Source organism: Alteriqipengyuania abyssalis (assembly GCF_019857185.1).
Lineage (GTDB): Bacteria > Pseudomonadota > Alphaproteobacteria > Sphingomonadales > Sphingomonadaceae > Alteriqipengyuania > Alteriqipengyuania abyssalis.
In genome coordinates this window covers 56,045-111,603 of the sequence record NZ_JAHWXP010000002.1, presented here as the reverse complement: position 1 = coordinate 111,603, position 55,559 = coordinate 56,045, and the positions used below count along the sequence as shown (strand labels likewise).

At 66.0% G+C, this 55,559-nt stretch carries 57 protein-coding genes (2 of these 57 running past the window's edge); 27 read left to right on the top strand and 30 right to left on the bottom strand.

The window, feature by feature from the left end:
• Both KYN89_RS05605 and KYN89_RS05600 read right to left on the bottom strand, forming a co-directional pair.
• Positions 1–1,351, bottom strand: partial view of a penicillin acylase family protein gene (locus KYN89_RS05605; RefSeq protein WP_222824200.1) — the 5' portion only. Its footprint begins 908 nt before the window's first position; the window shows 1,351 of its 2,259 coding nt (coding positions 1–1,351); it begins with the start codon at positions 1,349–1,351; its stop codon lies beyond the left edge, outside the window.
• An 85-nt stretch (positions 1,352–1,436) separates the two neighbouring features.
• Positions 1,437–2,945, bottom strand: a complete 1,509-nt coding sequence (locus KYN89_RS05600) for a YifB family Mg chelatase-like AAA ATPase (RefSeq protein WP_222824875.1) — start codon at positions 2,943–2,945, stop codon at positions 1,437–1,439.
• A 170-nt stretch (positions 2,946–3,115) separates the two neighbouring features.
• On the opposite strand from KYN89_RS05600, the gene KYN89_RS05595 reads away from it, so the two are divergent.
• The 8 genes from KYN89_RS05595 (at position 3,116) to KYN89_RS05560 (ending at position 9,000) form a co-directional block, all read left to right on the top strand.
• Positions 3,116–3,961, top strand: coding sequence for an alpha/beta hydrolase (locus KYN89_RS05595; RefSeq protein WP_346727200.1), 846 nt, complete (start codon positions 3,116–3,118; stop codon positions 3,959–3,961).
• Positions 3,962–4,056: 95 nt separating this feature from the next.
• Entirely contained in the window at positions 4,057–4,191 is a 135-nt protein-coding gene (gene rpmH / locus KYN89_RS05590) for a 50S ribosomal protein L34 (protein ID WP_010235936.1), read from the top strand.
• Between the two features lie 93 nt (positions 4,192–4,284).
• Positions 4,285–4,671 (top strand): ribonuclease P protein component, encoded by a 387-nt coding sequence (gene rnpA, locus KYN89_RS05585; RefSeq protein WP_222824199.1) that lies wholly within the window; start codon positions 4,285–4,287, stop codon positions 4,669–4,671.
• On the top strand, positions 4,668–4,886 hold the full coding sequence (yidD, locus tag KYN89_RS05580) for a membrane protein insertion efficiency factor YidD (protein WP_222824198.1): 219 nt from the start codon (positions 4,668–4,670) through the stop codon (positions 4,884–4,886). The genes rnpA and yidD overlap by 4 nt, the downstream gene beginning before the upstream one ends.
• Before the next feature lie 57 nt (positions 4,887–4,943).
• Complete coding sequence (yidC, locus tag KYN89_RS05575; protein ID WP_222824197.1) at positions 4,944–6,701, top strand: membrane protein insertase YidC; 1,758 nt, start codon at positions 4,944–4,946, stop codon at positions 6,699–6,701.
• A 50-nt stretch (positions 6,702–6,751) separates the two neighbouring features.
• Complete coding sequence (gene yihA, locus KYN89_RS05570; RefSeq protein WP_222824873.1) at positions 6,752–7,354, top strand: ribosome biogenesis GTP-binding protein YihA/YsxC; 603 nt, start codon at positions 6,752–6,754, stop codon at positions 7,352–7,354.
• A gap of 93 nt (positions 7,355–7,447) precedes the next feature.
• Positions 7,448–8,116, top strand: a complete 669-nt coding sequence (locus tag KYN89_RS05565; RefSeq protein WP_010235925.1) for a glutathione S-transferase family protein — start codon at positions 7,448–7,450, stop codon at positions 8,114–8,116.
• A 14-nt stretch (positions 8,117–8,130) separates the two neighbouring features.
• Positions 8,131–9,000: a S1/P1 nuclease gene (locus tag KYN89_RS05560; RefSeq protein ID WP_222824196.1), complete on the top strand. Its 870-nt coding sequence runs from the start codon at positions 8,131–8,133 to the stop codon at positions 8,998–9,000.
• Positions 9,001–9,010: 10 nt separating this feature from the next.
• Here KYN89_RS05560 and KYN89_RS05555 read toward each other — a convergent pair whose 3' ends face one another.
• Positions 9,011–9,463, bottom strand: a complete 453-nt coding sequence (locus tag KYN89_RS05555) for a cupin domain-containing protein (protein ID WP_222824195.1) — start codon at positions 9,461–9,463, stop codon at positions 9,011–9,013.
• Between the two features lie 29 nt (positions 9,464–9,492).
• On the opposite strand from KYN89_RS05555, the gene dapE reads away from it, so the two are divergent.
• From dapE to KYN89_RS05540, 3 genes are all read left to right on the top strand, one after another.
• The gene (gene dapE, locus KYN89_RS05550) at positions 9,493–10,626 is read left to right on the top strand and encodes a succinyl-diaminopimelate desuccinylase (protein ID WP_222824194.1); all 1,134 of its coding nucleotides are present in this window, start codon (positions 9,493–9,495) and stop codon (positions 10,624–10,626) included.
• Positions 10,627–10,695: 69 nt separating this feature from the next.
• Positions 10,696–11,934, top strand: a complete 1,239-nt coding sequence (locus KYN89_RS05545; protein ID WP_222824193.1) for a dicarboxylate/amino acid:cation symporter — start codon at positions 10,696–10,698, stop codon at positions 11,932–11,934.
• Complete coding sequence (locus KYN89_RS05540) at positions 11,924–12,196, top strand: hypothetical protein (RefSeq protein ID WP_222824192.1); 273 nt, start codon at positions 11,924–11,926, stop codon at positions 12,194–12,196. Before KYN89_RS05545 ends, KYN89_RS05540 begins: the two co-directional genes overlap by 11 nt.
• Here KYN89_RS05540 and nth read toward each other — a convergent pair.
• Both nth and dapB read right to left on the bottom strand, forming a co-directional pair.
• Positions 12,193–12,843: an endonuclease III gene (nth, locus tag KYN89_RS05535; RefSeq protein ID WP_222824191.1), complete on the bottom strand. Its 651-nt coding sequence runs from the start codon at positions 12,841–12,843 to the stop codon at positions 12,193–12,195. The two genes, KYN89_RS05540 and nth, sit on opposite strands and share 4 nt — an antisense overlap.
• Positions 12,844–12,847: 4 nt before the next feature.
• Positions 12,848–13,576: a 4-hydroxy-tetrahydrodipicolinate reductase gene (gene dapB / locus KYN89_RS05530; RefSeq protein WP_222824190.1), complete on the bottom strand. Its 729-nt coding sequence runs from the start codon at positions 13,574–13,576 to the stop codon at positions 12,848–12,850.
• Between the two features lie 33 nt (positions 13,577–13,609).
• Between dapB and KYN89_RS05525 the strand changes: the two genes are divergently transcribed.
• Positions 13,610–14,323, top strand: coding sequence for an NAD-dependent deacylase (locus KYN89_RS05525; RefSeq protein WP_222824189.1), 714 nt, complete (start codon positions 13,610–13,612; stop codon positions 14,321–14,323).
• Here KYN89_RS05525 and KYN89_RS05520 read toward each other — a convergent pair.
• The 5 genes from KYN89_RS05520 to mutM all read right to left on the bottom strand — a co-directional run bounded on the left by KYN89_RS05520 (position 14,312) and on the right by mutM (position 18,728).
• Positions 14,312–15,085: a HesA/MoeB/ThiF family protein gene (locus KYN89_RS05520; protein ID WP_222824188.1), complete on the bottom strand. Its 774-nt coding sequence runs from the start codon at positions 15,083–15,085 to the stop codon at positions 14,312–14,314. The two genes, KYN89_RS05525 and KYN89_RS05520, sit on opposite strands and share 12 nt — an antisense overlap.
• The gene (locus KYN89_RS05515; protein ID WP_222824187.1) at positions 15,082–15,507 is read right to left on the bottom strand and encodes a DUF983 domain-containing protein; all 426 of its coding nucleotides are present in this window, start codon (positions 15,505–15,507) and stop codon (positions 15,082–15,084) included. The genes KYN89_RS05520 and KYN89_RS05515 overlap by 4 nt, the downstream gene beginning before the upstream one ends.
• Before the next feature lie 112 nt (positions 15,508–15,619).
• Complete coding sequence (gene dnaA, locus KYN89_RS05510; RefSeq protein ID WP_010235898.1) at positions 15,620–17,074, bottom strand: chromosomal replication initiator protein DnaA; 1,455 nt, start codon at positions 17,072–17,074, stop codon at positions 15,620–15,622.
• Positions 17,075–17,516: 442 nt separating this feature from the next.
• Positions 17,517–17,777 carry a 30S ribosomal protein S20 gene (gene rpsT / locus KYN89_RS05505; protein WP_010235894.1) on the bottom strand — a complete coding sequence of 87 codons (261 nt, stop codon included), beginning with the start codon at positions 17,775–17,777 and terminating at the stop codon, positions 17,517–17,519.
• A gap of 135 nt (positions 17,778–17,912) precedes the next feature.
• Complete coding sequence (mutM, locus tag KYN89_RS05500) at positions 17,913–18,728, bottom strand: bifunctional DNA-formamidopyrimidine glycosylase/DNA-(apurinic or apyrimidinic site) lyase (RefSeq protein WP_222824186.1); 816 nt, start codon at positions 18,726–18,728, stop codon at positions 17,913–17,915.
• A gap of 190 nt (positions 18,729–18,918) precedes the next feature.
• Between mutM and KYN89_RS05495 the strand changes: the two genes are divergently transcribed.
• Genes KYN89_RS05495 through dut form a run of 4 tightly spaced genes read left to right on the top strand, consistent with a single transcriptional unit; the run spans position 18,919 to position 23,065 of the window.
• Entirely contained in the window at positions 18,919–19,650 is a 732-nt protein-coding gene (locus tag KYN89_RS05495) for a class I SAM-dependent methyltransferase (RefSeq protein WP_010235889.1), read from the top strand.
• Positions 19,651–19,654: 4 nt separating this feature from the next.
• Positions 19,655–21,217: a 2-polyprenylphenol 6-hydroxylase gene (gene ubiB / locus KYN89_RS05490; protein WP_222824185.1), complete on the top strand. Its 1,563-nt coding sequence runs from the start codon at positions 19,655–19,657 to the stop codon at positions 21,215–21,217.
• Positions 21,217–22,614: a bifunctional phosphopantothenoylcysteine decarboxylase/phosphopantothenate synthase gene (locus tag KYN89_RS05485; protein ID WP_222824184.1), complete on the top strand. Its 1,398-nt coding sequence runs from the start codon at positions 21,217–21,219 to the stop codon at positions 22,612–22,614. The genes ubiB and KYN89_RS05485 overlap by 1 nt, the downstream gene beginning before the upstream one ends.
• A complete protein-coding gene (dut, locus tag KYN89_RS05480) occupies positions 22,607–23,065 on the top strand; it encodes a dUTP diphosphatase (RefSeq protein WP_222824183.1) in 459 nt (152 codons plus the stop codon). The genes KYN89_RS05485 and dut overlap by 8 nt, the downstream gene beginning before the upstream one ends.
• Positions 23,066–23,087: 22 nt before the next feature.
• On the opposite strand, the gene KYN89_RS05475 is transcribed toward dut, so the two are convergent.
• The 5 genes from KYN89_RS05475 to secB form a co-directional block, all read right to left on the bottom strand.
• On the bottom strand, positions 23,088–23,516 hold the full coding sequence (locus KYN89_RS05475; RefSeq protein WP_222824182.1) for a hypothetical protein: 429 nt from the start codon (positions 23,514–23,516) through the stop codon (positions 23,088–23,090).
• 17 nt (positions 23,517–23,533) lie between these two features.
• Positions 23,534–24,181: a DUF4136 domain-containing protein gene (locus KYN89_RS05470; protein WP_222824181.1), complete on the bottom strand. Its 648-nt coding sequence runs from the start codon at positions 24,179–24,181 to the stop codon at positions 23,534–23,536.
• Between the two features lie 143 nt (positions 24,182–24,324).
• Positions 24,325–25,341, bottom strand: coding sequence for a tryptophan--tRNA ligase (trpS, locus tag KYN89_RS05465; protein WP_222824180.1), 1,017 nt, complete (start codon positions 25,339–25,341; stop codon positions 24,325–24,327).
• Positions 25,342–25,522: 181 nt separating this feature from the next.
• Complete coding sequence (gene murJ, locus KYN89_RS05460) at positions 25,523–27,127, bottom strand: murein biosynthesis integral membrane protein MurJ (protein WP_054527154.1); 1,605 nt, start codon at positions 27,125–27,127, stop codon at positions 25,523–25,525.
• Positions 27,128–27,165: 38 nt separating this feature from the next.
• Positions 27,166–27,693 (bottom strand): protein-export chaperone SecB, encoded by a 528-nt coding sequence (secB, locus tag KYN89_RS05455; RefSeq protein ID WP_222824179.1) that lies wholly within the window; start codon positions 27,691–27,693, stop codon positions 27,166–27,168.
• Positions 27,694–27,950: 257 nt separating this feature from the next.
• Between secB and KYN89_RS05450 the strand changes: the two genes are divergently transcribed.
• The 4 genes from KYN89_RS05450 to KYN89_RS05435 all read left to right on the top strand — a co-directional run bounded on the left by KYN89_RS05450 (position 27,951) and on the right by KYN89_RS05435 (position 31,089).
• Complete coding sequence (locus KYN89_RS05450; RefSeq protein ID WP_222824178.1) at positions 27,951–28,613, top strand: Tim44/TimA family putative adaptor protein; 663 nt, start codon at positions 27,951–27,953, stop codon at positions 28,611–28,613.
• 75 nt (positions 28,614–28,688) lie between these two features.
• Positions 28,689–29,876, top strand: coding sequence for a murein transglycosylase A (gene mltA / locus KYN89_RS05445; protein WP_222824177.1), 1,188 nt, complete (start codon positions 28,689–28,691; stop codon positions 29,874–29,876).
• Between the two features lie 272 nt (positions 29,877–30,148).
• Positions 30,149–30,487, top strand: coding sequence for a Smr/MutS family protein (locus KYN89_RS15470; RefSeq protein ID WP_306464957.1), 339 nt, complete (start codon positions 30,149–30,151; stop codon positions 30,485–30,487).
• The gene (locus KYN89_RS05435; protein WP_222824175.1) at positions 30,487–31,089 is read left to right on the top strand and encodes a protein-methionine-sulfoxide reductase heme-binding subunit MsrQ; all 603 of its coding nucleotides are present in this window, start codon (positions 30,487–30,489) and stop codon (positions 31,087–31,089) included. The genes KYN89_RS15470 and KYN89_RS05435 overlap by 1 nt, the downstream gene beginning before the upstream one ends.
• Here KYN89_RS05435 and KYN89_RS05430 read toward each other — a convergent pair.
• From KYN89_RS05430 to KYN89_RS05400, 7 genes are all read right to left on the bottom strand, one after another.
• Entirely contained in the window at positions 31,079–31,597 is a 519-nt protein-coding gene (locus KYN89_RS05430; RefSeq protein ID WP_054525254.1) for a helix-hairpin-helix domain-containing protein, read from the bottom strand. The genes KYN89_RS05435 and KYN89_RS05430 overlap by 11 nt on opposite strands.
• Positions 31,598–31,695: 98 nt before the next feature.
• Positions 31,696–33,228 (bottom strand): catalase, encoded by a 1,533-nt coding sequence (locus KYN89_RS05425; protein WP_222824174.1) that lies wholly within the window; start codon positions 33,226–33,228, stop codon positions 31,696–31,698.
• A gap of 173 nt (positions 33,229–33,401) precedes the next feature.
• Complete coding sequence (gene katG, locus KYN89_RS05420; protein WP_222824173.1) at positions 33,402–35,618, bottom strand: catalase/peroxidase HPI; 2,217 nt, start codon at positions 35,616–35,618, stop codon at positions 33,402–33,404.
• A gap of 194 nt (positions 35,619–35,812) precedes the next feature.
• The gene (locus KYN89_RS05415) at positions 35,813–36,481 is read right to left on the bottom strand and encodes a hypothetical protein (protein ID WP_222824172.1); all 669 of its coding nucleotides are present in this window, start codon (positions 36,479–36,481) and stop codon (positions 35,813–35,815) included.
• A 107-nt stretch (positions 36,482–36,588) separates the two neighbouring features.
• Positions 36,589–38,178 carry an alkyl hydroperoxide reductase subunit F gene (gene ahpF, locus KYN89_RS05410; protein ID WP_222824171.1) on the bottom strand — a complete coding sequence of 530 codons (1,590 nt, stop codon included), beginning with the start codon at positions 38,176–38,178 and terminating at the stop codon, positions 36,589–36,591.
• 184 nt (positions 38,179–38,362) lie between these two features.
• Positions 38,363–38,929: an alkyl hydroperoxide reductase subunit C gene (gene ahpC / locus KYN89_RS05405; protein WP_010235851.1), complete on the bottom strand. Its 567-nt coding sequence runs from the start codon at positions 38,927–38,929 to the stop codon at positions 38,363–38,365.
• A 184-nt stretch (positions 38,930–39,113) separates the two neighbouring features.
• Positions 39,114–39,719 (bottom strand): TetR/AcrR family transcriptional regulator, encoded by a 606-nt coding sequence (locus tag KYN89_RS05400; protein WP_222824170.1) that lies wholly within the window; start codon positions 39,717–39,719, stop codon positions 39,114–39,116.
• A 171-nt stretch (positions 39,720–39,890) separates the two neighbouring features.
• Here KYN89_RS05400 and KYN89_RS05395 point away from each other — a divergent pair, with 171 nt between their 5' ends.
• A complete protein-coding gene (locus KYN89_RS05395; RefSeq protein WP_222824169.1) occupies positions 39,891–41,291 on the top strand; it encodes an amidohydrolase family protein in 1,401 nt (466 codons plus the stop codon).
• A 22-nt stretch (positions 41,292–41,313) separates the two neighbouring features.
• Here the strand turns inward: KYN89_RS05395 and KYN89_RS05390 are convergent, their stop codons facing one another.
• Genes KYN89_RS05390 through aroC form a run of 3 tightly spaced genes read right to left on the bottom strand, consistent with a single transcriptional unit; the run spans position 41,314 to position 43,336 of the window.
• Positions 41,314–41,838, bottom strand: coding sequence for a GNAT family N-acetyltransferase (locus tag KYN89_RS05390; protein ID WP_222824168.1), 525 nt, complete (start codon positions 41,836–41,838; stop codon positions 41,314–41,316).
• Between the two features lie 48 nt (positions 41,839–41,886).
• On the bottom strand, positions 41,887–42,189 hold the full coding sequence (locus KYN89_RS05385) for a hypothetical protein (RefSeq protein WP_222824167.1): 303 nt from the start codon (positions 42,187–42,189) through the stop codon (positions 41,887–41,889).
• A gap of 58 nt (positions 42,190–42,247) precedes the next feature.
• Positions 42,248–43,336, bottom strand: coding sequence for a chorismate synthase (gene aroC / locus KYN89_RS05380; RefSeq protein ID WP_222824166.1), 1,089 nt, complete (start codon positions 43,334–43,336; stop codon positions 42,248–42,250).
• 292 nt (positions 43,337–43,628) lie between these two features.
• On the opposite strand from aroC, the gene ruvA reads away from it, so the two are divergent.
• Positions 43,629–44,228, top strand: a complete 600-nt coding sequence (ruvA, locus tag KYN89_RS05375; RefSeq protein WP_222824165.1) for a Holliday junction branch migration protein RuvA — start codon at positions 43,629–43,631, stop codon at positions 44,226–44,228.
• 26 nt (positions 44,229–44,254) lie between these two features.
• Positions 44,255–44,776, top strand: a complete 522-nt coding sequence (locus KYN89_RS05370; RefSeq protein WP_222824164.1) for a DsrE family protein — start codon at positions 44,255–44,257, stop codon at positions 44,774–44,776.
• A 34-nt stretch (positions 44,777–44,810) separates the two neighbouring features.
• Here the strand turns inward: KYN89_RS05370 and KYN89_RS05365 are convergent, their stop codons facing one another.
• Positions 44,811–45,191 carry a GIY-YIG nuclease family protein gene (locus KYN89_RS05365; RefSeq protein WP_222824163.1) on the bottom strand — a complete coding sequence of 127 codons (381 nt, stop codon included), beginning with the start codon at positions 45,189–45,191 and terminating at the stop codon, positions 44,811–44,813.
• 17 nt (positions 45,192–45,208) lie between these two features.
• Here KYN89_RS05365 and ruvB point away from each other — a divergent pair, with 17 nt between their 5' ends.
• Both ruvB and KYN89_RS05355 read left to right on the top strand, forming a co-directional pair.
• A complete protein-coding gene (gene ruvB / locus KYN89_RS05360; protein WP_222824162.1) occupies positions 45,209–46,252 on the top strand; it encodes a Holliday junction branch migration DNA helicase RuvB in 1,044 nt (347 codons plus the stop codon).
• 228 nt (positions 46,253–46,480) lie between these two features.
• On the top strand, positions 46,481–47,824 hold the full coding sequence (locus tag KYN89_RS05355; protein ID WP_222824161.1) for a hypothetical protein: 1,344 nt from the start codon (positions 46,481–46,483) through the stop codon (positions 47,822–47,824).
• Positions 47,825–47,993: 169 nt separating this feature from the next.
• Here KYN89_RS05355 and acnA read toward each other — a convergent pair whose 3' ends face one another.
• Together acnA and KYN89_RS05345 are read right to left on the bottom strand one after the other, a co-directional pair.
• The gene (gene acnA, locus KYN89_RS05350) at positions 47,994–50,669 is read right to left on the bottom strand and encodes an aconitate hydratase AcnA (protein WP_222824160.1); all 2,676 of its coding nucleotides are present in this window, start codon (positions 50,667–50,669) and stop codon (positions 47,994–47,996) included.
• Between the two features lie 148 nt (positions 50,670–50,817).
• On the bottom strand, positions 50,818–51,726 hold the full coding sequence (locus KYN89_RS05345; protein ID WP_222824159.1) for a DMT family transporter: 909 nt from the start codon (positions 51,724–51,726) through the stop codon (positions 50,818–50,820).
• A 179-nt stretch (positions 51,727–51,905) separates the two neighbouring features.
• Between KYN89_RS05345 and KYN89_RS05340 the strand changes: the two genes are divergently transcribed.
• Positions 51,906–53,312, top strand: a complete 1,407-nt coding sequence (locus KYN89_RS05340) for a L,D-transpeptidase family protein (RefSeq protein WP_222824158.1) — start codon at positions 51,906–51,908, stop codon at positions 53,310–53,312.
• Between the two features lie 60 nt (positions 53,313–53,372).
• Here KYN89_RS05340 and KYN89_RS05335 read toward each other — a convergent pair whose 3' ends face one another.
• Positions 53,373–54,113: a murein L,D-transpeptidase catalytic domain-containing protein gene (locus KYN89_RS05335; RefSeq protein ID WP_222824157.1), complete on the bottom strand. Its 741-nt coding sequence runs from the start codon at positions 54,111–54,113 to the stop codon at positions 53,373–53,375.
• A gap of 76 nt (positions 54,114–54,189) precedes the next feature.
• Here KYN89_RS05335 and KYN89_RS05330 point away from each other — a divergent pair, with 76 nt between their 5' ends.
• Positions 54,190–54,672: a hypothetical protein gene (locus tag KYN89_RS05330; protein ID WP_222824156.1), complete on the top strand. Its 483-nt coding sequence runs from the start codon at positions 54,190–54,192 to the stop codon at positions 54,670–54,672.
• Positions 54,673–54,843: 171 nt separating this feature from the next.
• Here KYN89_RS05330 and KYN89_RS05325 read toward each other — a convergent pair whose 3' ends face one another.
• On the bottom strand, positions 54,844–55,559 hold the 3' portion of the coding sequence (locus KYN89_RS05325) for a histone deacetylase family protein (protein WP_222824155.1). Its footprint extends 169 nt past the window's final position; 716 of the gene's 885 nt are visible here — the last part of the coding sequence; its start codon lies off the right edge, out of view; it ends in the stop codon at positions 54,844–54,846.

The following is a 55,559-nucleotide window of genomic DNA, read 5'->3' as shown; positions in this document are numbered from 1 at the left end:
CCTTGGTGATGGTCCAGTTGCACTCCGACCGCGCGCCGTCGAGCAGCGTCAGGCGCGAGGCGACGAGGCCGGAGAAGGGCGTGGCGCACTCCGCGACCTTCTCGGCCGAGACGTTCGGCACCGAAGTGACATCGGCGTGCAGCGCATTGCCGTAACGGTCGGCGACGATCGTGTTGACCCACGGAATGCCCAGCGTCTCGGTCACGGCCTTGCGCACGTCGTCGACATTGGTCGCCTGCGCGATCCGCACCCAGGTGCCCAGCGCGCGCTGGTTGGCGCTGTTCGCGTCGCGCATCGAGAAGGCCGTTGTGTCGGTCCACGCGAGGCCGACCTGCGGCATCGCCACCATCGGGCCGTAGATGGTCGAATAGAGCGTGCGCTCCACCGGCGCCGCGCCATCGGGCATCGGCACGCTGACGGTACGCCTGGTCATCTCCATCGGCTTGCCGTCGACCAGGTACCGGGTCGGGTCCGCCGGATCGAGCGACAGCTGGAACAGCGTGAAGTGCCGCGCGGCGGTGACCGTGTGGGTCCACGCGATGTCGCGGTTGAAGCCCAGCGTCGGGATCGGGCCGCCCGCCAGCGTGCTGCCCATCACGTCGAGCGTGCCGGGGATGGTGGCGTGGACCTGCCAGAAGCGGTTGGGCCCCTGCCACGGGAAGTGCGGGTTGCCGATCACGAGGCCGCGCCCGTCTTGCGTCACGTCTCCGCCGAAGGCCCAGCCGTTGGAGCCCACGCCCATGTCCTCGCGCTCGGGCAGGTCCATCGCGGAGGCCTGCGCGGGCACACCCGGAGGCGCTGCGTTGGCAATCGCGGGGAGGAAGGGCATCCCGCTCGCCAGCAGCATCTGCTTCTCGGTCAGGCGCAGCATGTCGTCGTTGGTGATCGGCTTGACCCACGGCTTGCCCCGGCATTCGGCGGGGATGCCATCGGTGCCGGCGTCGCGCAGGAAGCGGTTGTATCCGGCGACATAGCCTGCCGCGAGCAGGTTCGCCTCGCGCCCCTGGGCACCTGCGCCGGCGCGCAGGCGCTCAAGGTCGATCACGGAGCGCATGAAGACGTCGGAACTGAGGTTGTCGACCTCCTGAGAGCCGTGCAGCACCTTTCCCTCGGGCCCGAAATAGAGCGAACGTTCGCCCCGGATGGTCACGAACTCCTCCGCCAGCAGGCAGAAGTTGTCCTGCGCATAGGCATAGGCGACGCCGTAGCCGATCCCCTCCCAGCTATCCGCCGTGACATGCGGAATGCCGTAGTCGGTGCGTACGATGGTCGCGTCGAGATCGTCCTGCGCCTGCGCCGCAACCCCGGTAACAGCCGCTGCGGCCAATGCCGCCCAACCGATCATCCTCATAGTCCACCCTCTCCTGTGTCTTTTGCGGGAGGGCTATGGGGCGGGCCGCAACTTTGCAATCCCATTCCCACGATCGGGCTGGGGGCTAGGCGCGCGGTGCCTGCCGCCGGTAGCTGAGCGCCTCGGCCACATGGACCCGGCCGACCTGTTTGCTGTGCGCAAGGTCGGCAATGGTCCGCGCGACCCGCAGCATCCGTACATAGGATCGCGCGGAGAGCCGCATCGCCTCCGCCGCCTGCATCAGCAGGGTGCGGCCTGCCTCGTCGGGCGTGGCGAAGCGTTCGAGCATGTCGCCGTCCAGCTCGGCATTGGTACGCACGCCGGCCTCTTCGCCGCGCCTGCCCTGCAGCGCGCGAGCCGCCGCGACCCGCGCTGCGACCTCGGCGCTTCCCTCGGCGGGTGGGGGCAGCGCGAGGTCGGCGGCGCTGACCGGCTCCACTTCGACATGCAGGTCGATCCGGTCGAGCATCGGCCCGCTGACCTTGCTCTGGTAATCGGCGGCGCACTTGGGCGCGCGGCTGCAGGCGAGCGAGGGATCGCCCAGATGGCCGCAACGGCACGGGTTCATCGCCGCGATCAGCTGCACCCGCGCGGGGAAGGTGACATGCGCATTGGCGCGCGCGACATCGACCTTGCCCGTCTCGAGCGGCTGCCGCAGGCTGTCGAGAACAGGCCGCTGGAATTCCGGCAGTTCATCGAGGAACAGCACGCCCAGATGCGCGAGGGAGACCTCTCCGGGCCGCACCTTCAGCCCGCCGCCGGTCAGCGCCGCCATGCTCGCCGAATGGTGCGGTGCGCGGAAGGGGCGCGACCGGCTGATCCGGCCGCCCTCCAGCAGGCCTGCGACCGACTGCACCATGCTCACCTCCAGCGCTTCGGCTGGCGTGAGCGGCGGCAGGATCCCGGGCAGGCATGCGGCGAGCAGGCTCTTGCCCGCACCTGGCGGCCCGCTCATCAGCAGGTTGTGGCCGCCTGCCGCCGCGATCTCCAGCGCGCGCTTGGCCGTCTCCTGACCTTTCACCTGCTTCAGGTCCGGTCCCGGCACCATCTCCTCGACCTCGCCTAGCTGCGGTGCGGAGAGTTGCTGCGTGCCCTTCAGATGGCCGAGCAGGCTGACCAGATCGGGCGCGGCGATCACCGGGATGCCGCTCGCCCAGCGGGCCTCCGCGCCCTGCGCAGCGGGGCAGATCAGCCCGCACTCGGCCTCGCTCGCATGCATAGCGGCGAGCAGGACGCCGGGCGAACCGACGATCCGCCCGTCCAGCGCGAGTTCGCCGACCGCGACGAAGTCCACCAGCTGTTCGCGATCGACCACGCCCATCGCGCCGAGCAGCGCGAGCGCGATCGGCAGGTCGTAATGCGATCCGTCCTTGGGCAGGTCGGCGGGCGAGAGGTTCACCGTGATCCGCTTGGGCGGCAGCGCGAGGCCCATCGCAGCGAGCGCGGCCTGCACCCGCTCGCGGCTCTCGCTCACCGCCTTGTCCGGCAGGCCGACGACAGAGAAACGCGGCAGGCCCGAGGCGAGCTGGCACTGAACCTCGACGCTGCGGGCTTCGAGCCCGAGATAGGCGACCGTGCGCACCAGCGCGACCACAAGCAGGCCCTCCCCCAAGAGCGGCCGCCACGCGGCCAGCCCCGCAATGTCTGCCGCGTCGCCGCTGGCTTGTCGAGTTGGCAATCCTGCCCGGCCCCTGAAAGGGTTAGCGGCGTGGCAACCATTTTCGCGAGGGCGATGGTAACGCGGCGGGCGGCAAGAATTTGCCGGTGCGTTGGCAAATCCCCCTCATACCCGCACTGATCGCGTCTCTCGGCCTGCTCCCTTCCCCCTCGCAGGCCGAGAGCTGGGTGATTCAGGTGACGGAAACGGAAGAGTGGATCGAGGAGAGCGATCCGCGCTTCTACGAGGACGATGCGGCGGCCGAATTCCTCTACGCCGAAGATTTCGTCGATGAGCCGCGGCTGGAATATGCCATTGCCGATCGTGCGATTTCGTCCTTCCGGGCTCGCGCGCCCAGCGCGATCGCGGCGTTCGGCCCGTTCCGTGTGGTCGATCCTTCGCGCGCGGTTCTGGTGGGCACCACCAACGCAGCGACACCGGGCCAGTTCGCCGCATTGCTGAACGCGTATCCCGGGCTGCGCACGCTCGACCTGGTGGAGGCACCGGGGACCGAGAACGATCGAGCTAATCTGGAGGTCGGGCGGATGATCCGCGAGGCGGGGCTGACCACGCGGGTGCCCGCAGGTGGATCGGTCCGCTCGGGCGCGGTCGAGCTGTTCCTTGCCGGCGTCCGGCGCGAGGTAGAGGACGGCGCGCGCTTTGCGGTCCATTCCTGGCGCGACAACCGCGGGCGCGAGGCGCGCGACTTTGCCGCCGGGGCGCCAGAGCACCGCTATTACCTCGACTATTACCGCGAAATGGGGATGAGCGACGAGGGCGCGCGCAGTTTCTACGCGATGACTAATTCGGTGCCCAACGCCCGCGCCCGCTGGCTCGATGCGCAGAATATGCGCGGATGGCTCGCGCGCACGATCGGTGCCGCCGCGAACGACAACGTGCCGGAGGTGGCACCACGCATCGCCTATCTTGACGTGACCGCCGCGATCCCTTAGTGGCGCGCGCTTGAAGTTCCGGCCTTTCGGGTCGGAGGCACCTGAGACCGATTCGCGCCTCGCGCGGTTGGTCGATCCAGTTTTTCGAGGGTATCATGAAGCGGACTTTCCAGCCCAGCAATCTCGTTCGTGCGCGTCGCCACGGCTTTTTCGCGCGCAAGGCGACCACCGGCGGCCGCAAGGTTCTCGCCGCACGCCGCAAGCGTGGCCGCAAGAAGCTTTGCGCGTAAGCCGATTCGGCTTCTACGCGAGCGAGGGCTCTTGTGCCTGACGCTCAAGCTTGCGGGCTCCCGATCGGGGGCCCGTTTGCCTTTCCGGGTTCCATGAGCACGCGTGTAACCAGCCAGGATGTGTTGACCGCCCGCGCGGATTTCCTCGCGGCGAATCGCGGCCTGCGCGTGCCCGCGCGCGGTTTCGTGCTGCTGGTGCGCCCCAACGAAGGGCGCGGGATGCGCTACGGCATCACGGTGACCAAGAAGATCGGCAACGCGGTTGTGCGCAACCGGATGAAGCGCCGCTTTCGCGAGCTGCTGTGGGCCCATCTGCCCGAACACGGCCTGCCCGATCACGATCATGTGCTGATCGGCCGCGATGGCGGGGTGGAACGCGATTTCGCCAAGCTTTCCAGCGAATTGGTCTGCGCCCTCGCAAAGGCTGCGCGCGGCGAAGGGCAGCGCGGGCGGCCTCCGCGCAGGAAGCAGTCGAAATGAGGCCGGTCAGACGCGTCATGGTGCTGCTGATCCGCGGCTGGCAGCTTGGCCCCAGCGCGATCCTGCCGCCCTCCTGCCGGTTTCAGCCGAGCTGTTCCCAATATGCGATCGAGGCGATCGAGAAGCATGGGCCAATCAAGGGTGGATGGCTGGGCTTCAAGCGTATAATGCGCTGTCATCCATGGGGTGGCCACGGCCCGGACCCGGTGCCCTAGGGCCAAGGCCCAACCCCGCTCCCTTTCGCGTTACGACTACCAGCAGGACCGCAGTTCTTGGACAACCAGCGCAATCTCATCCTCGCCGTGGTGCTGTGCGGCATCCTGATTCTCGGCTACGAAGCCGCAGTCACCTATTACTATCCGACCCCGCCGGAGACCGAGCAGGTCGACCGGGCGACGACGCCGGAACAGCGCGTTGCACAGGACACAGGTGAAAACCCCGAAATCGCGTCTGCAGCAATTCAGAAAGAGGTCGACCTCGACGAAGCGCTGAGCGCGGGCAACCGCGTCGCGATCGACGCGCCGCGCGTGGAAGGTTCGATCAACCTCGTCGGCGCGAAGATAGACGATATCGAGCTCAAGGATCACCGCGCGACGGTCGACAAGGATAGCGGCCCGGTGCAGCTGTTCGCGCCCGCCGGCACGCCGATCCAGAACTTCGCGCAGTTCGGTTTCGTGGGCGAGGGCACGCAGGTGCCCGGTGCGGACACCGTGTGGCAGGCGAGTGGCGAGGCGCTGACGCCCGATACCCCGATCGATCTCAGGTGGGACAACGCGCAGGGCCAGCGCTTCCGCATCCGCCTGTCGATCGACGACAACTACATGATCACCGCGGAGCAGACCGTTGCCAACACCGGCAACGCGCCCGTCGTCGTCTCCCCCTTCGCGACCATCACCCGCACCAGCCTGACCGCAAGCAAGAGCACCTGGATTTCGCATTCGGGGCCGATCGGTACCTTCGGCGGCACGGTCGACTACGGGCCCGACTACGACGACGTGGTCGAACAGAAGGTGGTCGCTGGCGAGGCCGACCCGGCATGGCTCGGCTTTACGGACATCTACTGGCTGGGCGCGCTGATCCCTGAGGCAGGGAGCGCGCCTGACACCGGTTTCCGCTCGCTCGGCGACAATCTGTTCCGCGCCGACCTGATCTACAATCCGGCGACGCTGCAGCCTGGCCGACAGATCACCCGCACTTCGCGGCTCTTCGCGGGCGCGAAGGAAAGCGGCGTTCTCGACGCGTATCAGGATGCCGGCATCGCGCAGTTCGGCCTGGCGATCGACTGGGGCTGGTTCCGCTGGTTCGAAAAGCCGATCCTGTGGCTGCTGCGCCAGATCTTCTCGGTCGTCGGCAATTTCGGCGTCGCGATCATCCTGCTGACCTGCATCGTGCGCGGTCTGATGTTCCCGATCGCCCAGAAGGGCTTCTCCAGCATGGCGAGCATGAAGGCGATCCAGCCGGAAATGAAGAAGCTGCAGGAGAAGCACAAGGACGACAAGGTCACCCAGCAGCAGGAGATGCAGAAGCTGTTCAAGGAACGCGGCGTCAATCCGGTTGCCGGATGCCTGCCGATGCTGCTGCAGATCCCGGTGTTCTTCGCGCTGTACAAGGTGCTGATCCTCGCGATCGAGATGCGCCACCAGCCCTTCGTCTTCTGGATCAAGGATCTGTCCGCGCCCGATCCGGCGCATATCCTCAACCTGTTCGGCATGCTGCCGTTCGAGGTGCCGGGCATGCTCGCGCTTGGGCCCCTCGCGCTGCTGCTCGGTTGCACCATGTGGCTTACCTTCAAGCTCAATCCGGCGGCGATGGACCCGGTGCAGCAGCAGGTCTTCTCGATCATGCCGTGGGTGATGATGTTCGTGATGTCGCCCTTCGCAGCCGGGCTGCTGCTGTACTGGAACACCTCCAACATCCTGACGCTGGCGCAGCAGAAGTACCTCTATTCCAAGCATCCGCAGCTGCGGGAGGCGGCGGAGAAGGAACGGGCAGAAAAGGCAGCCAAGACCCAGTCGGAAAGCAAGGCGTGAGCGCGCCCGGCCCGGGCCCGCAGACGCCTGAGGAGGTCGCCGCTGCGCGCATGGTGAGCGGGCGGGTCGAATTCCTGCTCTCCGCCCCGCAGCTCAAGTTCCTGCCCGAACCGACCGTGCCGGAAATCGCGCTGGCGGGCCGCTCCAACGTGGGCAAAAGCTCGCTGCTCAACGCGCTGACTATGCGCAAGGGCATCGCGCGCGCCTCGGTCACGCCCGGGCGCACGCAGGAGCTCAATATTTTCGAGGTGGGCCAGCCGACCCAGTTCCGGCTGGTCGACATGCCCGGCTATGGCTTTGCCAAGGCGCCCAAGAGCGTGGTCGAGAAGTGGCAGAACGTGGTCCGCACCTACCTGCGCGGTCGCCCCGTGCTGGCGCGCGCCCTCGTCCTGGTCGACAGCCGTCACGGGCTCAAGGATACCGACCGGGAGATGATGAAGATGCTCGACGAGGCGGCGGTGGGCTATCGCATCGTCCTGACCAAGAGCGACAAGATCAAGGCGAGCGCGCTGGCCGAAACCCACGACAAGGTTGCCGCCGAGGCGAAAAAGCATCCCGCAGCCTACCCCGAAATCCACCTGACGAGCGCCGAAAAGGGACAGGGGATCGCGGCGTTGCGCGCAGCGATTGTGGCCGACGCGCTGACCCCGTAAGCCTCTTGCCTGTCATCGCCGCCATGCTCGACAGCGGCGAGGCGGCGCTCTAGGCGCGAGGTTCATCCCGGTAAGGCCCGACGCGACAGACCCATGAAACTGATTATCGGCAACAAGAACTATTCCAGCTGGAGCCTGCGGGGCTGGCTGGCGTGCAAGCAGGCGGGCCTCTCCTTCGAAGAGCTGCTGGTCCCGCTGTTCGGCGAGGATTGGGACGCGCTCAAGCAGAAGGAAGGCGACCTCACGCCCTCGTCCGGCAAGGTGCCGGTGCTGTGGGATAACGAGGCGGTCGTGTGGGACAGTCTCGCGATCCTCGAATATCTGGCCGACAAGGTCGGGCGCGACCGCTTCTGGCCGAAGGAAGACGCGGCGCGCGCGATGGCCCGCGCGATGGTTGCCGAAATGCACAGCTCGTACCTGTCGCTGCGGCGCGAATGCCCGATGAATATCCGCGCCCGGCACACGGACGTGAAGATTTCCGAAGGCACCCGGCACGATGTCGTGCGCATCCTCGGCCTGTGGGCAGAGGCGCGTGCGCGGTTCGGCAGTGGCGGGCCGTTCCTGTTCGGCACCTTCGGCGCGGCGGATATTTTCTACGCCCCCGTAGTCAGCCGTTTCATCACCTATGGCTTCGGTGTACCGGGCTTCGCCGACAGCTACATGCAGGCGGTCTGGACGCACGACTGGCTCCAGCAATGGATTGCCGCCGCCGAGGACGAACAATGGGTCATCGAACAATACGAAAGCGTGCCACAGGCTTGAGGCGCGGGGTCGGCATGCGCATCGGCGCTGCGCTGGCGGGAATCGCCTTGCTGCTGCCGAGCGCGGGCCATGCCTGGGGCTATTACGCGCACGGCATCACCGGAGAGATCGCGCAGGCCAATATCCGGCCCGAGACGCGCGCAAAGCTCGACAGGCTGTTCGCCGCCGAGCCGCTGATCGGCACGCCCGACTGCCCGCTGGGCAATCTGGTGGAGGCGGCGACCTGGCCCGATTGCATCCGGCGCGAAGGCTGGCGCTGGGGCTATACCTCGGCCTGGCATTACCAGACCGAGCCGGTGACCGAAGACTACGACGTGCGCAAGAACTGCTCGGGCGGCAATTGCGTAAGCGCGCAGATCGAGCGGAACTTCCGCATTCTCGCCGACGAGAGCCTGCCCGCCAATGTGCGCCTGCAGGCGCTCGCCTTCGTGGTCCACTTCACCGGCGACATCCACATGCCGCTGCATTCGGGCGATCTGGACGACCGGGGCGGCAACGACCGCGAAGCGGCTTATGGCATCGCGCCGGGCCTAAACCTTCACTGGATCTGGGACGGCCCGCTGGCCGAACGCGCGATCACCAGCGCGCGGCCCTCTCTGGTCCGCCGCTACACCGCCGCCGAGCGTGCCGAGCTCGCGGGTGGCACGCCTGCCGACTGGGGCCGGGAGAGCTGGGAGACTGCGCGCGACTTTGTCTATCCCAACGCCTTCGGTCGCAGCCCGCTCGACGGCCCGCTGCCGGATGAGACCGTGCTGACGCAGCAGGCGATCGAAGCGGCAATTCCGGTATCGGAGCGCCACGTGACCCAGGCGGGTCTGCGCATTGCGGAGCTGCTCGACCGCGCGATGGAGCCGGGCCCTCTGCCCGAGCCCGCGCGGGACTAGTCCGCTAGGATCATTCGAAGCGCGATCCGTCCTTGCGCCGTTGCTCGTCCGCACCGGCGAACAGATGCATGTCGATATCGGGGTAGTGACAATCGGTGGTAGCGGGCCTGCCGACTGCGACGAAACAGCACGGCTCCTCCGCACGATTCTGCAAGACATGGCCGTTGCCATCGTTCTTGGGAAAGGCTGCGATGTCGCCGGCGCGCATCGGTGTCTCACCCGTATCGTCGACCAGCACTGCCTCGCCCGAAAGCATGATGACGATCTCGTCCTCGCCCTCGTGCCAGTGCCGTTGCGACGACCACGCGCCTGGTTCCAGCACGACATGGCTGACACCGAAATCCTCCAGCCCGACGGCCGTGGCGATTCGGCGATACCAGCGCCCCTTCACGACCTCGCTATAGGGCGCGGGGTATCCAGTGGCGTTGGTCTGAGGGATCGCGTCGAGATCGAGCTTGGGCATCGGCGAAGTCTCCTGCTAGCGCAGCAGACATGACTGATGTTCTCGACCTCGCCAAGCGGCTGATCGCCGCGCCCAGCGTCACCCCGGCAACGGGCGCGGTATTCGATGAGATGCAGGCGATGCTGGAGCCGCTCGGCTTTACCGTCCATCGCTTCACGCGCGGTAGCGGGCCTGCCGGGTCGGACGAGGCCCCGGTCGAGAACCTGTTCGCGATCCGCACCGGAGCGGGGCCGAAGCACTTCGCTTTTGCCGGGCACCTCGATGTGGTCCCGCCGGGCGAGGGCTGGGAAAGCGGTGCATTTGCGCCCGAACAGCGCGGCGACCTGCTCTACGGGCGCGGCGCGGTCGACATGAAGGGCGCGATCGCCTGCATGATCGCCGCAGTCGCCGATGTGCCCGCCGATGCCGGGACGATCAGCTTCGTCATCACCGGTGACGAGGAAGGGCCTGCGCTGCACGGCACCCGCGCGCTGATCGATTTCATGCGCGCGAACGATCATGCGCCCGACCTGTGCCTCGTCGGCGAACCCACCAGCGTCAACCGTCTGGGCGACATGATGAAGATTGGGCGACGCGGTTCGGTCAACATGTGGCTCAGCGCCAAGGGCACCCAGGGCCACGTCGCCTATCCGCACCTCGCCGACAATCCGATCCCGCGGCTCGTCGCGGCGATGGCGGAACTCGAGGCGCTGGTGCTTGACGAAGGGACCGACTGGTTCCAGCCGAGCAATCTCGAGATCACCGATATCGAGGTCGGCAATCCCGCGCATAACGTGATCCCGGGCGAGGCCCGCGCACGCCTCTCGATCCGCTTCAACGACCTGCACTCGGGCGCCTCGCTGAGCGAAAAGGTTACCGCGATCTGCGCCCGCCACCAGGTCGACGTGCGGCCGGTGATCTCGGGCGAGCCCTTCCTGACGCCGCCGGGCCAGTTTTCCGGCATGATCGCCGCTGCGGTGGAGGCGGAGACGGGTGTTGTGCCCGAAGCCTCCACCAGCGGGGGGACGTCGGACGCCCGGTTCCTGCGCAGCGTCTGTCCGGTGATCGAGTTCGGGCTGGTCAACGCGACCATGCACAAGACGGACGAAGCGGTGGCCGTCGCGGATCTTGCCGTTCTTGCGCGGATCTACGCGCGAATTGCACGCGCCGCACTGGAGAGCTGAACGCGCAAGGCTTGCCGTCTCCCTTCGGCAACGGCACTAGGGGCAGCTAGGAATTCTAGGGGGAAGTGAATGTTCAAGGCCTGGTTCGCCATTCCGCTGTGGCAACGGGTGATCGCCGCACTTGTGCTCGGCATCATCACCGGCCGACTGTGGGGCCCCGACGCGGAAAGCATCAAGATCATCGGCGACGTCTTCATCGCCTTTATCAAGATGCTGGTCGTGCCCCTGATCTTCTTCAGCCTGGTCTCGGGCGTTGCGGCGATCGGCGATCTGCGCAAGCTCGGCGCCGTGGGCGGCCGTGCGCTGCTGATCTTCGTGATAACCGGCCAGATCGCAGTATGGCTCGGGCTCTTTCTCGGGACGGTGATCCAGCCGGGCATCGGGGTCGATACAGCCGGGCTCGACCTGGGGCCGACGCCTGCGCCGAACGAGACGACATGGCGTGAGATGATCCTCGGCATCGTGCCACAGAGCCCGGTGCAGGTGATGGCGGACGTCAACGTGCTGCCGCTGATCGTCTTTTCCCTGCTGATCGGCATCGGCATTCTGATGTCGAAGGAAGAGGGATCGCCGGTCCAGAAGATCTTCGATTCGGGCGCGGTGGTGATGCAGAATGTCACCATGGTGGTGATGGAGTTGACCCCGTTCGGCGTCTTCGCACTGATGGCTTGGGTTGCGGGCACGCTGGGCTTCGACGCGCTGATTGCGCTCGGCAAGCTGGTCGGCCTCAACTACCTCGGCTGCCTGCTGATCATCTTCGTGATGTATTCGGCGATGATCAAGCTGATCGCGCGCCTGCCGGTGATCGGTTTCTTCCGCGGGATCGTGGACGCGATGGCAGTGAGCTATTCCACCGCCAGCTCCAACGCGACGCTGCCGGTGACGCTGCGCTGTGCGGAGCGCAATCTCGGCGTCTCCAACTCGGTCGCCAGCTTCGTGATCGCGCTGGGCGCGACGATCAACATGAATGGTACCGCGATGTACCTCGGCCTTGCGACGCTTTTCGGCGCACAGGTCTTCGGCGTGGACCTGAGCTGGGGCCAGTATTTCCTGATCTCGATCCTCGCGACGTTGGGCGCGGTCGGCGCGGCGGGTATTCCCGGTGCGGGGCTGATCATGATGGCGCTGGTGTTCGGCGCGGTCGGCGTGCCGCTGGAAACGATCGCCTTCGTTGCCGGCGTGGACCGGATCATGGACATGATGCGCACCACCACCAATGTCAGCGGCGACGCGGCGGTGGCGGTGACGGTGGCCAATATGACCGGCGAGCTGGACCGCGAGGAACTGATCAGCGCGGATGATGTCTAGCCTCCGGATTCTCGCGACGGGTGCGGCGCTCGTGCTGCTGGGGGCCTGTACCCAAGGCGGCAATGCGGGCTGCGGCGGCACGCTGATCACCGTGCCGCAGGACGGTGCGGGCTTCACCGTGCCGCAGCTGATGGCCCACGCGACGGCGATGGGGATGAACCAGCAGGAAGCCGAGACGCTGATCTATCTCGAAGGCATCAGCCCGCAGGCAACGCTGCAGCCCGGCGATACCATCTGCCTCGACGGGAAGCCCGACCGCTAGCGGCCCTTCGGCTTCTCAAGCACCTTCTTGCGGAAGCTGCACAGGTCGACGAGCTCGCAGTGCCAGCATTCGGGCGTGCGCGCCTTGCATACGTAGCGGCCGTGCAGGATCAGCCAGTGGTGCGCGTGGAGGCGAAACGGGCCCGGCACGCGCTTTTCCAGCTTCGCCTCGACCTGCTCGGGCGTCTTGCCCTTGGCGAGCCCGGTACGGTTGCCGACGCGGAAAATATGCGTGTCGACCGCGAAGGTCTCCTGCCCGAAGGCGCAGTTGAGCACGACATTGGCGGTCTTGCGGCCGACGCCGGGCAGGGTGACGAGTTCCTCGCGCGTCTGCGGCACTTCGCCGCCATGTTCGTCGACCAGCAGCCGCGCCATCGCGATCACGTTCTTCGCCTTGGAGTTGAACAGACCGATCGTCTTGATGTGCTCCTTCAGCCCATCCTCGCCCAGATCGAGCATCTGCTGAGGGGTTTGCACCTGAGCAAACAGCGCGCGGGTCGCCTTATTGACGCCGACATCGGTCGCCTGCGCGCTCAGCGTCACCGCCACCAGCAACTGGTAGGCATTGCCATATTCCAGCTCGGTCTCGGGCGAAGGATTGCCCTCTGCCAGCCGGCGAAAGAACTCGAAGATCTGGTCCTTGGTCATGCCACTAGAGCCCGAGCACGTCTTCCATCGAATAGCGGCCCGACTGCTTGCCGATCAGCCACGCCGCCCCGGTCAGCGCGCCGCGGGCGAACAGCGTGCGATCCTCGGCCACGTGGCTGAGCACGATTCGCTCGTTCTCGCCTGCGAGGATCACGCTGTGCTCGCCCGCGACCGTGCCACCACGCAGGCTCGCGAAGCCAATCGCCCCTTCACTGCGTGCGCCGGTGTGTCCGTCGCGACCGCGCTCTGAATGCCCGGGAAGGTCGATCCCGCGCCCGCTCGCCGCCGCCTCGCCCAGCAGCAGCGCGGTGCCCGACGGCGCGTCTACCTTCGCGCGGTGGTGCATCTCGACGATCTCGACATCCCAGCCCTGCGCCAGCGCCCCTGCCGCTTCGCGCACCAGCCGCGCGAGCATGGTCACGCCGAGCGAGGTATTGCCCGTCTGCAGCACCGCGACCGCGCGCGCAGCATTGTCGATCGCGGTGTGATGCGCTTCCTCCAGCCCGGTCGTGCCGATCAGCAGCGGAACCCCCGCGCCGACGGCGGCGTGCAGATTGCTCTCGAGCGCCTGCGGTGCGGAGAAGTCGATCAGCACCTCGCTGCGATCGGCGAGGCCGGCGACATCCTCGCCCTTGTCGACCGCGCCCGCCAGCGTGTGCTCGCCGCCCTCGATAGCCGCAGCGATTGCCTGCCCCATGCGCCCGTCGCGCCCGATGATTCCGATTGCTGCCATTGCCCTCGCGCCTTGCCGGTGTTTGATGGGTGCATGGCAGACATTCGCAACATCGTCATCCTGACCGGCGCAGGAATTTCCGCAGAAAGCGGGATCGATACGTTCCGCGATGCGGGTGGGCTGTGGGAGAAGCACCGGATAGAGGATGTCGCAACGCCGGAGGCGTTCGCGCGCAACCCGGCGCTGGTGCAGGGGTTCTACGATGCGCGCCGCGCGGCGCTCGACACGGTGGAGCCCAATGCGGCGCATCGGGCGCTCGCCCGGCTCGAGTCCGAATGGCCGCGTGACGACTCGCACAGCTTGCTGATCGTCACCCAGAACGTCGACGACCTGCATGAGCGCGCTGGCGCAAAGAGCGTGCTCCACATGCACGGGCGGCTGCGCAGCGCGCTGTGTACGGCGTGCCGCGCGCGTATGGAGTGGCACGGTCCGCTCGGCGATGCGCCGCCCTGCGAGGCGTGCGGGGCGCCCGCGTTGCGGCCCGACATCGTGTGGTTCGGCGAGATGCCCTACGAGATGGAGCGTATCTACGCCGCACTGGCCAGTGCGGACCTGTTCGTCTCGATCGGGACCAGCGGCGCGGTCTATCCTGCGGCAGGTTTCGTGCAGGAGGCTGCGGCTTACGGCGCACGCACGCTGGAGCTCAATCTCGAACGCAGCGAAGGCTCGCACTGGTTCGACGAATCGCGCCAGGGCAGGGCGGGGGAACTGGTGCCCGCGTGGCTGGACGAGCTGCTAGGCGGCTGAGCCGCAGCCTTTGCACGCAGGGTCCTTGGCGATCTGGAAGCTTCGCATCGCGGGGCTGAGCCCCTCCATCAGGTGCAGCGTGCCCCATTGCGGATCGCCCAGCGCGCTCACTCCGCACAGCAGCACGCGGATCGCCTGCATGGCCGCGAAGCTGCCGACCCAGCCGACCATCGCGCCCAGCACGCCGTCTTCGGCGCAGGTGTCGCAATCCTCGGTATCGAAGGCATCGCCGACGAAGCAGCGGTAGCAGGCGTGCTCGGGCAGGTGCCCCGCAAACGCGCCGACCTGGCCCTGGAAGCGACCCACCGCGGCCGAGAGCAGCGGCACACGCGCCGCAACGCACGCGTCCGACACGGCGAGGCGGGTGGCGAAATTGTCCGTCCCGTCGAGCACAAGATCCGCATCCTCGATCAACGCTGCCGCATTGCCCGCATCGATCCGGTCGTCGCGCACATCGGCGGTCAGGCCATTGTCGAAATTGGCGAGCCAGCGGCGTGCGGCGACCGCCTTGGCATGGCCGATGTCGCGGGTGGTGTAGATCGTCTGGCGCTGGAGGTTGGACAGCTCGACATCGCCCGAATCGACCAGTGTGAAACGGCCCACGCCTGCGCCCGCGAGATATTGCAGCGCCGGGCTGCCGATTCCGCCCAGGCCGATCAGCGCGACATGCATGTCCGCCAGCGCGGCCTGCCCCGCGCCGCCCACTTCGGGCAGCACGATATGGCGCGCAAAACGCTCCAGCCGTTCGGGTGCGATGGTCACGGTTTGTCGGAATCCTCTTCGCGCCGCTCCTGCACGAAGCTGCCGATGCCGAACCACCACAGGAAGGCGATCACGCCGCCCTTTACCGGCTGGAGCATTGCCAGCAGCATCGCCACCGCGACCGGCAGGATGATCGCCAGCGTCAGGATCGGCGACATGTCGTAGGTCCCGATCATTGCGATCACGACCGGCGCGAGCAGATGCCCGACCACGAAGATGCCGATATAGGCGGGGAAGTCATCCGCCTGCTGGACCGACCAGTCCTGCGCGCAATGCGGGCAGGCATCGACCGGCTTGATCCACTTGCGAAACAGCCGCCCCTCGCCGCAGCGCGGGCAGGTGCTGCGCAAGCCCCGCAGCAGCGCGGCGCCGAGCGTGGCGGGCAAGTCGACTCGCTGTGGGCAAGGCGGGGGATCGGCCATGGACACGCTGTTGGCAGCCTGTGGCCGACCTGTCGACAGACCTGTGGATGGGTCTGTCGACAATCGGTGTGCAATCTGTCGATCGGCTATTGGCAGCCTGTGGGAGGTGTGGTCAGCTTTCGAGCTGGCGCAGCAGGCTGCGCACGTCGCCATCCATGTCCGCATCGCGAGTGCGCAGGTCTTCGATCAGCTTGACCGCGTGGATCACCGTCGAGTGGTCGCGCCCGCCGAACTTGCGCCCGATTTCGGGATAGCTGCGCGGGGTCAGCACCTTGGACAGGTACATCGCGACCTGGCGCGGACGGACCACCGCACGAGTGCGGCGCTTGCTGCTCATCTCGCTGCGGTCGATGCGGTAGAACTGGCACACGGTGCGCTGGATCTCGTCGATCGTGATCCGGCGGCGATTGGCCGAAAGGATATCGGTCAGCTGTTCCTCGGCCAGCTGCAGCGAGACCGGCTGGCCGGTCAGCTGGGCATAGGCGATCAGCTTGTTGAGGCCGCCGACCAGCTCGCGCACATTGCGGGTGATCGTGCGGGCGAGAAAGTCGACCACATCGTCGGGCACGCTCAAGGGCGCGAACCGGGTCAGCTTCGATTCGAGGATCGAGCGGCGCAGCTCGAGGTCGGCGGGCTGGATGTCCGCGACCAGACCCATTGAGAGGCGGCTGAGCAGGCGCGGTTCGACCGAATCGAGCGCCTGCGGGGCGCGGTCGGCGGCGAAGACCAGTCGCTTGCCCTCCGACAGCAGGTGATCGATCGTGTAGAGCAGCTCTTCCTGCGCGCTGGCCTTGCCGATGATGAACTGCAGATCGTCCACCAGCAGCAGGTCGAACCCGCGCAGGCGCGTCTTGAACTCGATCATCCGGTTCTGCTTCAGCGCCTGGACGAACTCGACCATGAAGCGCTCTGCCGAACAGTAGAAGATCCGCGCACGCGGGTGCTGGCTGAGGAACTGGTGGCCGATCGCGTGCAGCAGGTGCGTCTTGCCCTGGCCGGTCGCCGCCTTGATGTAGAGCGGCGAGAACTGCGGCTTCTCGTTCGCGGCCATCCGCTGCGCTGCATTGCGCGCGAGCACGTTGGCATCGCCGGTGACGAAGGCGGCGAAGGTCAGCGAGGCGTCGAGGCCGACGCTGCTGAAGCCAGGATCGCCGAAGCCGCCATCGGACACCACGCGCAGTTCGGGCCCGTCGTTGGCCGGGCGACGCGAATCGCCCAGCGAGATATCGGCCATCCGCTTGCGACTGGGGTGCACCTCGATCGCGACGGTCTTGATCTCGGAGCGCATGATCTTCCACGCGAGCGAGAGACGGTCGGCGAAATGCTTGCGGACCCACTCGGCGGCGAATTCCGACGGCAGGTACAGCGCCAGCGTGCCGGTTTCGGAGTCGAACTCGCCCAGCTGGATCGGCTTGATCCACTGGCTGTGCAGCTGATGGCCAAGATCCTTGCGCAGGCCGGTGCTGATATCGTCCCAGTCCGCGGCCAGCGCCACGCGCTCCATGTCCTCGCCTTCGCCTTTGGCCCGCTTGCGCGCGGCACCGTTCGTATCGGGAATACGTGCCATGACTTGCTAATAGACCTCCGCTTCCGGAAGCGCGTGCCGCCTCCGGGGTTCCCTGTTTACATTCGATGGATACAGCGCCCCCTTCACCGGAATCGCGTGTCATCGCGAGCAGTGTTGAGGCCCCCCACCGGCCATCTTCGATTTAGTCCCAGCCGCGGTGTCCCTCCCCGGCGGTGACGATCAATAGACAGGTCTGGGGGCCGATGGGCAAGCGCGAAATGGTAGCGAATTTGAAATAAAGAAATTGACAGTGGTGTGAGCCGCAGCCTTCCGTTTAAGGCGCTGTAAACGCTGTTCTTTCGCCTCGGATAGCCCCTCGAATCGGCGGGATTCCTAGGCCGAATCGCGAAGCCTGTGCGTCGGTTTTAAGACAAAACCAAAAGGGGCCGTCGCACACGGCGACGACCCCGAAAACGCGGTCAGATTGTAATCTGAAAGCAGCTTAGAGAGCGGCAACCCGCTTGGAAAGCCGGCTCATCTTGCGCGAGGCGGTGTTCTTGTGGAGAACGCCGCGGGCAACGCCGCGCGCCAGCTCGGGCTGAGCAGCGCGAAGGGCGGTCTGGGCGGTTTCCTTGTCGCCGCCTTCGATCGCGCTCTCGACCTTCTTGAGGAAGGTGCGGATGCGGCTCATACGCGCACCGTTGATTTCGGCGCGACGCTCGTTGCGACGGATGCGTTTGCGGGCTTGCGGCGTATTGGCCATGGTCGTCCTTGTCTCTGGCCGCGAAGCGCGCAGCCAACTGCTTTTAAAATCAATGCCTGGAAGCGGCGATTGCTCGCCGGAAGGGCGCGCACATAGGGCGCGGTGTCCGGCTCGTCAAGGAAATTGGCCGAAAGCCTACCTCTGGCAGACCGGGCAATACCAGGTGCTGCGACCGCCCTGTTCGATCCGGGCGATGTGGCCGCCATCCTCGCGCCGGCACGATTCGCCGGTGCGGCCATAGACGTCGAACCGGGTGGAGAAATAGCCCAGCTCGCCATCGGGCCGGGCATAATCGCGCAAGGTCGATCCGCCATCGCGAATCGATTGCTCCAGCACCTCGCGAATCGCCGTAACCAGCCGTTCCAGCGCCGCGAGCGAGACGCGGCCACCTGCACGCTTCGGGCTGATCCGTGCGCGCCACAGCGCCTCGCACACGTAGATATTGCCGAGGCCTGCGACGATTCGCTGGTCGAGCAGGAGCAGCTTGATCGCCTGCCTGCGGCCCGCCAGCGCGGCGCGCAGATGGGCGGCGGTAAGATCGGGGCCGAGCGGTTCGGGGCCCATGGTGACGAAGCTGGGCCACGCGTCGAGCGCAGCAGTATCGACCAGATCGACCCAGCCGAATCGCCGTGGATCGTTGAGCGCGAATCGATTCGATTCGGTTTCGATCAGCAGGTGGTCGTGCCGGTCGGGCTGGTCGGGATCGATCCGCCAGCGCCCGCTCATCCCCAGATGGAAGATCAGCGTCTGGTCGCGGTCGGTATGGATCAGGCCGAACTTGGCGCGCCGCCCCAGCGAAGTGACCCGCGCGCCGACCAGCGCCTGCCCCAGTCCTTCGGGAAAGGGCCTGCGCATGTCGGGCCGGGCGGTGCGCGCGGCGGTGATGGTGCGGTTTTCCAGATGAAGGGCGAGCCCGCGCACGGTGGTCTCGACCTCGGGAAGTTCGGGCATTGGTTTTCCGGCGATTGGGAACGTGTCGAGGTAGATATGGCGGTTCGCCGGAGGCGGTGCCAGCCCTCTCCCCCTCCCAACCACCCGACAGGATGATGCCATGGGTGGTTGGGAGGGGGAGAGGGCTGGTGCCGATCAAACCAAGCTAGCGAATAGACGCCACAAACCTTTCCCCCTAAGGCCCAATTCCATGAGCGATACCGTTTCCTTCGGCTACGAAGATGTCAGCCCCGATGAGAAGACTGCGCGCGTTGGCGGCGTCTTTTCCAGCGTCGCCGCCAAGTACGACGTGATGAACGATGCGATGTCGGGCGGGATGCACCGATTGTGGAAGGACCGCTTCGTGCGGCGGGTCAAACCGCAGCCGGGCGAGGCGATTCTCGACATGGCGGGCGGCACGGGCGACATCGCCTTCCGCATGGCCGATTGCGGCGCGGACGTGATCGTGTCCGACATCAACCAGGACATGCTCGACGTGGGCGTCGAGCGGGCGATGGAGCGCGGGATCGATGGCCTCGTCTGGTCGTGCCAGAACGCCGAGGAACTGACTTTCTCCGACCGGCAGTTCGATGCCTACACGATCGTGTTCGGCATTCGTAACGTGACCCATATCGACAAGGCGCTGGCCGAGGCGCACCGGGTGCTGAAGCATGGCGGGCGGTTCTACTGCATGGAGTTCTCCAGCACCGACTGGCCCGGCTTCAAGGAGGTTTACGACCTCTACTCGCACCGGCTGATGCCGCTGATGGGCAAGCTGATCGCCAATGACGAGGAAAGCTATCGCTACCTCGCCGAATCGATCCGCCGCTTCCCGCGCCCGCCCGAGTTCGAGGCGATGATCAAGGCGGCGGGCTTTACGCAGACCCGTGTCGAGACGATCCTCGGCGGGGCCGTGAACATTCATTCCGGCTGGAAAATCTGATCGCGTGACACGCCCGTCTCGCCATATCTGGCGCCTGCTGAAATGGGGGCGGACCGCCGCGCGTCACGGCGCGCTGCGCGGGATCGAGAGCGATCCCAACACGCCCGCCCCGGTCAAGCGGCTGGTCAGGCTCGCCCGGTTCGGCACGCGCCAGCCCGCAACACCCGATTATGCGGGCGCATTCCGCGCGATCGGTCCGGCGGCGATCAAGCTGGGCCAGTCGCTCGCCACACGGCCCGATCTGGTCGGGGACGAGGCGGCGCTCAACCTGCTGTCCTTGCAGGACAACCTGCCGCCGGTCCCGTTCGAGAGCCTGCGGCCGGTGATCGAATCGACCTTTGCCCAGCCGGTCGACGCGCTGTTTGCGGAGATCGACCCCAAGCCGGTCGGCGCGGCGTCGATCGCGCAGGTCCACCGCGCGATCACCACTGACGGGCGGCAGGTCGCGGTCAAGATGCTGCGCCCGGGTATCCGCGAGCAGTTCGCGCGCGACATCGCGACCTATGAATGGGCTGCCGCGCATGTCGAGGCGATGGGCGGCGAGGCCGCGCGCCTGCGCCCCGCGCTGACAATCGCCAACTTCAAGCGCTGGACCAATACCGAGCTCGACCTGCGGCGCGAGGCTGCTGCCGCGAGCGAGCTGGCCGAGGCGATGAAGGGCTTCGCCGGATATCGCATCCCCGCGGTCGACTGGGACCGGACCAATGGCCGCGTGATGACGATCGAGTGGATCGACGGCATCAAGATGAGCGACCGCGAAGGGCTGGTCGCTGCCGGGCACGATCTGGAGCAGCTGGCCGAGCGGCTGGTGCTCGCCTTCCTCACCCAGGCGATAAGCTACGGCTATTTCCATGCCGACATGCACCAGGGGAACCTGTTCGTCGAACCCGACGGCACGATCGCGGCGATCGATTTCGGGATCATGGGCCGGATCGACCGGCGCGCGCGGCAATGGCTGGCGGAGATTCTCTACGGCCTGACCACGGGCAATTACCGCCGTGTCGCGGAAATTCACTTCGAAGCGCAATATGTGCCCAGCCACCACTCGGTCGGCGAGTTCGCCACCGCCTTGCGCGCGGTAGGCGAACCGATGCGCGGCAAGCCGGTAAGCGAGCTGTCGGTCGGTCAGATGCTCGACGGGCTGTTCGCGATCACCCGCGACTTCGACATGCAGACCCAGCCGCACCTGCTGCTGCTGCAAAAGACGATGGTGATGGTCGAAGGGATCGCGACCCAGCTCAATCCCAAGATCAACATGTGGGATGTCTCCGCGCCCTTCGTGCGCAGCTGGATTCGCGACGAGCTGGGCCCCGAGGCCGCGATTGCCGAGCGCCTGCGCGAGGATTTCGACACGCTGCAGCGCATCCCCGGGCTGGTTCGCCGGCTCGAGGAGAAATACCCGCCCAAGGGTGGCGCGCCCGAGCCTGCTCCGCTGCCCGAGATCGAGCTGATGTGGGATCGGCGCGCGCGTGAAAGCAACGGCCCCGGCTGGCTTGGCCAGGCGGCGCTGGTGCTGGGCGGCGCGGGCCTGATGGCGGGCCTGTTCGCTTTGGGAGTGATCGGCTGATGGCGGCGCCGAGCGGCATCAAGGTGCTGCTGGTGATCGGCGGCGGGATCGCGGCCTACAAGTCGTGCGAGCTGATTCGCCTGATCCGCAAGAACGGCGGCAGCGTCACCTGCGTGCTGACCGAGGGCGGATCGCACTTCGTCACTCCGATGACGCTAGCCGCGCTCAGCGAAAATCCCGTCCACACCACGTTGTGGGATCTCAGGAACGAGGTCGAGATGGGCCATATCCAGCTTAGCCGCGAGGCGGATCTGGTGGTGGTGTGCCCTGCGACCGCGAACATGCTCGCCAAGATGGCGGCGGGTATTGCGGACGATCTGGCGACCACGCTGCTGCTCGCGACGGACAAGCCGGTGATGGCGGTGCCCGCGATGAACGTGCGCATGTGGAGCCACGCCGCAGTGCAGGCCAATGTCGCGCGGCTGCGAGAGGCGGGCGTGATCGTGCTCGATCCCGACGAAGGGCCGATGGCCTGCGGCGAATACGGCGCAGGGCGTCTGCCCGAACCGCCCGCGATCTGGAATGCGATCGCCAGCTGGGCGGGGCAGGATACCGGCACCGGGACGCGCGAGCGCGAGCGTCAGGGCAGCCTCGGCGGGCTGATCGCATCGCTGATTCCGCGCGGGGGGCGCAAGGCGTCGCCGCAGCCGGACACGCTGCTGGCAGAGAAAGGCGGCGCGGTTGCGGCTGCGCGCGAAGAGGATCGCGGCGCTTTCTACCATTTCGACGGGGCACCGCTGGCGGGCCGCCACGTGCTGGTGACCGCCGGGCCGACGCATGAGCCGATCGATCCGGTGCGCTACATCGCCAACCGCTCCAGCGGGAAACAGGGCTTCGCGATTGCCGCCGCTGCCGCTGCGGCAGGCGCGCGGGTGACGCTGGTCGCGGGCCCGGTGGAGCTGGCGACGCCGCCCGGTGTCACCCGCGTCGACGTGCAGACCGCGCGCGACATGGCGGCTGCGGTGCGCGAAAACCTGCCCGCCGATATCGCGATCATGGCCGCCGCCGTCGCCGACTGGCGCACGCGCGATGTGGCAGAGAGCAAGATGAAGAAGCGCGGCGACGCTCCACCCGCGCTCGAGCTGGCCGAGAACCCCGATATCCTCGCCACGCTGGGCGCTTCGGACGCTCGTCCCGGCCTGCTGATCGGCTTCGCTGCGGAGACCGACGATGTGGTCGAGAACGCGCAGGCCAAGCGCGCGCGCAAGAAGGCCGACTGGATCATCGCCAATGATGTGTCCGGCGGCGTGGGCCAGAGCGTGATGGGCGGGGCGCACAACACCATCCACCTCGTCACCGAAGACGGCGTCGAGGACTGGCCGCAAATGCCCAAGGAAGAGGTCGCCATGCGGCTGGTCGAACGGATCGCGCTGGCGCTGGAGAATGATGATGACTGATACGGTCGGCGTGGCGATTCTGCGCCTCGAGCATGGCGAAGGCCTGCCGCTCCCCGTCTACGCCACCGATGGCGCGGCGGGAATGGACGTGTGCGCGGCGGAGGATGTCGATCTCGCTCCCGGCGCGCGCCATGCCGTCGCCACGGGCTTCGCGGTCGCGATTCCACAGGGGTACGAGATTCAGGTGCGCCCGCGCTCGGGCCTCGCGTTCAAACACGGCATCTCCGTGCCCAATGCGCCCGGCACGATCGATTCGGACTATCGCGGCGAGCTCAAGGTGCTGCTGATCAACCACGGCGACGAGAGCTTTGCGATCCGCCGCGGCGACCGCGTGGCGCAGCTGGTCCTCGCCCCCGTCACCCGTGCGGCCTTTGCCGAGGTCGGCGATCTGGATGAGACGCAGCGCGGGGCAGGCGGCTTCGGCTCGACCGGCGGCCACGCCACGCTGTAGAAACGTGCGCTGTGACAGGACGCTAGAGGCGACCGTTTAGAACGGGATCGAACTCCCGCGCTTCGTCCAGCGTCAAGGCGAGCCAGGATACATACTGGCCAGTATGATCGATCCACAAATAAACCACCCACGCATCGCCCGGCTCGGGCTCCGGCGCACGGCGCCCGACGCACGGCCCGGGTCCGAACTCGATTTCGGCGGGCAAATCCGTTCCCAGAAGGGATCTTACGACCCGCCCATGTGCACTCCACTGGTGCGCGTCCCGACTCGCCGCACTGGCGTAGTGCGTGGTATCGACGCGAACGAGTGCGATGGCCTTGATCGCGCCGGCTTCATACCCCCGGGCGAGTTCCTGTTCGGGCGGCGGGTTGGTCCGGCACGCGTAAGCGTCGACCGACAGGCCAAGGCCGAGGAGAGTCGCGATCGCCACGAAGCTCCATAACCGTACCACGCCTCCCGACCGTTGCCTTACCGCTCTTCCGGCTTGATCGAGATGCGCACTGTCTCGCCCGAATTGCCCGGGAAGCCGGTGAACATCGCTTCGACCAGGTTGGGCACCAGATATTGCAGGTTGTCGCTGGGCGATACGGCCTTGGCCGTGCCTTCGAACAGCCGCTGGCCGGTCCGCCGGTCGTCGATGTCGAGGTCGATCTCGCTGGTATAGACGGTGTAGCTGTCGATCCGGCTGCTGCTGGAGAGCCACGGATCGTAGTAGCCGTAGCCCCAGTAGCCGCGCGGGACGAAGGCCCCGGCGCGGTAACGATACCAGGGATCGTAGAAGGGATCGCGGAAGCCGGTCCCGGTCGAGCGCAAGCGTTCGCGCCCGTTATCGACATCGTAGTCGAACCGCACGATCAGATCGGCATTGGCAGGCGTGCCGGGGACGTAGCCCAGCCGGGCCATTTCACCGCTCACCAGCTGGGCGTACTGGCCGAATTCGATCCCGCCGGCGAGCGCGGGGTCGTCCGCGACCACGGCGAAGGTCTGGCCCTGCGGCGCAGGCAGCTGCGCCTGAAAGCGGGAGACGTCGGCCTGGAAGCCGGTCGCACAAGCGGTCAGCCCGGCGCCGAGAATGCCCAGCGCGCCGACGGCAGCGAGAAAACGTTGTTTGATCATGGCAAGTGCCCCTGGGTGAGGGGAGGCGCTCCGTGGGGATGCCCCCCGCATGACAATACGCTTCACCTGTTAGACAGGTTCCCCTGAACGCCGCTTTAACCTCTTGAAGTCCTTAACTTTCCTCGGCTTATCGCGATTTACGATCAGCCACGGACGAGTCCGAGCGCTTCGTAGGTCGCAGCCAGCGTGGGCGCGGCGCGGTCGCGTGCCCTCGCTGCGCCGCGTGCGAGGATCGCGTCGAGCGCCTCGCGATCTTCGAGCAGTTGGTTGAACCGTGCCGAGATCGGCCGCAGCGTTTCGATCAGCACCTCGCCCAGCGCAGGCTTGAACGCGCCGAAGCCCTGCCCGCCATGTTCGGCCAGCACGTCATCCACGCTCCGGTCGGTCAGCGCGGCGTAGATGGTGACGAGGTTGAGCGCTTCTGCGCGGCCTTCGAGCCCGTCGCGCTCCGAAGGCAGCGATTCGGGATCGGTCTTGGCCTTCTTGACCTTCTTCATCACCTCGTCCGGATCGTCGGACAGGTTGATCCGGCTCATGTCCGACGGATCGGATTTGGACATCTTCTTGCTGCCGTCGCGCAGGCTCATGATCCGCGCCGCATCGGGCGGAGTGATCGGTTCGGGCAGGGTGAACAGCGGGGCGTCTTCAGTGCAGAAGTCGTTGTTGAACTTCTGCGCGATGTCGCGCGCCAGCTCCAGATGCTGCTTCTGATCGTCGCCGACGGGCACGTGGGTCGCCTGGTGGACCAGCACGTCGGCGGCCTGCAACACCGGGTAGGTGAACAGCGCGACCGATGCGCCTTCGCGGTTCTTGCCCGCCTTGTCCTTCCACTGCGTCATCCGGTTCAGCCAGCCCATCCGCGCGGTGCCGTTGAGCAGCCATTGCAGCTCTGCGTGCTGGGGCACCTGCGCCTGGTTGAACAGGATCGAGCGATCGGGATCGATCCCGCAGGCGACCAGCGCGGCGGCCATTTCCAGCGTGGCGCGGCGCAGTTCGGCGGGTTCGTGCGACATCGAGATCGCGTGCAGATCGGCGAGGAAGAACAGACACTCGCTGTCCGCATCCATCTCGTCCTGCATCCGCACCCAGTTGCGGATCGCGCCGAGATAATTGCCGAGGTGAAGGTTGCCGGTGGGCTGGATGCCCGAAACTACGCGCATGATGAGAGATCTTTCGAAAATCGAACGGATAATGGCTTGGTGCCGGGTTGGCCCCCGGCGGTCAGATCAACGCTGACCCAGCCATCGCCAGGCCGCCCGCCCGCGCGTTGCAAAGCGGCGCGGTGCAGTGTTCACTGGCTGAGCAATCCGGTCCATGGCGGCGAGCCTTATCACACGCAGTCTATTCGGCAACATCGTCCGGCCCGTCGCTTGCGGGCACCGGGGTCTTGCGGGTCAGCGTGGTGATGCGCTGGCGGTCGATCGCGCCGATCGCAAAGGCGATCCCGAAATAGACTGCGCCCGCGCAGATCACGAGCGCGGCGAGCGCGCCAGCCCGCGCGAACAGGCCCGCATCGTACCACCCGGTCAGCAGGTCGCGCGTGAACCACAGGGCAGCGCCCATTGCGGCAGCGGCAACCAGCTGGCGCGCGATCCGCCCGACCAGCTTCAACGGGATGCGGTAATAGTCGCGCCGGACCAGCACGGCATAGAGGTAGCCGACATTGATCCAAGCGCCGACCACGCTGGCAAAGGCGACCCCGACCACGCCGAACCGGCCGATCGTCGCGACGTTCATCGCCGCGAACACGACCAGCGAGATAAACGCGGCATAGACCGGCGTGCGCGTGTCCGACCGGGCGTAGAAATTGGGCACCAGCACCTTCACCAGAACGTATGCGGGCAGGCCGAGGACCAGCGCAGCCAGCACATTGCCGGTCAGCGCCGCCTGTTCGAGGCTGAAGCGGCCGCCCTGGAAGATCATCGTGACGAAGGGTTCGGCACAGATGGCGAGGGCGACGGCCGCGGGGATCGTGAGCAGCATGGCGAGCTCGATCGCATCGGACTGGATGCGATCGGTGCCCGCCCGGTTCTTCGCGCCGACGAACTTGGACAATGTGGGCAGGATCGCGGTCGACAGCGCGATGCCGATGATCCCCAGCGGCAGCTGGTTCAGCCGGTCGGCGTAATTCATGTAGCTGATCGAGCCGCTGTCGAGCTGGTTGAGGAAGTAGAGCTGGACCAGCGTGTTGATCTGGTACGCGCCGCCGCCGATCGCTGCGGGAAACGCGATGATCGACAGGCGCTTCACCTCGGGCGTGATACGCGGCCACAGCAGCCTGGGCCGGAAGCCCTCCACCCGGGTCCAGTAATAGAGCCAGGCGAGCTGGATCGCACCGCCCACCGTCACCGCCCAGGCCTGGGTGTAGCCCACCTGACGCGTGGTCCAGCCCCATTGCGAAATGGCATGATCGCCGATCAGCAGGTTCGCGATCAGCACCAGGTTGAGGATGATCGGAAAGCTTGCCCCGGGCGCGAAGCGGCTGACCGAATTGAGCATTCCGGTGAACAGCGTCACCATGCTGACCAGCGCGATGTAGGGGAACATGATCCGCGCGAAGTCGACTTCCATCGCGAAGTCGGCGGGCGAGGAATCGCCATCGCCGAGCAGGCGAATGACCAGCGGCATCGCCAGCATCATGACCGCGCAGACCGCGATCAGCACCGGCAGGAACACGCTCAGTACGTCATTGGAGAAGCTGCGCGCTTCCTCGATCCCGCCCTCTCCATGCAACCGCTTGGAGAACATCGGCACGAAGGCGGCCGAAAACGCCCCTTCCGCGAACATGCGGCGGAAGACGTTGGGGATAATGAACGCCTGAAACCAGGCGTCGGTGACGGCATTGGCACCGAGCACGCGGGAGAAGATCATCTCCCGCGCGAGCCCGGCAAAGCGACTGACCAGCGTCAGCCCGCCGATCGTCCCGACATTCCTGAGCAGGCTCATCCGCCCGCCTCCCTACTGGCCCCCCTGCCGGGCGGTGGTCAGGCGTTGCCGCCCGGTGCCGCGCCGCCCGCAGCGGCGTCTTCCGCCTGCTTTTCCTGAAGGCGCTGCAGGTACAGCCCGCTGAAGTCGATCGGATCGACCATCAGCGGCTGGAAGCCCAGATCGCGGGTCGCATCGGCAACCACACGGCGGGCGAAGGGAAACAGGATGCGCGGCGCTTCTGCGAACAGGAACATGTGCATCTGGTCTTCGGGCATGTTGCGCACGCCGACGAGGCCGGCATAGACCAGCTCGATCACGTAAAGCTGTCCGTTTTCGCAATTGGCGGTCGCGTTGATCTTCAGTTCGACTTCGCTGATCTCGTCGTTCACCGGGTTCGCGCCGATGTTGAACTGCAGGTCGATCTGCGGCGCGTCCTGCCACTGGAAGCTGGCCGGAGAGTTCGGATTCTCGACCGAGAGATCCTTGATATACTGCGTGATGAAGCCCGCGGTCGGGCGGTTGTCCGCGCCATTGCCGCTGGACGGGGTGTTGAGATCGGTCAGAACGTCGCCTTCGTCGGCCATGGAAGAGCACTCTTTCGAAAGGTTGGGATACCCGGGCGGCAGCTTGACCTTGCGCCCGCGTGGTCGGTGACACGCCGCCTAGCAGCCGCTTTCCCGCCCCGCAACGGGCACGAACCGCCGCAGCGGGATACTTAGGCAGCCGTTGTGCATTTGATATCGCGCCCTATGTGTGGGATTGAAGGCCCATTACACGAATACAGGGCTCGGTCGGCTTCGCGGTCGGCCACAAAGGCCCGCAGGATCAGGTACCCCATTCAGTGATCTACGAAATCGTCATTCTCGCCATGATCGCAGTCTTTCTGGGGCTGCGGCTCTATTCGGTTCTCGGCCGCCGGGCCGAGCATGAGGAAGAGCCCGTGCCGCATCGCTTCGATGCGAAGGACAAGGCGGGGCTGGCAGCCGCACCGCAGACCACGCAGGCTCCGCCGCGCGCGGTGACCGAACAGGAAGCCAAGCCCGACGTGCTGCCGGTGGTGGAACGCGGCGTGCAGTCGATCATCGCGGCAGATCGCGGGTTCGACATCACCAGCTTCCTCGAAGGGGCGAAGGGTGCCTATGGCATGATCCTGGAAGCCTACTGGAAGGGCGACAAGGAAACGCTGCGCGAGCTGTGCGACGACTCGGTCTATCAGGGCTTCGCGCAGGCGATCGACGCGCGCGAGGAAGCGGGCGAAACGCTGGATAACCGGCTGATCCGGATCGAGGACGCAACCATCCGCGATGCCGAGCTGGAGCGCAAGGAAGCGCGGATCACGGTGCGCTTCGTGGCCGATATCGCAGCCGTCACCCACGACCGCGATGGCAACATGGTGGCCGGATCGCTCGACGATGCGATCGAGAGCCGCGACATCTGGACGTTTGCCCGCCGCGTCGACTCGCGCACGCCGGACTGGCAGCTGGTCGAAACCGACGAAGGCTGAGGCGAAGGCTGAGACTTGGGGGCCCGGGTCGCACGCTCGGCCCGGCCCGATCCATAAAGCCGGGGGGAGAGCGCGATGTTCAAGTGGATATGGCCGCTCGCGGCGCTGGTCGCTCTCTCGAGCTGCGTCGGCCCGGGTGCCGACAAGCCGCCTTTCCCGCCGATCGACAAGCCCGCGCCGCCCGCTTTCGAGAGCGCGGTGGCTGCCGGAGTCGCGCCGGGGCCTGCGTTCCGCTCGCTCCGCCTCGATGCGGCCGACGCCTCCGCCGCGCTCACCGCATTCCGCTCCAGTTGCAACTGGCCGTCCGAGAAGGCCGACGCGAGCGGCCTGACCCGGCCCGAGGACTGGCTGCCGGTCTGCACCGCCGCGCTGCGGTGGGATGGTGACGCGCTGACCTTCTTCGAAACCTACTTCGAAACCGCCCGGATCAGCGACGGCGCGGCCTTCGCAACCGGCTATTTCGAGCCCGAGATCCTCGGCAGCCGCACACGCCGCGCAGGCTACGACGTACCCGTCTACCGCCTGCCCGAAGATCTGGTGCGCGCATGGCCCGCCGACATGCCCGAAAGCGAGCGCGAGGGGCGCCCGCCGCTCGGCCGTTACGACGATACGGGCGAGTTCGTGCCTTACTATTCCCGCGCAGAGATAGAGGACGGCGCGCTCGCCGGGCGCGGCCTCGAAATCGCGTGGGCGGCCGATCCGGTCGAGATGTTCTTCCTCCAGATCCAGGGTTCGGGTCTGCTGCGCCTGCCCGACGGCAGCCGGATGCGGATCGGTTATGCGGGGCAGAACGGGCGCGGCTATACCGGGATCGGCGGGCTGATGCGCGAGCGCGGGCTGCTGGGCGACGGGCCGGGCCAGTACCCCGGATCGATGCAGGGCATCGTCCACTACATCCGCGACAACCCGGAGGAAGGCCGCGCACTGATGCGCGAGAACGAGAGCTGGATCTTCTTCCGCGAACTCGACACCTCCGGCCCGCTCGGCTCGCTCGGCGTGCCGGTCACGCGGCAGAATAGCGTTGCGGTCGATCCCCGCTTCGTGCCCTATGGCGCGCCCGTGGTGCTGGAGATGGACCGCCCGGTCGCCTCCGGCATGTGGGTGGCGCAGGATACCGGCGGCGCGATCAAGGGACCCAACCGGTTCGACACCTTCTGGGGCAATGGCGGCGACGCACGCGAGATCGCCGGCGGAATGAGCGCGCGCGGCACTGCGCTGGTGCTCCTGCCCAAGGGGACCGTCGCACGCCTGACCGGGCGATGAGACACGCGCCGCGCGGATTGTCGGAGGAGGAAGCTGCTGCGTGGGCCGCGCTGGCGGCGAGTGTGAAGCCCTTGCATGCTGGAGCGAGATCGAACGCAAAGCGCTCGAAGCCCGAAGGCGAAGGGCCTCCTGCTCGTGTGCCGCCGACCTCACCCCCTCCCCGTGGGGGAGGGGCCGGGGGTGGGGGGGCTGCTCCCACAACCCGCAGAACGCCCCCTCCCAACCCTCCCCCGCGCGGGGGAGGGCTTTCCCGCCCTGCCACCCAGTCTGGATTGGACTCCCACTGGGACCGCCGCCTGAAGGCGGGCGAGATCGCGCCCGATGTCAGCCTCGACCTACACGGCCACGGGCTGGAGCGCGCCTATGACCGATTGATGGATGGGATGGCGCAGGCACGCAGCATGGACGCGCGCACCGTGCTGGTGGTCACCGGCAAGCCGCGCGGCGGGGACGCTGCCGACCGGGGCGAACGGCGCGGCGCGATCCGCGCCAAGATCCTCGACTGGCTCGCAGCGAGCGAACATGGCGGCTCGATCGCCGCCGTGCGCTCCGCACACCGCCGTCACGGGGGCGAGGGCGCGCTGTATATTGTTCTGAGGAGAGGTCGCTGATGGCGCTGCTACGCTCGCGCCCGTTCCTATGTCTGATCCTCGCTCTGCCCGGTGTGTGGATGCTTGGGCGCTGGTGGTTCACGCCGGACCTCTACGGCTACGGACACATCATCGGCGATAGCGGGGACTGGGCAGCGTGGCTGCTGATGGTCACCCTCGCGGTGACGCCCCTGCGGCTGGCACTGCGCCGCAACCGGTTCGTGCAGTATCTGATGCGCAAGCGGCGCGATCTCGGCGTGGCGAGCTTCGCCTATGCCGCCGGGCACACGATCATCTATCTGTGGCGCAAGGCCGATCCCGCGATCATCTGGGATGAGGCGTCGACGCCTTACGTCCTTGCCGGATGGGTCGCGCTGGCGTTGTTCATACCGCTGGCGATCACGTCCAACGATGCGTCGATGCGGATGCTCAAGCGCTCATGGAAGACGCTGCACCGGCTGGTCTATCCTGCCGCGGTGCTGGTGTTCGTGCACTGGGCGCTGTCCGCCTTCGATCCGACCACCGCCTATATCAACATCGCGATACTGGCGGCGATCGAGATCGTCAGGGTCTGGCTGCAATGGCGTCAGAAACGCTCAGCCAGCGCCAGCGTCAAAGCGTGACGTACTGGCGGAAGCGCGCGACTTCCGCTTCGTCGACATACTTGCCGATCTCGCGATCGAACACGCCCATGTCGGCGTAGGGGCGGTATTCCTCGAACTCGTGGACCATCTTGTCGGTCATGCCGGGGACGAGGCGGATTTCCTCTTCGCTGGCGGAGTTCAGGTTGATCGGCACGAACACGTTGACCAGCACGGCCTTGGCTTCGTCCTCGCTCAGCGTTTCCTTCAGCTTGGCGTCGAGATCGGTGACGCTGGCATAGGGCTGACCGGCGACGATCGCGGCGGCGAGTTCGGGCGAAACGCCGTCGACAGCGGCGAGTTCGCTCTCGGTCGCGTCATTGGCGTTGAGCACGGTGGAGGCGGCGTCGGGCGACTCGACCGCATCTGCGTCGGGCGTCGCGGTATCGGTCGCGGCTGTTTCATCGGTGGTCGCTTCGGGAGCTTCCGAGCAGGCGGCGAGCGCCAGTGCGGATGCGGCGACGGGGACGAGGAACTTCAATGTGCGCATAATATGCCTTCCTTTTTGCGAAGGGCTCGCATTAACAGGCTTGGCGGCCATGTCGATGGGCGATTTTGCGCTCGCCCACCGACATCGACCATCAGGGCCTATTGGGCACCCTGCCGCTGCTTGATCGAGTCCGCGCTCGCCATTCCGGGCGCGGTCGACTTGCCGCCGATCATGTCGCGGACCTTGTCCTCGATCCGCTGGCCGATCGTCTTGTCGACGTTCTTCCAGTATTCGAAGGCGCGCACGAGCACCTTCTCGCTCACGCCGTCGGCGAGGTGGCCGGAGACGTTGGAGACGAAGCGGTCGCGCTGTGCGTCGTCCATCACGTCGTTCACCAATGCGCGGGCCTGCGACCAGTCGTCGTCATCCTCGCGCAGGGTATAGGCCTGCCGCACCATGTCGCCATCGGAATACCACGTCGCCTCGCCGCCGACCTGCGGCTGCGCGGCGGGGCCGCCGTAGGAATTGGGCGCGTAGACCGGATCGACCGCGTTCTGCGTGCGCATGTGCCCGGCGCGGCTGTAAGAGTTGACCTCCGCATTCTTCGCCGCGTTGACCGGGATCTGCTTGTAGTTGACGCCCAGCCGCGCGCGGTGCGCATCCGAATAGGAGAAGCCGCGCGCCAGCAGCATCTTGTCGGGCGACAGGCCAATGCCGGGCACCATGTTGTTCGGTTCGAACGCGAGCTGTTCGATCTGCGTATCCCAGTCGACCGGGTTTTCGTTGAGCGTCAGCGTGCCGACCTCAATCAGCGGATAATCCGCGTGCGGCCAGGTCTTGGTCAGGTCGAACGGGTTGATGCGGTAGGTCTTGGCATCCTCGAATGGCATGATTTGCCATTTGAGCGTCCAGCTGGGAAAATCGCCGTCGGCAATCGCGTCGAACAGGTCGCGCCGGTGGTAGTCGCTGTCCTCGCCCGCCTTCTTCACCGCCTCGTCCTGCGTCAGGTGGGCGTTGCCGCTCTCGTCGCCGACATTGGTGTGGAAGTGGAACTTGACCCAGAACTTCTCGCCGTCCTCGTTGATCAGCATGTAGGTGTGGCTGGAATAGCCGTTCATCTCACGCCAGTTCTTCGGCACGCCGCGGTCGCCCATCAGATAGGTGACCTGGTGCGCGCTTTCGGGGCTCAGCGTCCAGAAATCCCACATCATGTCGTGATCGCGCAGGCCGTTATCCGCACGGCGCTTCTGCGAACGGATGAAGTGCTGAAACTTCAGCGGATCGCGAATGAAGAAGATCGGCGTGTTGTTGCCGACCATGTCGAAATTGCCATCCTCGGTGTAGAACTTGACCGAGAAGCCACGCGGATCGCGCCATGTATCGGGGCTGCCGCGCTCGCCCGCCACGGTGGAGAAACGCATCGCGACCTCGCACTCGGCACCGGGCTGGAAGATCTTGGCCTTGGTGTATTTCGAGACGTCGGCGGTGGTCTTCCACGTGCCGAACGCGCCCGAGCCCTTGGCGTGCGGCTGGCGCTCGGGAATCCGCTCGCGATTGAAGTTGGCCATCTGCTCGATCAGGTAGTGATCGTTGAGCACGATCGGGCCATCGGGGCTGATGGTCAGCGAATGCTCGTCGCTCTGGACGGGGATACCGGCATCGGTGGTGGTGGGGGGGACGGTCTTGGCCATGGCGCGCAGCTTTCCTTTTGGGGTAACAGGGGGATAGCGCGCGGGGCGCAGTCCTGTTCCGCGATCGCGCAGCCGTGAAAACCGTTCACTGTCTTCGCTTTTCCCGCACAAGCAAAAGGCCCCCGGCATTGCTGCCGAGGGCCTTCTTCGTCTGGGTCTCTATGCGAGGCCGATCAGTGGTACTTGGCGTAGGTGAGGTCGAAGCGGTCGGCGTCCATCACCTTGGTCCACGCGGCGACGAAGTCCTTCACGAACTTCTCCTCGTTGCCGTTCTCGGCATAGACCTCCGCCACGGCGCGCAGCTGCGAGTTGGAGCCGAACACCAAGTCGGTGCGCGTCGCGTGCCACTTTTCCTCGCCCGAGGCGCGGTCGGTGCCGACGAATTCCTCGTCGCCGCTCTCGTCGACCGTTGCCCACTTCGTGCCCATGTCGAGCAGGTTCACGAAGAAGTCGTTGGTCAGCTGGCCCGGCCGATCGGTCAGCACGCCGATATCATAGCCGTGCTTGGCATGCTTGCTCACTGCGCCCAGCGCACGCATCCCGCCGACCAGCACGGTCATCTCGGGGATCGAGAGGCCGAGCAGGCTGGCACGGTCGATCAGCATGTCCTCGGTCTTCACGCTCGCCTTGGTCTTGAGGTAGTTACGGAAGCCGTCGGCGAAGGGCTCAAGCGGTTCGAAGCTTTCTGCATCGGTCTGCTCTTCGGTCGCATCGCCGCGCCCGGTGGTGACCGGAACCGCGATGTCGAACCCGGCATCCTTCGCCGCCTTCTCGACCGCCGCCGAACCGGCAATCACGATCGCATCGGCCATCGAGATGTCGTCGCGCAGCTCGTCCAACTTGGCGAGGACTTTGCCGAGTTCCTCGGGATCGTTGACCGCCCAGCTCTTCATCGGCTCCATCCGGATGTGCGCGCCGTTGGCGCCGCCACGATGGTCGCTCTTTCGGTAGGTGCTGGCGGAGGCCCACGCCGCCTTCACGAGTTCGCGCACGCTGAGGCCGCTGCGCAGCACCTTGTCCTTGAAGATGTCGACCGCGGTGTCGGACGCCACGCGACCCGTGGGCACCGGGTCCTGCCAGATCAGGTCTTCCGACGGCACATCCGGGCCGAGATAGCGGACCCTGGGCCCCATATCGCGGTGGCACAGCTTGAACCACGCGCGGGCGAAGGCATCGTCGAGCGCGGCCTGGTCGTCGCGGAAGCGTTCGGAGATCTTGCGATAATCCGGGTCCATCTTCAGCGCCATGTCGGCGGTGGTCATCATGGTCGGCACCTTCTTCGAAGGATCGCGCGCGTCGGGCGCCATGTCTTCGGGATCGGGATCGACCGGCTGCCACTGCTGCGCACCCGCAGGGCTCTTCACGAGCTCGTACTCATACTTGAACAGCAGGCGGAAGTAGTCGCCGCCCCACTGTGTCGGGTTGGGCGTCCATGCCCCTTCGAGGCCGGAGGTGGTGATGTGGCCCTTTTCGATCTGCTCGGCATCGGTCGCCCAGCCGAAGCCCATCAGCTGCAGCGCCTCGCTCTCGGGCGATCCGCTCAGCTGGTCGGCGGGCACCGCGCCGTGGCACTTGCCGAAGGCGTGGCCGCCTGCGGTGAGCGCGACGGTTTCTTCGTCGTTCATCGCCATCCGGCTGAAAGTCTCGCGCATGTCGCGTGCCGATTGCAGCGGATCGGGATTGCCGCCGGGGCCTTCGGGATTGACGTAGATCAGCCCCATCTGGATCGCGGCGAGCGGGTTTTCGAGCGCCTTGCCCTCGTCGGGAATGATGCGGGTCTCTACGCCTTCGTCGACCCACTCTTCTTCCGAGCCCCAGTAGATGTCGTTCTCGGGCTCGTAGACGTCCTTGCGGCCGCCGCCGAAGCCGAACACGGGCCCGCCCATGCTCTCGATCGCGACATTGCCGGTCAGGATGAACAGGTCTGCCCAGCTGATGTGCTTCCCGTATTTCTGCTTGATCGGCCACAGCAGACGCCGCGCCTTGTCGAGGTTGCCGTTATCTGGCCAGGAATTGAGCGGAGCGAACCGCTGCTGGCCGCTCGACGCGCCGCCGCGTCCGTCGCCGGTGCGGTACGTGCCCGCCGCGTGCCATGCCATGCGGATGAAGAACGGGCCGTAGTGGCCGTAATCCGCTGGCCACCAGGGCTGGCTGTCGGTCATCAGCGCCTTGAGATCAGCCTTCAGCGCTGCGTAGTCGAGCGCGTTGAACGCCTCGCAATAATCGAAATCCTCGCCCATCGGATCGGGCGACCGCCCGCCTTGGGTGAGGATGTGCAGGTCCAGTGCATCGGGCCACCAGTCCTTGTTGGTGCGCCCCAGCAGCGCGCGCACACCGCCATCGCCATGAAACGGGCATCCGCCGCCCATCGAACCAGTCTTCGCGTCCATCATCCACTCCTTCTCGCGATGCGACTCGCGTCGCCGATGAAGACAGACTGCGCTCGATCCTGTGATTGGTCCAATCGATTAATTGGCTTTGACTAATCACCCTGAGCGATGGCGCGACTCGTGCAAGCCCAAATGCAAAGCGCCGCCATCCGGCTTGCGAATGGCGGCGCTCATGCGTTCGGTGTGGTCTGGGCTCAGGTAGCGGGTGCGACGTCCTGCGGCTCGTCGAGCACTTCGGCCTGCGTGGGATCGCCCGCCGCCGGTTCGACCGAGTCCACCGTCGCGCCAGTTGCCAGCACCCGGTCGATCACGCCCGCCTGCTGCACCTTGCGGAGCGCATCGACGAAGGCGGCATCCCACATCTCCTCGAACCCGCTGTTCGAGAATTTCGCCAGTGTGCCCGAGCCCTCTGTCGTCAGCGTTTCGACCACCTTCGCGCTCCCCCGGTCGTAGAACTGCCATTGGACCTTGATATCGATCGTGCCCTTGAAGCCGTTGACCGAGGAGCAGATGTTGATTGCGGTCGGCGCCATCACCGCGCCCAGCAGGATGTCGCCCTTGTCGTCCGATTCTGCAGCAAACAGATCATCCGAGTCGGAGACTACCGCGACTTCGCCGGTGCCCAGCGCGTCCGAAACCAGACGGTCGTAACGCTCGAAATCCTGCGTCTTCTTTTCCTTGGGCAGCTCGATATTGCTCGGAAAGACGCACAGCGTGCCGCCCTTCACGCGTGCTTCGATCGGTGCGGTTTCGGTGTCGAGCACGACCTTGGCGAGTTGCAGCGATTTGCCTTCGGCGTGAGCCGAGGCGGGCACGGCCAATGCCACCAGCGCGCCCGCGAGCGCGCACTGACTGAACTTCATATTCGGATTTTCCCCCTGAACGATCCCGTCCGCGCCGAAGCCGGACGGGATCGAAAATACATCTGCCCGAAAAATTCGACAAGCAAAATGCGTTGCAGGGGAGGGACTTACGCGGCTTGCGCGATCTCGTCCGCCGGTTCGGTGCGGATGAGGTAGTCGAACGCGGTCAGGCCTGCTTTTGCGCCCTGGCCCATCGCGACCACGATCTGCTTGTAGGGTACGGTCGTCGCATCGCCCGCACCGAAGATGCCGGGCAGGTTGGTTGCGCCGCGCTCGTCGGTGACGATCTCGCCGTGCTTCGACAGTTCGAGCCCGGAGTCCTTCAGCCATTCGGTGTTGGGGACGAGGCCGATCTGGACGAACACGCCCGCCAGCTCGATAGTGCGTTCTTCGCCGCTGTCGCGGTCCTTCACGATCAGGCCGTTAACGCGGCTGCCGTCGCCGGTGATCTCAGTCGTCTGGCCGTTGGTGACGATCTCGACATTATCGAGGCTCTTGAGCTTGCTCACAAGCACCGCATCGGCGCGCAGCTGGGTGTCGAATTCGATCAGCGTCACGTGGTCGACGATCTTGGCGAGGTCGATCGCCGCCTCGACGCCCGAGTTGCCGCCGCCGATCACCGCGATCCGCTTGCCCTTGAACAGCGGGCCGTCGCAGTGCGGGCAGTAGGCCACGCCCTTGTTGCGGTATTCCTGCTCGCCCGGGACGCCCAGATTGCGCCAGCGGGCACCGGTGGCGAGGATGATCGCACGCGCGGTCAGCTCGCCGCCATTGGCGAAGCGGACCTTGTGCATGCCGCCCTCCTGCTTGGCGGGGATCAGCTCCTCGGCCTGGACGAGGTCGATCTTGTCGATCTCGTTTTCCCTGACCTGCTCGTCGAGGTCGGCGGAAAGCTTGGGGCCCTCGGTATAGGCGGTGCCGGGCAGGTTCTCGATCCCGAGCGTGTCCTGCAGCTGCCCGCCGAAGCGTTCGGCAGCTATGCCGGTGCGGAAACCCTTGCGCGCGGTGTAGACCGAGGTCGCGACCCCGGCAGGCCCGCCGCCGATCACCAGCACTTCGTACGGCTCGCGCTCGTTGAGCTTGGCCGCAGCCTTCGCGCCCGCGCCGGTATCGAGCCGTTCGAGGATCTGCGGGAGCTCGATCTTGCCGTTATAGAAACTCTCGCCGTTGAGGAAGGTCGCGGGCACGGCCATGATGTCGCGCGCCTCGACCTCGTCCTTGTACGCGCCGCCCTCGATCAGCGTTGCGGTGATGCGGCTGTTCTCCAGCGCCATCAGCGTGAGCGCCTGAACTACATCCGGGCAGTTGTGGCACGAGAGCGAGAAGAACATCTCGAACTCCAGATCGGTCTCGATCCGGCGGATATCCTCCAGCACATCGGCATCGACCTTGGGCGGATGGCCGCCCGCCCACAGCAGCGCGAGCACCAGCGAGGTGAACTCGTGGCCCATCGGCAGGCCGGCAAAGCGGACCCACTTTTCGGCGTCATTGCCACGACGGATGATGAAGCTGGGCTTGCGTTCGTGGTCGCCGCCCAAGTCCACGCTGACGAGGTCGTGCAGCGCGGCGATTTCTTCGAGCAGCTCGCGCGTCTTCGCCGACGTTTCGTCGTCCCCCAGCGATGCGACGAGCTCCACCGGCTCGCGCAGGTTTTGCAGGTACTGCTTCAGCTGATCGGTCATCTGTGCGTCGAGCATGGGAAAGGACTCCATCGAAAAATGCGTTATTGCGAGCCGCGGGAAGCGGCGTGGCAATCCATCATCGAACGGGTCGGCCTGGACCGGTTCGAACATGGATCGCTTTGTCGTTTCACTCCTCGCGATGACGAGGAGGGCGGGGGGAGTGGAGGCCCGGCGTGTGCCGAGCCTCCGGTAGTATCGCTTAGATCTTGCCGACGAGGTCGAGCGAGGGAGCCAGCGTCTCGCTGCCTTCTTCCCACGCGGCCGGGCAGACCTGGCCGGGGTTCTCGCGCACGTACTGCGCCGCCTTGATCTTGCGGGCGAGTTCGTTGGCATTGCGGCCCACGCCTTCGCAGGTCTGTTCCATGATCTGGATCACACCGTCGGGATCGACCACGAAGGTCGCACGGTCGGCGAGGCCCATTTCCTCACGCAGCACGTCGAAGTTCTTCGACAGCGTGTGCAGCTGGTCGCCGAGGAACGGGAACTTCAGCTTGCCGATCTTGTCGGAGGTGTCGTGCCATGCCTTGTGGCTGAAATGCGTGTCGGTGCTGACGGCATAGACTTCCACGCCCATCTTCTGGAGCATGTCGTACTGCTCGCCGAGGTTTTCCAGCTCGGTCGGGCACACGAAGGTGAAATCCGCCGGGTAGAAGAAGAAGATCGCCCACTTGCCCTTCACGTCCTCGTCGGTGACTTCGAAGAAGTCCTTGCCGGCCTGGAATGCGGTGGCTTTGAACGGTTTGATCTGGCTTCCGATGATACCCATGAATGTCTCCTCTGGGGGTTTGAACTCGACGCCTAGATAGGGACTGCTGCAACGCACAAAAGCGATTTGTGGCGATGGCGGCAATCGGAATTATCGATCAAATTTGTGGAACTTTTCGAGGGTCCCGATAATGAGCGGGCCGGACGCATCGTGCCGCGATTTTCCCTCCCCTGCGCGGCCAGCGTTACGCCAGGGCTTTCAACAGGATGCGCGACAACAGCATCTCCCGATCCGGTCCCGAAATCTCTTTCAGCGCCAGCGGCCCGTCGAGCCGCCCCGAAATGATTAGGTCGGCCAGGCCGTGGACCATCGCCCATGATGCGGCGACCTGCGTCATGGCAGACGGGTGGGCCGAAGGATCGCGGCCCAATACCTCGCGCACGCCATCGAGCAGTTTTCCGAAGGCGGCTTTCGCTGCGATGTCGAAATGGGCATCGCCCCTGTCGGGCTTCTCGGACGAGAACATCAGCCTAAAAAGGTCCGGATTGGCCTCGGCAAAATCGAGATAGCCCAGGCCGATCGCAATAAGCTGCTCCTTCGGGGCGCTCCCGGCGTGGGACTGGCGCGCTTCCTGCGCCTCCACCAGCCGCTCGTATCCGGTCGCGGCGAGCGCGGTCAGCAATCCTCTGGCGCTTTTGAAATGATAGGCGGGGGCACCATGGCTGACACCGGCACGCTTCGCCACCGCCCGCAGGGAAAACGCCTCGATCCCGTTCAGGACCAGCTCTCGCTCCGCCGCCTGCAGCAGCTCGACAGCCAGATTTCCATGATGATAGGTCTTGTCCGTCATCTCGCCCAACCAGCAATGTCTCCCGTTTGACCCCCACTAGCGGAGGAACTTGACAGCGTCTAGATAGGTCGCGATAAGGAATCTAGACAGTGACAAGCCAGATTTTTGGAAACGCTGCCAGGACCGGCCCAGCTCGAACCGCCGAACCTGCAGCCAAGGAGGACTTCGACGATGTTGAGATGCCTGGCCTTCCTCGCGATGATCGCGCTCGCGACCGCCCCGCTGGCCGCGTCGCCGCCTGCCCGGGCAGCCGCCGGCGAGACGCTCGTGATCGAGAATGTCACCGTGATCCCGATGACCAAGGAGGGCGGCGTGCTGCCCAACCGCACCGTGGTTATCGAAGGAGGTCGGATCGTCTCCATCGCACATGCCGCAGACGCAGGCGGTCCGAAGGATGCGAACCGGATCGACGGGACGGGCAAATGGCTGGTCCCGGGTTTCAGCGACATGCATGTGCATATCGGAAACGAGCGCATGCTGCGCCTGCTGGCGCGCAGTCCGGTGCCCGAAGATGGTACAGCCAACATGCAGGACGCCTTCACGCCCTACATCGTCAACGGCGTGCTTCAGGTGTTCGACCTGGCCGCCATGCCCGAGACCGTGGGGCAGCGGATCGCGATCGAGAGTGGTCGTATCCTTGGCCCGCACGTGGCCATGGCGACCATGATCGACAGCAACGATCCGGTCCTGCCCTTCGGGATTACGCATAGTGCAGGCTCGCCCGCGCAGGGGCGGCAGGCGGTCAAAGACGCAGCAGCCGACGGGTTCGAGTTCGTGAAGGTGTATGGCCATCTCGATCTGCCGACCTTTACCGCCATCGTGGAGGAGGCACGCGCGCGGAACATCCGGGTCGTCGGCCATATCCCGCAGCGGGGCGAGGGGATCACCGAGGCCTTCTTCAAGCCCGGTTACGACCTGGTCGTCCATGCAGAGGAATTCGCGCAGCAAACCCGCTCGCCCGACGTCGCGGCAATTCCATCCTACGTGGAGATGGCCAGCAAAAACCGCACGGCGCTTGTCACCACGCTCACCGCCAACGATCGGATCGCGCAAATCGCGCGCGACCCGGACTCGCTCGCCTCGCGCGAAGATCTGTATGTGCTGCCGCCGCAGCTCTACGATCTTTCCGTCAATTCCAATCCCTACGCTGCCCAGTCGAGCGAGGGATATATCGCCTACGCGCAGAGCATCGTGGACTTCAACGGCCCGCTGGTCCGCGCCTTCGCACAGGGTGGTATCCCCGTGCTGACGGGAACCGATGCCGGTATTCCCGGAGTTGCACCCGGCTTCTCGCTGCACGACGAGTTCGAGGCGCTGGCGCAGGCGGGGCTGGACAATCGCCTGATCCTGGAAGGCTCCACCCGGCTCGCCGCCGAGTTTCTGGGTGTCGAGGATGACCGTGGGACGATTGCCGTGGGCAAAAGGGCCGATCTGGTCCTGCTCGATGCCGATCCGTTCGAGGATATCGCGAACACGCGGCAGATCGCAGCGGTGATCCGCGACGGGCGCTATCTGGACCGCGAAGAGCTCGACGCCCTTCTGGCCGATCTGGTTGCGCGAAACCGGAGATAGCGACCCTGCGGCAGCGCGCGCCCTATTCCGCAGCCAGATCGTCCCGCCGCATCCAGCGCGCCTCAGCACCGTAGGATGCAAGCTTCGCCGCGATTGCGGGCGCGTGGCCCTCGCGAAAGCCGAGCCGGTGCCAGAAGCCGTGCGCGCCTTCCACCGCGACCAGCTCCGCCTCGCCAAGCCCGCTGGCCCGGGCGGCGTCGAAAGCGTGCGCGACCAGTCGCTCGCCCAGCCGAAGACCGCGCGCACCCGGCGCGATGGCGAGGTCGTGGATATAGAGCACGTCGCTCGCCCCGGCAGGGCCAGACAGAGTGCCGATCGCGGGCGGGTTCGCCCGCTCCCACCCATGGGCGATCAGATACCCGACCATCGCGCCCGCCCGGCGGGCGGTGAAGCAAAAGGACGGTGAGAGGGCCAGCCGCGCGGCGAACACCGCGGCGTCTTCCTGAAGCGACGCGGGATAGGCCTGCGACTGGATCGTGAGCGCTTCGGGAATATCGCCGGGCTCCATCGGCGCGATCTGCATCTGCGCGCCATCGCCGCCGGTCACCGAACGATCCCTACCCGCACTGCGCTCACTGGAGGAGGCACCCCTTCTTTACCCATTTGACTGAACCAGCCTAATCTTGTCGGGGAACTCGTCTTTGAGCTCATCGAGAACCTCGACCCAGGTCGATCTGTCTCGCTCCGGCAAACCGCACAGATCTCTGTTTTCGATCTCGATCTGGATGACGCTATTGCTGAGGCGAGAATGAAACATGTCCATGAAAGCGTCCCATCCCGTGAAGGAACTGTAGCCTAGGTATGCGGTATCAGTGACGCGGCTGAACAACGCGTCTTTTGAAGTCACATGGGCATCGATGCAGATACGATAGTGTTCACCTTCAAACTCGTGAGCCATGCTGGTTGTGGTAGCCCTTCAATCGTAACAGCAGCGAGGGTGAGTTCGCGAACGATCCCTACCCGCACTGCGCCCGATGCAGCAGCGCCTGGTCTGCCAGCACGCAGGCCATCATCGCTTCGACCACGGGCACGCCGCGGATGCCGACGCAGGGGTCGTGGCGGCCTTTGGTGCTAATCTGGGTTGCCTCTCCCTCGCGGGTGATCGTGTCGACCGGGGTCAGGATCGATGATGTAGGCTTAAACGCCACGCGGCAGGTGACCGGCTGGCCGGTGGCGATGCCGCCTGCGATGCCGCCCGCGTGGTTGGCGGTGAACTCGGGCGGGTCGCCGCCTGCCGAAGGCCGCATCGGGTCGGCGTTCTGTTCGCCCGAGAGGCGCGCGGCGTCGAAGCCGTCGCCGATCTCCACGCCCTTGACCGCGTTGATGCTCATCATCGCCGCCGCCAGCTCGCTGTCGAGCTTGGCGTAGAGCGGCGCGCCCCAGCCTGCGGGCACGCCGGTGGCCACGCACTCGACCACCGCGCCGAGCGAGGAGCCTGCCTTGCGCGCGTCATAGACCAGTTTTTCCCAGCGCGTCGCGGCGTCGGCGTCGGGGCACCAGAAGGGGTTTTGCCCGATCTGGTCGGCGTCGAATTTGGCCGGGTCGATCCGGTCGCCACCGATCTCTGCCACGTAAGCGAGGATGCTCACCTGCGGCACGACCAGCCGCGCGACCGCACCCGCCGCCACGCGCATCGCGGTCTCCCGCGCGCTCGAGCGCCCGCCGCCGCGATAGTCGCGGAAGCCGTACTTGGCATCATAGGTGTAGTCGGCGTGGCCGGGGCGATAGGCCTGCGCGACGTTGGAATAGTCCTTCGAGCGCTGATCGACATTCTCGATCATCAGCGAAATCGGCGTGCCGGTCGTGCGCTGTTTTCCGTCTTGGCCCTCAAACACGCCCGAGAGAATGCGCACCGCATCGGGCTCGCGCCGCTGGGTGGTGAACTTACTCTGCCCCGGCTTGCGCCTGTCGAGCCACGGCTGGATGTCGTCCTCGGTTAGCGCGATGCCCGGCGGGCACCCGTCGACCACCGCGCCGATCGCAGGCCCATGGCTTTCCCCCCAGGTGGTGAAGCGGAAGACCCGCCCGAATGTGTTCCAGCTCATGACGCGAAGCGTTGCCTCAACAGCCCGGTGCTGTCCACGCCCCGCACCGGGCAAGGGCATTTTCCTACTCCGCAGGGGCGCGATAGGGTCGCTGCTGCTCTTTGCCATCGTCGGTTCAGCGGGTTCCTCGCAAGTGATCGCTTCACGCGATCAAACTGCGCTCACTGATCGAGTGGATTTCAACCCTTGGACAGTGTGTCAGGTGTGTCAGGTGTGTCAGGCCCGCTGTGCCGATGTGGCAAATCCGCGCGCAGCGCTGGCAATGCGAGTCGGAGTAGGGCAGGAACAAACCATGATTGCAAAGCTCACAGGAACGCTAGACGCGACCGGCCCGGACTGGGCGGTGATCGACGTGGGCGGGGTGGGCTACCTCGTCCACTGCTCGACCCGCACGCTCGACGCGTTGGGATCGGAAGGCGGCGAGGCGCGGCTGTTCACCGACCTGCAGGTGAGCGAGAACGACATGCGCCTGCTCGGGTTCGCCGAAGCGGCGGAGCGCGACTGGTTCCGCCTGCTCACATCGGTGCAGGGCGTGGGCAGCAAGGTCGCGCTGGCGATCCTCTCCGTCCTGTCGGCAGGCGAGGTGCAGGCGGCCTGCGCCAGCGGCGACGCGGCGATGGTCGCGCGGGCGAACGGCGTCGGGCCCAAGCTGGCAGGCCGGATCGTCAACGAGTTGCACGACAAGGCGGGCGCGCTGCCCGTCGCCCCGGGCGGGGTGGCGATGGCCGCTCCCAAAGGCGGGGCGAGCGCGGACGCGGTCTCCGCGCTGGAGAACCTGGGCTTCAAGCCCGCGATCGCCGCCAAGGCCGTGGCCGAAGCAATGGGCGAGCTGGGCGAAGGCGCGAGCGAGGGCGAGCTGATCCGCGTGGCGCTGAAGAAGGCGGCGGGGTGATGGAGATGGGTATGAGAGTGACACTGATGGCGGTTGTAGCTCTGGCGGTCGGCGCGCCTGCGGCGGCGCAGGACGTCTCCTACGGCCCGGTGTTCGAAGACTTCGGCCCCGTGGCGGACGTGCCCGATGCCGACTTCGCCATTCCCGAGAACGCGAGCTTCCACGTGGCGTTCGACGTGTCGCGCGCTGCCGAGGAGGGCAAGCTCAACCGCGGGTTCGAGAGCGCGGCGCGCCTCATCAACATGCACGCGCGCGCCGGGGTTGCGCCGATGCAAAACCGCGCGGCGGTGGTCGTCCACGGCGCTGCGGTGCTCGACCTGCTCACCGACGCCGCTTGGGTAGCGCGCGATCGCGGCGAAGCGAACCCCTCGGGCGCTGCGGTGCGCGCAATGATCGACCAGGGCGTGCGCTTCATCGTCTGCGGCCAGAGCGCGGCCGGGCAGGGCGTGGCGAAGTCCGAACTGATCCCCGGCGTGGAACTCGCCCTCTCCGCCATGACCGCCCACGCGCTGCTCCAGCAGCAGGGCTATACGGTGAACCCGTTTTGAGCCTCACCACCCCTCCCGTCACCCTGAACTTGTTTCAGGGTCCAGCCTGCCGCTCGTCCGGAAGAATCGGCTCGAAGCCCAGGCCGAGCGACAGGTCGCGCCAGTCCGGGTTCTCGCGGGCGATCAGGTTGAGCTTCCAGTCGCGGTGCCAGTTCTTGAGCTGCTTCTCGCGCTTGATCGCCGATTCCATCGTGTCGAACAATTCGAAGTGGGCCAACCGATGCACGGCGTAGCTTTTGGTAAACCCCTCGACCGCGCCCTCGCGGTGCTGCCACAGGCGGGCAACCAGATCGGAGGTGACGCCGATGTAGAGCGTGCCGAAGGGCTTACTCGCGAGGATGTAGACGCAGGGCTGCTTCTCGGTCGGCATAAGGCGGAGATTGCCGCTGGCTGGATGCTGAAACAAGTTCAGCATGACGTTATGGGGGCGGTGTGACCGACCAGCCCCTCCACACGCCCGAACGTCTGCCGGACGATCCCGATGCGGCGCTGCGGCCCAAAAGCCTCACCGAGTTCATTGGGCAGGAGGCTGCGCGCGAGAACCTTGGCGTGTTCATCGCGGCGGCGAAGACCCGCGGCGAGGCGATGGATCATACGCTGTTCTTCGGACCGCCGGGGCTGGGCAAGACAACGCTGGCGCAGATCGTCGCGCGCGAGCTGGGGGCGGGGTTCCGCTCGACCAGCGGGCCGGTGATCGCCAAAGCGGGCGATCTCGCCGCGCTGCTGACCAATCTGGAACCGCACGACGTGCTCTTCATCGACGAGATCCACCGCCTCAATCCGGTGGTTGAGGAAGTGCTCTACCCCGCGATGGAGGACCGCGCGCTCGACCTCATGATCGGCGAGGGGCCTTCGGCGCGATCCGTCCGGATCGACCTGCCGCCCTTCACGCTGATCGGCGCGACCACGCGGCAGGGCCTGCTGACGACACCCTTGCGCGATCGCTTCGGCATTCCGGTGCGCCTCAACTTCTACACGCACGAGGAGCTGGAGCGGGTGGTGACGCGCGGCGCAAACAAGCTGGGCCTCAGCATCCAACCCGATGGCGCGCGCGAGATCGCCCGCCGTTCACGCGGCACACCGCGTGTTGCAGGCCGCCTGCTCCGCCGCGTGCGCGACTTTGCCAGCGTCGACAACGCGCCGAGCATCACCGCGCAGGTCGCCGACAGCGCGTTGACCAAGCTGGAGGTCGATTCGCTCGGCCTCGACGCGATGGACCGCCGCTACCTCACCATGATCGCGGAGACCTATGGCGGCGGCCCGGTGGGGATCGAGACGCTGGCGGCGGGCCTCGCCGAGCCGCGCGACACACTGGAGGATGTGGTCGAGCCCTTCCTGATCCAGCTCGGGCTGGTCGCACGCACCGCGCGGGGGCGTTGTCTCAATCCGGGCGGCTGGAAGCACCTGGGGCTCGATTCGCCTGCCCCGCAGGCGCCGGGGGGCGATTCGGGCGACCTGTTTGCTGGCAAGCCGTGAGTCCCACGTAACCACTTCCCATGTCGGGGTGCCAGCATGGGACAGGTCGACCGACTGGGTGGCGTCGCCTTGCGAATCCGACCGCAAAAACAACATTTTCTTGGTTAACCGCGTTGCGATGAACGCCAACCATAGCGCCTAATGCATACAGGCGCACTTTCACTCCGCCCGTCGGAACCGCCGACGGCAACGGTTTATAAAGCGCTCCAACTTAAAGAGCCTGGCATTATGTCGATGAAGATCGCCCTCGCAAAACTCTCCGCAGCCGCTGCGGGCACCGCCGTCATTGCCGGCGGCGCGCTCCATGTGGCAGAGGAACAGGTCGGCGCGACCGACTACAAGTCGGTCAAGGACACTCCGGCGCTTCGCTACGTCAAGGAAGACCGCGTGGTCGAACGCGAGGTGCCGCGCACCACGCTGCGCAAGCGGCGGGTCGTGCGGCGCACGGTCGAGTGCGTGCCGGAAAGCCTGGCAGGCGGTTCGGGCGTCGGGGCGGGCGAGAAGATCGTCTATGATGCGCGCGGCAGCTATTCCTATGACGACCGGGATCTTGCCGCTGCGGCGGATGCCTGCGCCCAATACGGCGATGGTGCCTCGCGCACGGTCGTTGCGGTCGCGCCTGCGGCACTGCCGGTCGGCGGCGGTTTCGTCGGTGGCGGCGGTGGCCAGGGTGGCGGTGTGGCGGTCGCCGGTGGCGGCGGCGGTGGCGGTTTCGGCGGTGGCTTCTTCGGCGGCTTCTTCGGCGGCGGCGGCAGCGGCGGCAACATCTCGATCAGTACCACGACCGGCGGGGTCGGGTCTTCGGGCACGAGCGGCGGCATCGACATCGACATCGATGTGGGCGCATCGACCTCTACCTCGACTTCGGGCGGTTCCACCTCGACTTCAACCTCGGGCGGATCGACATCAACGTCTACCGGCGGGCTGACCTCCACCACGAGCAGTTCCTCGACCACTGGCGGCGTTTCCACTTCGACCGGAGGTGTCTCGACATCGACCGGCGGCGTAAGCACTTCGACAGGTGGAGTGAGCACCTCGAGCGGTGTCAGTACCTCGACCGGCGGGGTCAGCACCTCGTCGTCGACCTCCTCGTCCACGTCCGGCAATCCGTCCAGTTCGACCAGCTCGAGCTCGTCGGGTAACGTCTCCAGTTCGTCGTCTGGTGATGTGTCGAGCTCGTCCTCGGGCGATGTTTCCAGTTCGTCCTCGGGTGATGTTTCCAGCTCCTCGTCGACCTCGGGCGACGTTTCGAGTTCGTCCTCCACCTCGGGCGACGTCAGCAGTTCGTCCTCGACCTCGGGTGACGTAAGCAGTTCGTCCTCGACCTCGGGGGACGTCTCCAGCTCCTCCTCGACCTCGGGTGACGTCAGCACCAGTTCGGGCAATTCGAGCAGCGGGCATCCGCCGAGCAGTTCGGGTCACCCACCCAGCTCCTCCGGCTGGAGCAGCACCGGCGGATCGGGTGGCAGCAGCGGGCATCCGGTCCCGGCGCCGCCGGTCGGCCTGCTGTTCGGTGCCGCCGCGCTGGCGGTCATCACCCGCCGCAAGTGGGCTTCCAAGACCAACGACTGAACCGCGCTCCGGCGCCGTGTCGACAAACGAACGGGACGGCGCATTCTTGCGCCGTGACCTGGGCGGGGGCGGCTTGCCAGGAGCAGCCTCCGCCCTTTGATTTTCGCAGCACATACGAAAAGGCCCGGCCAAATTGGCCGGGCCTTTCGTTTGCCGTTGAGCCTGATGCTTACTGGCTCGCGAGCTTGCGGATCACGTACTGGAGGATGCCGCCGTTGCGGTAGTAGTCCAGCTCGTTCTCGGTATCGATCCGGCACTTCGCGGTGAAGCTGAAGGTGCTGCCGTCTTCGCGGATCACGTCCACGGTTACGTCCTGTGCCGGCTTGAGGTCGGCAAGGCCGCGGATCGTGAAGCTGTCGGTGGCCTTAAGGCCCAGCGTCTCGCGGGTCTCGCCATCCTTGAACTGAAGCGGCAGCACGCCCATCCCGACGAGGTTGGAGCGGTGGATACGCTCGTAGCTCTCGACGATCACGGCGCGCACGCCGAGCAGGATGGTGCCCTTGGCGGCCCAGTCGCGGCTTGAGCCGGTGCCGTATTCCTTGCCCCCGATCACGACCAGCGGCGTGCCGTCTTCCTTGTGACGCATCGCTGCGTCGTAGATCGGCATCTGTTCGCCCTTGTAAGTGGTGTAACCACCCTCGACGCCCGGGACCATCTCGTTCTTGATGCGGATATTGGCGAATGTGCCGCGCATCATCACGTCGTGGTTACCGCGGCGCGAGCCGTAGGAATTGAAGTCCGCCTTCGCGACCTGGTGGCTCTTCAGATACTCGCCTGCGGGGCTGTCCTCCTTGATCGAACCGGCCGGGCTGATGTGGTCGGTGGTGACCGAATCGCCGAGGATGGCGAGCGGCTTGGCATCGTTGATGTCCGCCACCGGCTCGGGGTCCATCTTCATCCCGTCGAAGAACGGCGGGCTGGCGACGTAGGTGCTGGTCGGGTTCCACTTGTAGGTGTCGCTCGGCTCCACCGTGATCGCGCGCCAGTGCTCGTCACCTTCGTACACGTTGGCGTAGCGGTCGACGAACATGTCGCGGCTCACATTGGCTGCGCGCAGATCGGCGACTTCCTGGTTGGTCGGCCAGATGTCCGCCAGCATCACCGGCTTGCCATGCTGGTCTTCACCCAGCGGTGTGTCGATAATGTCCTGCGTCACCGTGCCTTTGATTGCGTAGGCGACCACCAGCGGCGGCGAGGCGAGGAAGTTGGCGCGCACATCGGGGCTGACGCGGCCTTCGAAGTTGCGGTTGCCCGAGAGAACGGAGGCCGCAACGATATCGTTCGAATTGATCGCCTTGCTGAGCGCGGGGGCGAGCGGACCGGAGTTGCCGATACAGGTGGTGCAGCCGTAGCCGACCAGATCGAAGCCCATCGCGTCCAGATCATCCTGCAGGCCCGACTTTACCAGGTAGTCGGTGACCACCTGCGATCCGGGGGCGAGCGAAGTCTTGACCCACGGCTTGGGCTTGAGACCCTTTTCGCGCGCCTTCTTGGCGACCAGACCGGCGGCGATCAGCACGTCGGGGTTGGAGGTATTGGTGCAGCTGGTGATCGCCGCGATCACCACGTCGCCGTCGCCCACATCGTGGTGCGTGTTCTCGACGTCGACCCGCAGCGGTTCAGACTTGTTGTAGATTTCCTTGAGGTCGCGATTGAACAGCTCGTCCACCTCGGGAAGCGCGACCTTGTCCTGCGGACGCTTGGGTCCGGCAAGGCTCGGAACGACCTTCGAGAGGTCGAGTTCGATCGTGCTGGAGAACACCGGCTCGACATCGGGATGGACCCACAGGCCCTGTTCCTTGGCATAGGCTTCGGCGAGCGCGATCTCATGCTCTTCGCGGCCCGTCAGGCGCAGGTATTCGAGGGTCTTGTCGTCGATGCCGAAGAAGCCGCAGGTCGCGCCGTATTCGGGCGACATGTTGGACAGCGTGGCGCGGTCCGCGAGGCTGAGCGATTCGAGGCCCGGGCCGTAATATTCGACGAACTTGCCGACGACGCCGTGCGCGCGCAGCATCTGCGTGGCGGTCAGCACGAGGTCGGTCGCGGTGACGCCTTCGGCCAGCTTGCCGGTGAACTTGAAGCCGACCACTTCGGGGATCAGCATCGAGATCGGCTGGCCGAGCATCGCGGCTTCCGCTTCGATCCCGCCCACGCCCCAGCCGAGCACGCCGAGGCCGTTGACCATCGTGGTGTGGCTGTCGGTGCCGACGCAGGTGTCGGGATAGGCGACCATCTGGCCGTCAGGCCCTTCGCTCGCCCAGGTGCAGCGCGCGATATATTCGAGGTTCACCTGGTGGCAGATGCCGGTGCCCGGAGGCACGGCGGAGAAGTTCTCGAAGCTCTTGGAACCCCACTTGAGGAAGTCGTAACGCTCCGCATTGCGGGCGTATTCGAGCTCCATGTTGGCTTCCATCGCCTTGGGATGGCCGAACTCGTCGACCATCACCGAGTGGTCGATGACGAGGTTCACGGGAACCTGCGGATTGATCTTCTGGGTGTCGCCGCCCAGCGACTTGATGGCGTCGCGCATCGCGGCAAGGTCGACCACGCAGGGAACGCCGGTGAAGTCCTGCAGCAGCACGCGCGCGGGGCGATACTGGATTTCGCCGCCCGTCACCGGATTGTTGACCCGGTCCGCGATTTCCTTCGCATTGTCGACCGAGACCGTGTGGCCGCCGTCTTCGAACCGGAGCATGTTCTCCAGCAGCACCTTGAGGCTGAAGGGCAGGCGGGAAACATCGCCCAGCTGCTCCGCCGCCTTGGCGAGCGAGTAATAGGCGTAATCCTTGCCATCGACGGTGAGAGTGCTGCGGGTACCGAGAGTGTCCTTGCCGACCTGGGTCATAGCGTGGGCGGTCCTTTCATGTTGCTTCTGGTGGCGGCCTGTCTTGCGACTAACGGGCGGGACGCCGGTATGTGCCGGGAATATGTGCCGCGCGCTTGGCCCGTACGGGTGCGAAAATCAAGCGTCCCCGCGAAAGAGGGCTGCCGGCTCAGGGTGCCGCGGTCTCCGCTCCGCCCAACGGACGGGCAGGCGCGCGGCCTCTGGTGACCGCGATATAGGTGCCGATCACGATCATCGCCACGCCCGCTAGCGTGCCCGCACTCACTCTTTCGCCGAAGAACAGCCAGCCGAACAGCGCGGCCCAGCAGAAGCCGGAATATTCGACCGGCAACAGGGCCTGCGCCTCTGCCCGGGCGTAGGCCCAGGCAATCGTCATCGCGCCGCCCACGGTGAGCAGTCCTGCGGCCAGCAGGCTCGGCTGGACGGATACGGGCGGGGCGACCAGCAGCCAAGGGGCGGCAAGACCCAGCACCAGCGTCGATACGCCCCCGTGAAACGCGGCGACCTCCAGCGGCCCGGCGCGCTGCGACTGCTGGCGGATGATGATGAAGTTGAGCGCGTAGAGCACCGTCGAGATCAGGATCGCGCCAAGGCCGACCAGCGCCTCCTCATCCAGTCTGCCGCGCCCGAACTGCCCGCCCACGATCACCAGCGCGCCGGCAAAACTGATCAGCGAGGCCAGCACCGCACGGCGGGTGACTGTCTCGCCGAGCAGGATTGCCGCAAGGTACAGCGCGATCAGCGGGGCGATGAAGGAAATCGCGATGGTCTCGGCGATCGGCAGCCTGGTCAGCGCGAAGAAGAAGCTCAGCCCCATGAAGGCAGAGCACACGCCGCGCAGCACGTGCAGGCGTATGGTCCCTGCGTCCGGCCAGCGGGTGCGTCGGGCCAGCCATAACGGCATCGCGATGGCGGTAGACAGACTGGCGCGTATCAGTGCGGCGGAATAGGCCCCGATCGCCAGCGATGCGTCCTTCATGAAGGCATCCATCAGCGAGAGCATCGCGACGCCTGCAAGCGCGACCGCGAATGGGGCAAGGGTGGCGGACCGGGACATTGCTCATGCCCTATCCCAAGCTCTGCCGACCGTCACCGATGTGCCGCAGATCGTGCGTAAATTCAGGTTGGATAAATGCTTGCAGCTTGATGATTGCCCATAAATTCGCGAGGCTTCTGCCCGCAAAGATCCGTCGCTATATAGGGCGACGCGCTCGATAACAGGGTCTATCCTACGACATGAAAACGCTTGCCACTTCGCTTTTTGTCCTTGCCACCGCCACGCTCGCCGGGCCGACCGCGCTGGCCGCGCAAAACGCGCCGACCAACCTGCTGCCGGGCGGTCAGGACGAGGATGACAGGGCTGACGGGGATGCCGATGACGCGGTGACCTCCAGCCCCATGGCCCCTTCCACCGCAACCGGTCCGGTCGAGATGGCGAGCGAGCCGGTGGTCCAGAAGTTCGACCCGGTGGTGCAGCAGTGGAACGTGGCGCAGGCAGAGGCGCTTGTCGCCGCGATCGAGGGGATCGGCACGCACGGCCTGATCCCGGCGGATTACGATCTTCCCGGCCTGCGTGCGGCGATCGCCGCCGGCCCGGGCGCAATGCTGGATGAAGAGGCCAGCCGTCGGTTCGTGTGGCTGGTGGAAGACATGCGCGACGGGCGCACGCCAATGGACCACCGCACCCAGTGGTTCGTGATGGACCCGGATGCGGACCGCTATCGCAGCGGCGCGGTACTCAAGCAGGCGCTTGAGTCGGGCGATATCATGGGCGCGATCGAGGGTGTGGCTCCGCTGCATCCCGACTACGAAGCCCTGCGCAGCGAGCTGGCCAAGGCCAAGCCCGGCAGCAAGCGCTACAAGCTGGTGCAGGCCAACATGGATCGCTGGCGCTGGCTGCCGCGCGATCTGGGCCATCAGTACCTGATCACCAACGTGCCCGAATATCAGCTGCGCCTGACGGTGAACGACAAGATCATGCGCACCTACCGCACGATTGTGGGCAAGCCGGGGCGCACCGCGACCCCGCAGCTGGCCGAGAGCGTCGAGGGCGTGATCCTCAACCCGAACTGGACCGTGCCGCAGTCGATCGTGAAGGGCGAAGGGCTGGGCGAACGTGTGCTCGGCAATCCCTCCTGGGCCGCCTCGAAAGGCTACAAGGCGACGCGCGGCGCAAACGGCTATATCAGCGTGGTGCAGGGCCCCGGACCGGGCAATGCGCTGGGCCGGATGAAGCTCGACATGCCCAACCGGCATGCGATCTTCTTCCACGATACGCCGTCGCGCGGGCTGTTCAGCCAGGCCGACCGTGCGCTCAGCCACGGCTGCATTCGCACCGAACGTGCGACCGAACTGGCACTGACGCTCGCCATCCTGCAGGCGGGCCTGACCGCGGACGAGGGTGTCGAGAAGCTTGCCTCGGGCGAGTACACCCGGGTCGAATTCAACAGCAAGATGCCCGCCTACATCACCTATTTCACGATGGGCACGACGATCGACGGCGAGATGGCGACCTTCAAGGATATCTACGACCGCGACGCGCCGGTGCTCGCCGCGTTCGAGGCTCCGCGCAAGGCGAACCGTAGCCGCGTGACCGACGAGGAAATCATCGAGATCGTCAACGATCCGCGCGATATCGCGTGATAGTCGAGAGGGGCGGTCCGCCGCCCCTCGACACCTTCGAACCGGTGAGCGGGCTGGCCGCTAGTAAACGCCCGGGTTGGTCTGCTCAAACGTCTCCTGCCTCGGCTGACGCAGGATGTGATAGCCGTTTTCGGGCTCGCCCACGATCGGCAGGGGCGGATAGGCCTGCGTGCCGTCTTCCTGCAGGCCCAGCGCCTCGGCGTAGAGCAGCCGCCCGCCCGACAGGTTGAGCAGCGCAATCTTGAACTGCTCTTCGCCCAGCGCGAAGCAGCCGTTGGAGCGGCCCAGCCGGCCCCAGCGCTCGACATGCTCGGGCTCCGCATAGCTGGCCCGGTGCATCACGATATAGCGCTGCAGCGCGTGGTTGTTGGTCGGGTCGAGCCCGCCCAGCCGCACCGAAGTGCCGAACTTGCCGGTGTACCATTCCCACGTAATGTACGCCCCGCGACTGGTCGCATTGGAGCCCTCGACATTGGAGAAGGTGTTGAGCCAGCCGTCATGCTCCGGGTCGGAGCCGGTGCCGTGGCTGACATGGAAGCTCTTCACTTCCTGCCGGTCCAGATTGACGAAGTGGAACCGGCGATGGGCCGAATGGAGCCCGAAATCGGCGATGCCGACGATATCCTTGCGCCAGATCACGTCGCCCGCCTTGTCCAGCTCGCGCTTGGCGATATCGAAAAGCTGGCGGTCGCGCGCATTTCCGGCCATTGGTTGGGCGAACACCCGGTTCGGCAGGGTCACACCAGCGCCCAGCGCGATGCCGGCACCCAGCCCGGTCTTGATCAGATCGCGACGTTGCATATCGGCTATGTGCTATAACCGAGCTTAATGCTTGCTTGAAGCCGTTTCGCGGTTTCGCCCTTGAGGAGGTGCCAGGATGCGACAAGTCGCGCTGTGGGGGATGATTGCTGCAGCAATCTGGGCGGCGATGCCCGTGGGACTGGAGGCGCAGTCGAGCGTATCGGACCCGGCCTTTCTGGAGGATCCGACCGAAATCCTGAGCCAGCGCGATGCGGATCGCCTGCTTTCGCCGGGTGGGATCACGCTGCAATGGATCGGGTGGGACGATCGCGGGCCGGTTTCCATCGCCCCGGACGAGCGCGGGGTGTGGCACGTCTCTGGCCACCAGACTGGTAACGACGGCGGCGAACTGGAGGTCGACGGCACCATTCTGGAGATCGGCGAGGGATACTTCACCTTGCGCGGAACGATTGCGATCACCGACACTCCCGATACCGGGCGCGAATGCCGCGCGAACAAGACCTGGCATTTCGCGATCACGCAGAACCGCCGCTATTACCGGCTACGCGAATTCGAGTGGTGCGATCGCCTGACCGACTACGTCGATATCTATTTCTGAAGTGCGGCGGTGTGAGTGTGTGAGGCCGGCCACTCCCTCAGAACGTCAGTACCCGCGGCTATAGATGCGCAAGCAAGAGTTGATGCACTGGTTTAGGACCGACTGGTCGCCACGCACTCTACCAACTCGGGCGGCTCTGCCATTGCCGGAACGCTCGCGCTTGGTCAGCCGTCAGGAAGCGCGCGTGAACGCTGCATTCTCCCGCGCCATTGCGATCATCGATCGCGCGTGCCGCTCTGCCACCACCCGCGGGTCGATGCCGTAGCCACCGCCCAGCGCGCTCGCGATCGGCAGACCGCGCCCGCGCACGGTTTCGACAACATAGCGATCGCGCCGCTCAAGCCCTTCGTCGGTCAGCGCAAGCCGGCCCAGCTTGTCGTTCTCGTGCGGGTCGACCCCTGCCTGGTAGAGCACGATATCTGGCGCGAAATCATCCAGCACGCGCGGCAGGTGCGTCCCCAGAACATCCAGATAGTCGGCGTCGCTCGTCCCATCGGGCAGCGCGACGTCGAGGCTGGAGCGTGCCTTGCGAACCGGGAAATTCTTCTCCGCATGGAGCGAGAGGGTGAACACATCCTCGCGCCCTGCAGTCAGCGCGGCGGTGCCGTCGCCCTGATGGACATCGCAATCGACGATCAGCACACGGCGCGCGTCACCTTGCGCGATGAGGCGGTTGGCGCACACCGCCAGATCGTTGAACACGCAGAAACCCGCACCGGTATCGTAGAGCGCGTGGTGACTCCCCGCCGCGCTGTTGGCGGCGTAGCCATGCCGCATCGCGAGCTGCGCGGCGAGCCAGGTGCCGCCATTGGTGTGCGCCACCCGCTGCGCGATGTGCGGCGTGACCGGAAACCCGATCCGCCGTTCCTTCTCGTAGGGAACCTGCG

Bases quoted from the DNA above. Each gene is read 5' to 3' on its own strand.
- KYN89_RS05495 (WP_010235889.1), top strand. From the start codon at position 18,919: ATGAGCGATACCGTTTCCTTCGGCTACGAAGATGTCAGCCCCGATGAG.
- yihA (WP_222824873.1), top strand. From the start codon at position 6,752: ATGGTGAGCGGGCGGGTCGAATTCCTGCTCTCCGCCCCGCAGCTCAAG.
- KYN89_RS05385 (WP_222824167.1), bottom strand. From the start codon at position 42,189: ATGGCTCACGAGTTTGAAGGTGAACACTATCGTATCTGCATCGATGCC.
- trpS (WP_222824180.1), bottom strand. From the start codon at position 25,341: ATGCGCGTAGTTTCGGGCATCCAGCCCACCGGCAACCTTCACCTCGGC.
- KYN89_RS05335 (WP_222824157.1), bottom strand. From the start codon at position 54,113: ATGCAACGTCGCGATCTGATCAAGACCGGGCTGGGTGCCGGCATCGCG.
- dut (WP_222824183.1), top strand. From the start codon at position 22,607: ATGACTGATACGGTCGGCGTGGCGATTCTGCGCCTCGAGCATGGCGAA.
- dnaA (WP_010235898.1), bottom strand. From the start codon at position 17,074: ATGGCACGTATTCCCGATACGAACGGTGCCGCGCGCAAGCGGGCCAAA.
- KYN89_RS05415 (WP_222824172.1), bottom strand. From the start codon at position 36,481: ATGAAGTTCAGTCAGTGCGCGCTCGCGGGCGCGCTGGTGGCATTGGCC.
- dapE (WP_222824194.1), top strand. From the start codon at position 9,493: ATGACTGATGTTCTCGACCTCGCCAAGCGGCTGATCGCCGCGCCCAGC.
- ahpC (WP_010235851.1), bottom strand. From the start codon at position 38,929: ATGGGTATCATCGGAAGCCAGATCAAACCGTTCAAAGCCACCGCATTC.
- secB (WP_222824179.1), bottom strand. From the start codon at position 27,693: ATGGCCGACGAAGGCGACGTTCTGACCGATCTCAACACCCCGTCCAGC.
- KYN89_RS05435 (WP_222824175.1), top strand. From the start codon at position 30,487: ATGGCGCTGCTACGCTCGCGCCCGTTCCTATGTCTGATCCTCGCTCTG.
- rnpA (WP_222824199.1), top strand. From the start codon at position 4,285: ATGAGCACGCGTGTAACCAGCCAGGATGTGTTGACCGCCCGCGCGGAT.
- KYN89_RS05545 (WP_222824193.1), top strand. From the start codon at position 10,696: ATGTTCAAGGCCTGGTTCGCCATTCCGCTGTGGCAACGGGTGATCGCC.
- KYN89_RS05370 (WP_222824164.1), top strand. From the start codon at position 44,255: ATGGCGGTTGTAGCTCTGGCGGTCGGCGCGCCTGCGGCGGCGCAGGAC.
- KYN89_RS05400 (WP_222824170.1), bottom strand. From the start codon at position 39,719: ATGACGGACAAGACCTATCATCATGGAAATCTGGCTGTCGAGCTGCTG.
- rpsT (WP_010235894.1), bottom strand. From the start codon at position 17,777: ATGGCCAATACGCCGCAAGCCCGCAAACGCATCCGTCGCAACGAGCGT.
- KYN89_RS05485 (WP_222824184.1), top strand. From the start codon at position 21,217: ATGGCGGCGCCGAGCGGCATCAAGGTGCTGCTGGTGATCGGCGGCGGG.
- KYN89_RS05560 (WP_222824196.1), top strand. From the start codon at position 8,131: ATGCGCATCGGCGCTGCGCTGGCGGGAATCGCCTTGCTGCTGCCGAGC.
- ruvA (WP_222824165.1), top strand. From the start codon at position 43,629: ATGATTGCAAAGCTCACAGGAACGCTAGACGCGACCGGCCCGGACTGG.
- KYN89_RS05425 (WP_222824174.1), bottom strand. From the start codon at position 33,228: ATGGCCAAGACCGTCCCCCCCACCACCACCGATGCCGGTATCCCCGTC.
- KYN89_RS05340 (WP_222824158.1), top strand. From the start codon at position 51,906: ATGAAAACGCTTGCCACTTCGCTTTTTGTCCTTGCCACCGCCACGCTC.
- KYN89_RS05330 (WP_222824156.1), top strand. From the start codon at position 54,190: ATGCGACAAGTCGCGCTGTGGGGGATGATTGCTGCAGCAATCTGGGCG.
- ahpF (WP_222824171.1), bottom strand. From the start codon at position 38,178: ATGCTCGACGCACAGATGACCGATCAGCTGAAGCAGTACCTGCAAAAC.
- dapB (WP_222824190.1), bottom strand. From the start codon at position 13,576: ATGGCAGCAATCGGAATCATCGGGCGCGACGGGCGCATGGGGCAGGCA.
- KYN89_RS05555 (WP_222824195.1), bottom strand. From the start codon at position 9,463: ATGCCCAAGCTCGATCTCGACGCGATCCCTCAGACCAACGCCACTGGA.
- KYN89_RS05430 (WP_054525254.1), bottom strand. From the start codon at position 31,597: ATGCGCACATTGAAGTTCCTCGTCCCCGTCGCCGCATCCGCACTGGCG.
- yidD (WP_222824198.1), top strand. From the start codon at position 4,668: ATGAGGCCGGTCAGACGCGTCATGGTGCTGCTGATCCGCGGCTGGCAG.
- KYN89_RS05540 (WP_222824192.1), top strand. From the start codon at position 11,924: ATGATGTCTAGCCTCCGGATTCTCGCGACGGGTGCGGCGCTCGTGCTG.
- katG (WP_222824173.1), bottom strand. From the start codon at position 35,618: ATGGACGCGAAGACTGGTTCGATGGGCGGCGGATGCCCGTTTCATGGC.
- murJ (WP_054527154.1), bottom strand. From the start codon at position 27,127: ATGAGCCTGCTCAGGAATGTCGGGACGATCGGCGGGCTGACGCTGGTC.
- rpmH (WP_010235936.1), top strand. From the start codon at position 4,057: ATGAAGCGGACTTTCCAGCCCAGCAATCTCGTTCGTGCGCGTCGCCAC.
- KYN89_RS05365 (WP_222824163.1), bottom strand. From the start codon at position 45,191: ATGCTGAACTTGTTTCAGCATCCAGCCAGCGGCAATCTCCGCCTTATG.
- mutM (WP_222824186.1), bottom strand. From the start codon at position 18,728: ATGCCCGAACTTCCCGAGGTCGAGACCACCGTGCGCGGGCTCGCCCTT.
- acnA (WP_222824160.1), bottom strand. From the start codon at position 50,669: ATGACCCAGGTCGGCAAGGACACTCTCGGTACCCGCAGCACTCTCACC.
- mltA (WP_222824177.1), top strand. From the start codon at position 28,689: ATGTTCAAGTGGATATGGCCGCTCGCGGCGCTGGTCGCTCTCTCGAGC.
- KYN89_RS05470 (WP_222824181.1), bottom strand. From the start codon at position 24,181: ATGATCAAACAACGTTTTCTCGCTGCCGTCGGCGCGCTGGGCATTCTC.
- aroC (WP_222824166.1), bottom strand. From the start codon at position 43,336: ATGAGCTGGAACACATTCGGGCGGGTCTTCCGCTTCACCACCTGGGGG.
- nth (WP_222824191.1), bottom strand. From the start codon at position 12,843: ATGACCAAGGACCAGATCTTCGAGTTCTTTCGCCGGCTGGCAGAGGGC.
- KYN89_RS05395 (WP_222824169.1), top strand. From the start codon at position 39,891: ATGTTGAGATGCCTGGCCTTCCTCGCGATGATCGCGCTCGCGACCGCC.
- KYN89_RS05515 (WP_222824187.1), bottom strand. From the start codon at position 15,507: ATGGCCGATCCCCCGCCTTGCCCACAGCGAGTCGACTTGCCCGCCACG.
- KYN89_RS05345 (WP_222824159.1), bottom strand. From the start codon at position 51,726: ATGTCCCGGTCCGCCACCCTTGCCCCATTCGCGGTCGCGCTTGCAGGC.
- KYN89_RS05565 (WP_010235925.1), top strand. From the start codon at position 7,448: ATGAAACTGATTATCGGCAACAAGAACTATTCCAGCTGGAGCCTGCGG.
- KYN89_RS05525 (WP_222824189.1), top strand. From the start codon at position 13,610: ATGGCAGACATTCGCAACATCGTCATCCTGACCGGCGCAGGAATTTCC.
- KYN89_RS05355 (WP_222824161.1), top strand. From the start codon at position 46,481: ATGTCGATGAAGATCGCCCTCGCAAAACTCTCCGCAGCCGCTGCGGGC.